General features: G+C 71.5%; 55 protein-coding genes and 1 pseudogene (2 of these 56 running past the window's edge). 29 read left to right on the top strand and 27 right to left on the bottom strand.

Annotated features, from left to right (window positions below; translation table 11 throughout):
- From treS to B0675_RS29665, 3 genes and pseudogenes are all read right to left on the bottom strand, one after another.
- Window positions 1-219 carry the beginning of a maltose alpha-D-glucosyltransferase gene (treS, locus tag B0675_RS29675; protein ID WP_081222684.1) on the bottom strand. Its footprint begins 1521 nt before the window's first position, so the window shows 219 of its 1740 coding nt (coding positions 1-219); it begins with the start codon at window positions 217-219; the stop codon falls past the left edge of the window.
- Entirely contained in the window at window positions 216-2201 is a 1986-nt protein-coding gene (locus tag B0675_RS29670) for an alpha-1,4-glucan--maltose-1-phosphate maltosyltransferase (protein ID WP_081222683.1), read from the bottom strand. The genes treS and B0675_RS29670 overlap by 4 nt, the downstream gene beginning before the upstream one ends.
- Before the next feature lie 106 nt (window positions 2202-2307).
- Window positions 2308-2499: pseudogene (locus B0675_RS29665) on the bottom strand (DUF5133 domain-containing protein); the annotation flags it as partial.
- Between the two features lie 324 nt (window positions 2500-2823).
- On the opposite strand from B0675_RS29665, the gene B0675_RS29660 reads away from it, so the two are divergent.
- From B0675_RS29660 to B0675_RS29640, 5 genes are all read left to right on the top strand, one after another.
- On the top strand, window positions 2824-3339 hold the full coding sequence (locus B0675_RS29660; RefSeq protein WP_081222681.1) for a pep a2: 516 nt from the start codon (window positions 2824-2826) through the stop codon (window positions 3337-3339).
- 42 nt (window positions 3340-3381) lie between these two features.
- Window positions 3382-5508 carry a glycogen debranching protein GlgX gene (gene glgX, locus B0675_RS29655; protein WP_081222680.1) on the top strand — a complete coding sequence of 709 codons (2127 nt, stop codon included), beginning with the start codon at window positions 3382-3384 and terminating at the stop codon, window positions 5506-5508.
- A 112-nt stretch (window positions 5509-5620) separates the two neighbouring features.
- Complete coding sequence (locus B0675_RS29650; RefSeq protein WP_081222679.1) at window positions 5621-7009, top strand: FAD-binding oxidoreductase; 1389 nt, start codon at window positions 5621-5623, stop codon at window positions 7007-7009.
- Window positions 7010-7197: 188 nt separating this feature from the next.
- Entirely contained in the window at window positions 7198-7713 is a 516-nt protein-coding gene (locus B0675_RS29645) for a hypothetical protein (protein WP_081222678.1), read from the top strand.
- Between the two features lie 106 nt (window positions 7714-7819).
- Window positions 7820-8656 carry a hypothetical protein gene (locus tag B0675_RS29640; RefSeq protein ID WP_081222677.1) on the top strand — a complete coding sequence of 279 codons (837 nt, stop codon included), beginning with the start codon at window positions 7820-7822 and terminating at the stop codon, window positions 8654-8656.
- A gap of 19 nt (window positions 8657-8675) precedes the next feature.
- Here the strand turns inward: B0675_RS29640 and B0675_RS41580 are convergent, their stop codons facing one another.
- Window positions 8676-9218: a hypothetical protein gene (locus B0675_RS41580; RefSeq protein WP_179165468.1), complete on the bottom strand. Its 543-nt coding sequence runs from the start codon at window positions 9216-9218 to the stop codon at window positions 8676-8678.
- Between the two features lie 361 nt (window positions 9219-9579).
- On the opposite strand from B0675_RS41580, the gene B0675_RS29630 reads away from it, so the two are divergent.
- Window positions 9580-10230: a DUF4360 domain-containing protein gene (locus tag B0675_RS29630; RefSeq protein WP_081222675.1), complete on the top strand. Its 651-nt coding sequence runs from the start codon at window positions 9580-9582 to the stop codon at window positions 10228-10230.
- A gap of 95 nt (window positions 10231-10325) precedes the next feature.
- On the opposite strand, the gene B0675_RS29625 is transcribed toward B0675_RS29630, so the two are convergent.
- Window positions 10326-10532, bottom strand: coding sequence for a hypothetical protein (locus tag B0675_RS29625; RefSeq protein WP_081222674.1), 207 nt, complete (start codon window positions 10530-10532; stop codon window positions 10326-10328).
- Between the two features lie 197 nt (window positions 10533-10729).
- Between B0675_RS29625 and B0675_RS29620 the strand changes: the two genes are divergently transcribed.
- From B0675_RS29620 to B0675_RS29595, 6 genes are all read left to right on the top strand, one after another.
- Window positions 10730-10969: a chaplin gene (locus B0675_RS29620; protein WP_081222673.1), complete on the top strand. Its 240-nt coding sequence runs from the start codon at window positions 10730-10732 to the stop codon at window positions 10967-10969.
- A gap of 208 nt (window positions 10970-11177) precedes the next feature.
- Complete coding sequence (locus B0675_RS29615; RefSeq protein WP_081222672.1) at window positions 11178-12059, top strand: hypothetical protein; 882 nt, start codon at window positions 11178-11180, stop codon at window positions 12057-12059.
- A gap of 131 nt (window positions 12060-12190) precedes the next feature.
- Complete coding sequence (locus tag B0675_RS29610; protein WP_081222671.1) at window positions 12191-12442, top strand: hypothetical protein; 252 nt, start codon at window positions 12191-12193, stop codon at window positions 12440-12442.
- A gap of 11 nt (window positions 12443-12453) precedes the next feature.
- Window positions 12454-13647 carry a flotillin family protein gene (locus B0675_RS29605; RefSeq protein WP_081222670.1) on the top strand — a complete coding sequence of 398 codons (1194 nt, stop codon included), beginning with the start codon at window positions 12454-12456 and terminating at the stop codon, window positions 13645-13647.
- Window positions 13648-13823: 176 nt separating this feature from the next.
- Window positions 13824-15320: a VCBS repeat-containing protein gene (locus B0675_RS29600; protein WP_107482876.1), complete on the top strand. Its 1497-nt coding sequence runs from the start codon at window positions 13824-13826 to the stop codon at window positions 15318-15320.
- A 246-nt stretch (window positions 15321-15566) separates the two neighbouring features.
- The gene (locus tag B0675_RS29595) at window positions 15567-17033 is read left to right on the top strand and encodes an FAD-binding protein (RefSeq protein WP_081222668.1); all 1467 of its coding nucleotides are present in this window, start codon (window positions 15567-15569) and stop codon (window positions 17031-17033) included.
- Between the two features lie 28 nt (window positions 17034-17061).
- Here the strand turns inward: B0675_RS29595 and B0675_RS29590 are convergent, their stop codons facing one another.
- The 3 genes from B0675_RS29590 to B0675_RS29580 all read right to left on the bottom strand — a co-directional run bounded on the left by B0675_RS29590 (window position 17062) and on the right by B0675_RS29580 (window position 19156).
- Window positions 17062-18009 carry a TauD/TfdA family dioxygenase gene (locus tag B0675_RS29590; RefSeq protein WP_081222667.1) on the bottom strand — a complete coding sequence of 316 codons (948 nt, stop codon included), beginning with the start codon at window positions 18007-18009 and terminating at the stop codon, window positions 17062-17064.
- Between the two features lie 302 nt (window positions 18010-18311).
- Window positions 18312-18779: a peroxiredoxin gene (locus B0675_RS29585; protein ID WP_081222666.1), complete on the bottom strand. Its 468-nt coding sequence runs from the start codon at window positions 18777-18779 to the stop codon at window positions 18312-18314.
- Complete coding sequence (locus B0675_RS29580) at window positions 18776-19156, bottom strand: hypothetical protein (protein ID WP_081222665.1); 381 nt, start codon at window positions 19154-19156, stop codon at window positions 18776-18778. Before B0675_RS29580 ends, B0675_RS29585 begins: the two co-directional genes overlap by 4 nt.
- Window positions 19157-19432: 276 nt before the next feature.
- Here B0675_RS29580 and B0675_RS29575 point away from each other — a divergent pair, with 276 nt between their 5' ends.
- Together B0675_RS29575 and B0675_RS29570 are read left to right on the top strand one after the other, a co-directional pair.
- Window positions 19433-19606 carry a CsbD family protein gene (locus B0675_RS29575; RefSeq protein ID WP_081222664.1) on the top strand — a complete coding sequence of 58 codons (174 nt, stop codon included), beginning with the start codon at window positions 19433-19435 and terminating at the stop codon, window positions 19604-19606.
- Between the two features lie 81 nt (window positions 19607-19687).
- Window positions 19688-20146 carry an ATP-binding protein gene (locus B0675_RS29570; RefSeq protein ID WP_081222663.1) on the top strand — a complete coding sequence of 153 codons (459 nt, stop codon included), beginning with the start codon at window positions 19688-19690 and terminating at the stop codon, window positions 20144-20146.
- Window positions 20147-20250: 104 nt separating this feature from the next.
- On the opposite strand, the gene B0675_RS29565 is transcribed toward B0675_RS29570, so the two are convergent.
- The 4 genes from B0675_RS29565 to B0675_RS29550 all read right to left on the bottom strand — a co-directional run bounded on the left by B0675_RS29565 (window position 20251) and on the right by B0675_RS29550 (window position 21998).
- Window positions 20251-20604: a hypothetical protein gene (locus tag B0675_RS29565; RefSeq protein ID WP_081222662.1), complete on the bottom strand. Its 354-nt coding sequence runs from the start codon at window positions 20602-20604 to the stop codon at window positions 20251-20253.
- 169 nt (window positions 20605-20773) lie between these two features.
- Entirely contained in the window at window positions 20774-21079 is a 306-nt protein-coding gene (locus tag B0675_RS29560; protein ID WP_107482875.1) for a hypothetical protein, read from the bottom strand.
- 108 nt (window positions 21080-21187) lie between these two features.
- Entirely contained in the window at window positions 21188-21622 is a 435-nt protein-coding gene (locus tag B0675_RS29555) for an ATP-binding protein (protein ID WP_081222661.1), read from the bottom strand.
- Window positions 21623-21737: 115 nt separating this feature from the next.
- On the bottom strand, window positions 21738-21998 hold the full coding sequence (locus B0675_RS29550; RefSeq protein WP_081222660.1) for a WhiB family transcriptional regulator: 261 nt from the start codon (window positions 21996-21998) through the stop codon (window positions 21738-21740).
- A 253-nt stretch (window positions 21999-22251) separates the two neighbouring features.
- Here B0675_RS29550 and B0675_RS29545 point away from each other — a divergent pair, with 253 nt between their 5' ends.
- The gene (locus B0675_RS29545; RefSeq protein ID WP_241540054.1) at window positions 22252-22971 is read left to right on the top strand and encodes a GAF and ANTAR domain-containing protein; all 720 of its coding nucleotides are present in this window, start codon (window positions 22252-22254) and stop codon (window positions 22969-22971) included.
- 97 nt (window positions 22972-23068) lie between these two features.
- Here the strand turns inward: B0675_RS29545 and B0675_RS29540 are convergent, their stop codons facing one another.
- Entirely contained in the window at window positions 23069-24283 is a 1215-nt protein-coding gene (locus tag B0675_RS29540) for a phospholipase D-like domain-containing protein (RefSeq protein WP_081222658.1), read from the bottom strand.
- Between the two features lie 449 nt (window positions 24284-24732).
- Between B0675_RS29540 and B0675_RS29535 the strand changes: the two genes are divergently transcribed.
- Window positions 24733-25143 carry an ATP-binding protein gene (locus B0675_RS29535; RefSeq protein ID WP_081222657.1) on the top strand — a complete coding sequence of 137 codons (411 nt, stop codon included), beginning with the start codon at window positions 24733-24735 and terminating at the stop codon, window positions 25141-25143.
- A 180-nt stretch (window positions 25144-25323) separates the two neighbouring features.
- Entirely contained in the window at window positions 25324-25818 is a 495-nt protein-coding gene (locus tag B0675_RS29530) for a MarR family transcriptional regulator (RefSeq protein WP_081222656.1), read from the top strand.
- A 54-nt stretch (window positions 25819-25872) separates the two neighbouring features.
- On the opposite strand, the gene B0675_RS29525 is transcribed toward B0675_RS29530, so the two are convergent.
- The 6 genes from B0675_RS29525 to B0675_RS29500 all read right to left on the bottom strand — a co-directional run bounded on the left by B0675_RS29525 (window position 25873) and on the right by B0675_RS29500 (window position 31786).
- Window positions 25873-27621: a SpoIIE family protein phosphatase gene (locus B0675_RS29525; RefSeq protein ID WP_081222655.1), complete on the bottom strand. Its 1749-nt coding sequence runs from the start codon at window positions 27619-27621 to the stop codon at window positions 25873-25875.
- Window positions 27618-28691: an ATP-binding SpoIIE family protein phosphatase gene (locus B0675_RS29520; protein ID WP_081222654.1), complete on the bottom strand. Its 1074-nt coding sequence runs from the start codon at window positions 28689-28691 to the stop codon at window positions 27618-27620. Before B0675_RS29520 ends, B0675_RS29525 begins: the two co-directional genes overlap by 4 nt.
- Window positions 28688-29083: an anti-sigma regulatory factor gene (locus B0675_RS29515; RefSeq protein ID WP_081223958.1), complete on the bottom strand. Its 396-nt coding sequence runs from the start codon at window positions 29081-29083 to the stop codon at window positions 28688-28690. The genes B0675_RS29520 and B0675_RS29515 overlap by 4 nt, the downstream gene beginning before the upstream one ends.
- 47 nt (window positions 29084-29130) lie before the next feature.
- Window positions 29131-29550, bottom strand: coding sequence for an STAS domain-containing protein (locus B0675_RS29510; RefSeq protein WP_081222653.1), 420 nt, complete (start codon window positions 29548-29550; stop codon window positions 29131-29133).
- The gene (locus B0675_RS29505) at window positions 29547-30446 is read right to left on the bottom strand and encodes an STAS domain-containing protein (RefSeq protein ID WP_081222652.1); all 900 of its coding nucleotides are present in this window, start codon (window positions 30444-30446) and stop codon (window positions 29547-29549) included. Before B0675_RS29505 ends, B0675_RS29510 begins: the two co-directional genes overlap by 4 nt.
- Window positions 30447-30616: 170 nt before the next feature.
- On the bottom strand, window positions 30617-31786 hold the full coding sequence (locus B0675_RS29500) for a PP2C family protein-serine/threonine phosphatase (protein WP_081222651.1): 1170 nt from the start codon (window positions 31784-31786) through the stop codon (window positions 30617-30619).
- A gap of 228 nt (window positions 31787-32014) precedes the next feature.
- Between B0675_RS29500 and B0675_RS29495 the strand changes: the two genes are divergently transcribed.
- A complete protein-coding gene (locus B0675_RS29495; protein WP_081222650.1) occupies window positions 32015-32446 on the top strand; it encodes a MarR family transcriptional regulator in 432 nt (143 codons plus the stop codon).
- A gap of 271 nt (window positions 32447-32717) precedes the next feature.
- Here the strand turns inward: B0675_RS29495 and B0675_RS29490 are convergent, their stop codons facing one another.
- Window positions 32718-33095 (bottom strand): STAS domain-containing protein, encoded by a 378-nt coding sequence (locus tag B0675_RS29490; RefSeq protein WP_107482874.1) that lies wholly within the window; start codon window positions 33093-33095, stop codon window positions 32718-32720.
- A gap of 268 nt (window positions 33096-33363) precedes the next feature.
- Here B0675_RS29490 and B0675_RS29485 point away from each other — a divergent pair, with 268 nt between their 5' ends.
- The 4 genes from B0675_RS29485 to B0675_RS29470 all read left to right on the top strand — a co-directional run bounded on the left by B0675_RS29485 (window position 33364) and on the right by B0675_RS29470 (window position 37341).
- On the top strand, window positions 33364-33825 hold the full coding sequence (locus tag B0675_RS29485) for a helix-turn-helix domain-containing protein (RefSeq protein WP_081222648.1): 462 nt from the start codon (window positions 33364-33366) through the stop codon (window positions 33823-33825).
- 104 nt (window positions 33826-33929) lie between these two features.
- Window positions 33930-34778, top strand: coding sequence for an ATP-binding cassette domain-containing protein (locus tag B0675_RS29480; protein ID WP_241540105.1), 849 nt, complete (start codon window positions 33930-33932; stop codon window positions 34776-34778).
- Window positions 34738-35598 (top strand): ABC transporter permease, encoded by an 861-nt coding sequence (locus tag B0675_RS29475; protein ID WP_081222646.1) that lies wholly within the window; start codon window positions 34738-34740, stop codon window positions 35596-35598. The genes B0675_RS29480 and B0675_RS29475 overlap by 41 nt, the downstream gene beginning before the upstream one ends.
- 114 nt (window positions 35599-35712) lie before the next feature.
- Window positions 35713-37341, top strand: coding sequence for an MFS transporter (locus tag B0675_RS29470; protein WP_081222645.1), 1629 nt, complete (start codon window positions 35713-35715; stop codon window positions 37339-37341).
- A 114-nt stretch (window positions 37342-37455) separates the two neighbouring features.
- Here the strand turns inward: B0675_RS29470 and B0675_RS29465 are convergent, their stop codons facing one another.
- Entirely contained in the window at window positions 37456-40188 is a 2733-nt protein-coding gene (locus B0675_RS29465) for a SpoIIE family protein phosphatase/ATP-binding protein (protein ID WP_081222644.1), read from the bottom strand.
- A 188-nt stretch (window positions 40189-40376) separates the two neighbouring features.
- Between B0675_RS29465 and B0675_RS29460 the strand changes: the two genes are divergently transcribed.
- Window positions 40377-40613, top strand: coding sequence for a DUF6296 family protein (locus B0675_RS29460; protein ID WP_081222643.1), 237 nt, complete (start codon window positions 40377-40379; stop codon window positions 40611-40613).
- Here B0675_RS29460 and B0675_RS29455 read toward each other — a convergent pair.
- From B0675_RS29455 to B0675_RS29445, 3 genes are all read right to left on the bottom strand, one after another.
- Window positions 40585-41127 carry a GNAT family N-acetyltransferase gene (locus B0675_RS29455; RefSeq protein WP_081222642.1) on the bottom strand — a complete coding sequence of 181 codons (543 nt, stop codon included), beginning with the start codon at window positions 41125-41127 and terminating at the stop codon, window positions 40585-40587. The genes B0675_RS29460 and B0675_RS29455 overlap by 29 nt on opposite strands.
- Before the next feature lie 236 nt (window positions 41128-41363).
- Complete coding sequence (locus B0675_RS29450; protein ID WP_081222641.1) at window positions 41364-42095, bottom strand: AAA family ATPase; 732 nt, start codon at window positions 42093-42095, stop codon at window positions 41364-41366.
- Between the two features lie 10 nt (window positions 42096-42105).
- The gene (locus B0675_RS29445) at window positions 42106-44385 is read right to left on the bottom strand and encodes an MMPL family transporter (RefSeq protein ID WP_081222640.1); all 2280 of its coding nucleotides are present in this window, start codon (window positions 44383-44385) and stop codon (window positions 42106-42108) included.
- A gap of 345 nt (window positions 44386-44730) precedes the next feature.
- Between B0675_RS29445 and B0675_RS29440 the strand changes: the two genes are divergently transcribed.
- Complete coding sequence (locus B0675_RS29440; RefSeq protein WP_179165466.1) at window positions 44731-47124, top strand: M4 family metallopeptidase; 2394 nt, start codon at window positions 44731-44733, stop codon at window positions 47122-47124.
- Window positions 47125-47211: 87 nt separating this feature from the next.
- On the opposite strand, the gene B0675_RS29435 is transcribed toward B0675_RS29440, so the two are convergent.
- Window positions 47212-47832 (bottom strand): L-threonylcarbamoyladenylate synthase, encoded by a 621-nt coding sequence (locus tag B0675_RS29435; RefSeq protein WP_081222638.1) that lies wholly within the window; start codon window positions 47830-47832, stop codon window positions 47212-47214.
- 135 nt (window positions 47833-47967) lie between these two features.
- Here B0675_RS29435 and B0675_RS29430 point away from each other — a divergent pair, with 135 nt between their 5' ends.
- Together B0675_RS29430 and B0675_RS29425 are read left to right on the top strand one after the other, a co-directional pair.
- Window positions 47968-49041 (top strand): dihydrodipicolinate reductase, encoded by a 1074-nt coding sequence (locus B0675_RS29430; RefSeq protein ID WP_081222637.1) that lies wholly within the window; start codon window positions 47968-47970, stop codon window positions 49039-49041.
- 11 nt (window positions 49042-49052) lie between these two features.
- Window positions 49053-49532 carry a carboxymuconolactone decarboxylase family protein gene (locus tag B0675_RS29425; RefSeq protein WP_081223957.1) on the top strand — a complete coding sequence of 160 codons (480 nt, stop codon included), beginning with the start codon at window positions 49053-49055 and terminating at the stop codon, window positions 49530-49532.
- An 88-nt stretch (window positions 49533-49620) separates the two neighbouring features.
- Here the strand turns inward: B0675_RS29425 and B0675_RS29420 are convergent, their stop codons facing one another.
- Entirely contained in the window at window positions 49621-51264 is a 1644-nt protein-coding gene (locus B0675_RS29420; RefSeq protein ID WP_081222636.1) for a GMC oxidoreductase, read from the bottom strand.
- 251 nt (window positions 51265-51515) lie between these two features.
- On the opposite strand from B0675_RS29420, the gene kstD reads away from it, so the two are divergent.
- Window positions 51516-53324, top strand: a complete 1809-nt coding sequence (gene kstD, locus B0675_RS29415) for a 3-oxosteroid 1-dehydrogenase (RefSeq protein ID WP_081222635.1) — start codon at window positions 51516-51518, stop codon at window positions 53322-53324.
- Window positions 53325-53433: 109 nt separating this feature from the next.
- Here kstD and B0675_RS29410 read toward each other — a convergent pair whose 3' ends face one another.
- A complete protein-coding gene (locus tag B0675_RS29410; RefSeq protein ID WP_081222634.1) occupies window positions 53434-54540 on the bottom strand; it encodes a PP2C family protein-serine/threonine phosphatase in 1107 nt (368 codons plus the stop codon).
- Window positions 54541-54914: 374 nt separating this feature from the next.
- Between B0675_RS29410 and B0675_RS29405 the strand changes: the two genes are divergently transcribed.
- Both B0675_RS29405 and B0675_RS29400 read left to right on the top strand, forming a co-directional pair.
- Complete coding sequence (locus B0675_RS29405; protein ID WP_081222633.1) at window positions 54915-55652, top strand: anti-sigma factor; 738 nt, start codon at window positions 54915-54917, stop codon at window positions 55650-55652.
- Between the two features lie 136 nt (window positions 55653-55788).
- Window positions 55789-56313, top strand: partial view of a sulfite oxidase gene (locus tag B0675_RS29400; protein ID WP_081222632.1) — the start only. 1131 nt of this gene lie beyond the right edge of the window; 525 of the gene's 1656 nt are visible here — the first part of the coding sequence; it begins with the start codon at window positions 55789-55791; its stop codon lies beyond the right edge, outside the window.

The following is a 56313-nucleotide window of genomic DNA, read 5'->3' as shown; positions in this document are numbered from 1 at the left end:
TTTGAAGAAGGGGGGCAGCCACAGGCAGTCGACGCCCAGCCATTGCAGGTAGTCGAGTTTGGCGGTGAGGCCTTTGAGGTCTCCGACGCCGTCGCCGTTGCTGTCCTGGAACGAGCGCACCAGGACCTCGTAGAAGACGGCGCGCTTGAACCACTCGGGATCGCGGTCCTTGGCCGGGGTGTCCTCGAACGTATCCGGGACGGGCTCATTGACCATCATGCGGGGGACCCTCCGATCCGCGGTGCCGGGCCGACAGTGAAGACGTGTGCGCCGCCCGGACCCAGGCGCACAAAGTTGGACCTGCCCCAGTTGTAGGTCTCGCCGGTGAGCTCGTCGCGCACCGGCACGCGCGCGTCCCGGCTCAGACCGAGGCGCGGCATGTCCAAGGACACTGTCGCCTGCCGGGTGTGGTGGGGGTCCAGGTTCGCCACGACGACCACCGTGTCGTCACCCGAACGCTTGCTGTACGCGATCAGGGAGTCGTTGTCGGCCTCGTGGAAGTGGAGGTTCCGCAGTGCGCGCAGGGCCGGGTGATCGCGCCGGATCCGGTTGAGCCGCGTGATGAGGGGGGCGATAGAGCGGCCGTCGCGGTCGGCGGCCGTCCAGTCGCGGGGGCGCAGTTGGTACTTCTCCGAGTGGAGGTAGTCCTCGCCGCCCTGCTGGGCCGCGGCGTTCTCGCACAGCTCGTAACCCGCGTACACGCCCCAGGTCGGCGACAGGGTCGCGGCGAGCACGGCCCGGACCTCGAAGGCCGGCCGGCCGCCGTGCTGGAGATAGCCGGGCAGGATGTCGGGGGTGTTGGCGAAGAAGTTGGGCCGCATGTGCGCGGCCGCCTCGCCGGACAGCTCCGTGAGGTAGTCCGTCAGCTCCTGCTTGGTGTTGCGCCAGGTGAAGTAGGTGTACGACTGCTGGAAGCCGACCTCGGCGAGGCGCCGCATGACCGCGGGCCGGGTGAACGCCTCGGCCAGGAAGATCACGTCGGGGTCGGTCGCGTTGATCTCCGCGATGACCCGCTCCCAGAAGACGACGGGCTTGGTGTGCGGGTTGTCGACGCGGAAGATGCGCACGCCGTGGTCCATCCAGTGCCGCAGCACCCGCACCGTCTCGGTGACCAGGCCCGGCATGTCCTTGTCGAACGCGATCGGGTAGATGTCCTGGTACTTCTTCGGCGGGTTCTCCGCGTAGGCGATCGTGCCGTCGGAGCGGTGGTGGAACCACTCCGGGTGCTTCTCCACCCACGGGTGGTCCGGCGAGCACTGGAGCGCGAAGTCGAGCGCGATCTCCAGGTTCAGCGAGGCGGCCCGGGCCACGAAGGCGTCGAAGTCCTCCAGGGTGCCCAGGTCGGGGTGGATCGCGTCGTGGCCGCCCTCGGGGGAGCCGATCGCCCAGGGCACACCCACGTCCTCGGGGGCGGCGGACAGGGTGTTGTCGGGGCCCTTGCGGAAGGTGGTGCCGATGGGGTGGATCGGCGGGAGGTAGACGACGTCGAAGCCCATCTCCGCGATGGCGGGCAGCCGTTCGGCCGCCGTGCGGAACGTGCCGTGCACCGCCGGGTCCAGCTGCCCGGACTCCGAGCGCGGGAAGAACTCGTACCACGAGCCGTACAGCGCCCGCTCCCGCTCCACCAGCAACGGCAACGGGAGCGACCGGGTGAGCCGTTCGCGCAGCGGGTGGCCGGCGAGAGCGTCGTCCACCTCCGGACGGAGTGCCGCGGCGAGCCGGTCGGCGGGCGTCCGGGAGTCGTCCCGCAGGGCGTCGGCGGCGGCTCGCACGCTGTCCCGGCCCGCGTCCTCGGGGATCCCGGCGGCGGCCCGCTCGTACAGCGCGGCGCCCTCCTCCAGGACGAGACCGACGTCGAGTCCGGCGGGAACCTTGATCTCCGCGGCGCGCCGCCACCCGGTCACCGGGTCGCTCCACGCCTCCACCTGGTACGTCCAGCGGCCGGTGGACGTCGGGGTGACGTCGGCGCCCCAGTGGTCGGTGCCGGGGGCCAGTTCGCGCATCGGGGTCCACGGGCCCAGGCGGCCTTCGGGATCGCACAGGACGACATCGGCGCCGACCACGTCATGCCCCTCGCCGAAGAGCGTGGCGGTGACCTGGAACGTCTCACCGGCGACGGCCTTGGCGGGCCGCCTGCCGCAATCGACGACCGGCCGCACGTCCACGACGGGGATACGGCCGGTGTCCGTGTGCGCGTCCATGCGTGTCGCCTCCGCGGTTTCTGGGCCCGAGGCGTCACGCTCGCCGCCGAGGATCCCTGTCGTGTGCGGTCCTTGTGACCGTCCTTCAGATCCGTGCCGGAACGTCCTGGATGTAGACCTCGGCGGCGTCCGCCGCCTCGCGCGCGCAGCGCTTCCCCATCAGGACGCACAGGGTGTAGCCGGTGTTCTCGAAATTCCCCCGCACCACGTGGTCGGCGGGGGTCGCCAGATGCAGACGTTCCCAGGCCCGGTACCGCTCCAGATGCCGGGCGACCTCGGATTTGGCAGGCAGCAGCATCACGCTGGTCACCTTCCCGATCTCTCGACCGCGCACGGCTCGCCCGGGAGGCGAGTGAGGGCCGCACGCGAAGGGGAGCCGGTCCGTCACGCACCGACACCCTCACTCATGGTGCCTGTGCGGGCACCGAGCGTCTTGTTGGTTCTTCAACTACGGCGGCGACGCTCGCGACGCTCCCGGCCGCTCTCGACTTGCACGGATGGAGTAGCACTCCCACTCTGGGAGTGACTCAGGAGCGATCACTGCTCACGCTTCGTGTTCGGGGCCCGGTCCCACAGGGATCCGGGAAGGGGCGAGAGCCTCGCCGGTGAGGAGCAAACGACGATGAAAGCCGCAGTTCCCTGCTACTACCACCTCGACGTGGAGCTCAGCCCCGAAAGGGTCGGACAGGTCAAGCGCATTCTGGCCGCACACCTCCGGTACTGGAACCTGGAGAATCTCGTCGAGTCCGTCTGCCACTGTGCCGAAGCGCTGCTTCGCACGATCGAGCAGCACGCCACGGACAAGAACACGACCATCGAGATGTGGTGGAACGGCCAACGCCTCATCGCCGCCGTCTCGGACAACAGCCAGGACATCCGCCCGCACAACGCGCCCCAGGGATGTCTTGCCCAGATCGCCGCGCTGAGCGACGGCTGGGGCGGCTGTGCCACCGACGTCGGCGGCAAGATCATCTGGTTCTCGTGGCGTGCGCGCGCGGCCGAACACGCCCCGCTGGACCCGCCGCTGCCGGCGCCCAGCCTGCGTGAGGCGCGTCGGACGCCCCGGTACCTCGTGCTGCCGGAGACCGCTCTGTCCACCGCCCGCGACGACAGCGAGGCGGTCGCCGCCCGCGGATGAACCCGCCAGGACAGGCGGTCGTGCCCACCGTACGGTGATCACGTGCTCACCACCTGGAACGGGCGCCCCTACCCGCTGGGGGCGACATACGACGGCGAAGGAACCAACTTCGCCCTGTTCACCGAAGTCGCCGAGCGCGTCGATCTCGTCCTGATCGACGCGCTCGACGACGTCCGGACGGTCCCGCTCACCGAGGTCGACGGCTTCGTGTGGCACGCCTACCTCCCGGGCGTCGGCCCCGGGCAGCGTTACGCCTATCGGGTGCACGGCCCCTGGGACCCGGCCGCCGGCCACCGGTGCAACCCGGCGAAGCTGCTGCTCGACCCGTACGCCAAGGCGGTCGACGGGCAGGCCGACAACGACCCCTCCCTCTTCGAGCACGACCCCGGCGGCCCGTCCCCCGCCGACAGTGCGGGCCACACCCTGCTCGGCGTGGTCACCGACAGCGCCTTCGACTGGGGCGACGACCGGCCACCGCTGCGCCCCTACGCCGAGACGGTGATCTACGAGGCCCATGTGCGCGGCCTGACCCGGACGCATCCCGGGGTGCCGGAGGAACTCCGCGGTACCTACGCGGGCCTGGCCCACCCCGCCGCCATCGAGCACCTGACCTCGCTCGGGGTGACGGCGGTCGAGTTGATGCCGGTGCACCAGTTCGCCCAGGACGGTTTCCTGCGCGACCGCGGCCTGTCGAATTACTGGGGCTACAACACGATCGGCTTCTTCGCGCCGCACAACGCGTACGCGGCCCACGGCACCCGAGGCGAGCAGGTCGCCGAGTTCAAGTCGATGGTCAAGGCGCTGCACGCGGCCGGCCTCGAAGTGATCCTCGACGTGGTCTACAACCACACCGCCGAGGGCAACGAGAACGGCCCCACCCTCTCCTTCCGCGGCATCGACAACGCCGCCTACTACCGCCTGGTGGAGGGCGACCCGGCGCACTACTACGACACCACCGGCACCGGGAACAGCCTCCTGATGAGGCACCCCAACGTGCTCCAGCTGATCATGGACTCGCTGCGCTACTGGGTGACCGAGATGCACGTGGACGGCTTCCGCTTCGACCTGGCGGCCACCCTGGCCCGCCAGTTCCACGAGGTGGACCGGCTCTCGGCGTTCTTCGACCTGATCCAGCAGGATCCGGTGGTCGGCCGCGTGAAACTCATCGCCGAGCCCTGGGACGTGGGCGACGGCGGCTACCAGGTCGGCAACTTCCCGCCCCTGTGGTCCGAGTGGAACGGCAAGTACCGTGACTGCGTACGGGACTTCTGGCGCTCCGGCGACCGCACCCTCGGCGAGTTCGCCTCCCGGCTGACCGGATCCTCCGACCTCTACCGGCGCGACCGCCGACGGCCGCGCGCCGGCATCAACTTCGTCACCGCGCACGACGGGTTCACCCTGCGCGATCTGGTCTCCTACAACGACAAGCACAACGACGCCAACGGCGAGGGCAACCGCGACGGCGCCAACGACAACCGGTCCTGGAACTGCGGCGCGGAGGGCCCCACCGACGACGAGGGCGTCCTCGAACTGCGCGGCCGGCAGCAGCGCAACCTCCTCGCCACCCTGCTGCTCTCCCAGGGCATCCCGATGATCTCCCACGGCGACGAACTCGGGCGCACCCAGCGCGGCAACAACAACGCCTACTGCCAGGACAACGAGATCTCCTGGATCGACTGGAGCCTCACCGACGAGCAGCGGGAACTCATGGAGTTCACCCGGCGTGCCATCGCCCTGCGCGCCGCCCATCCCGTCCTGCGCCGCCGCCGCTTCTTCCTCGGGGACACGGTGACGCACGAGGGCCAGCCGCTGCCCGACCTGATGTGGCTGCGCCCCGACGCCCGTGAGATGACCGACGAGGACTGGGCGCGTTCCGACGCCCACGCCGTCGCCGCCTTCCTCAACGGCGACGCGATCGCCGAGACCGACCCGCGCGGCGGCCGGGTGGTCGACGACTCCTTCCTGCTCCTGCTGAACAGCCACTGGGACCCCGTCGTCTTCCGCCTGCCCGACGCCACGTACGGCGAGCGGTGGGCGGCGCGGATCGACACAGCCGACCCCCAGGGCGTGCCGGACGAGTCGGAACGCAAGGCGGGCACCGAGGTCCGGGTCGAGGCCCGCAGTCTCGTGCTGCTGTCCCGACCGCCAAGGACCGGAGGCCGGGCGTAGGCTGGTGCTGAATCGGGCTGGAACGGGCGCATCGGACCCATCGGCGGGACCGGCGACGGGCCCCATGACCGGCACCGGAACCCCGAGCGGTCCCCGGATGCGGTGAACCCACATGTCCATGACGCCGGCAGAAGCGGCGCGCAAGGAACTCCCCGGCTTCGACGGGCAACTGATCGGCCCCGACGACTCCGGTTACGACGAGGCCCGTGCCGTCTACAACGGGATGATCGACCGGCGGCCCGCCCTGGTGGCGCGCTGCACCGGTCCCGAGGACGTCGCCCGGGTGATCGGCTTCGCCCGCGACCACGCACTCCCGCTCGCGGTCCGGGGCGGCGGCCACCACGGCGCGGGCCTCGGCACCTGTGACGACGGGGTGGTGCTCGACCTGTCCCCGCTCAAGGACATCGAGGTCGACCCGGTCGCACGGACGGTCCGCGTCGGCGGCGGTTGTGTCTGGGGCGAGGTCGACCGGGCCACCAACGAGCACGGGCTGGCCACACCGAGCGGCATCATCTCCACCACGGGCGTCGCCGGCATCACCCTCGGAGGCGGCCTCGGCCACCTCAGCCGCAAGTACGGGCTGACCATCGACAACCTGCTGGAGGCCGACCTCGTCCTCGCGAGCGGCGAGCGGGTCCGGGCGAGCGCCGACGAGAACCCCGACCTCTTCTGGGCGATCCGGGGCGGTGGCGGCAACTTCGGCGTCGTGACCTCTTTCCTGTTCCGGCTGCACGAGGTGGACACGGTCGTCGCCGGGCCCACCTTCTGGCCGGCCGAACTCGGCGCCGAGGTCCTCACCGCGTACCGCGACTTCCTCCCCGGCGCCCCGCGCGAGCTGGGCGCTTTTTTCCTGTTCGGCTCGGTCCCGCCGGGACCGCCGTTCCCGGAGGAGGTCCATCTGCGGAAGGTCTGCGGGGTGGTCTGGTGCCACCTCGGCGAGGACACCGACGCCGCCGCCCGGGCGATGGCGCCCTTGCTCGACGCCCTGCCCGCGCCCCTGCTGCACGGTCCGGCCCCCATGCCGCACCCCGCGCTGCAGTCCGCGTTCGACGGCGTCTACCCGCCCGGCGACCAGTGGTACTGGCGCGCCGACTTCGTCGACGAGATCCCCGACGAGGCCGTCGGCGTGCACGCGCGGTTCGGCTCCGAACCGCCGACCTGGAAGTCGACCATGCACCTCTATCCGATCGACGGCGCCGTCCACGACCACGCCGCGGAGGACACCGCCTGGAGCTACCGCGACAGTCGCTGGGCCTCGGTCTTCGCGGGGGTGGACTCCGACCCGGCCAACGCCGGTCTCGTCGAACGGTGGAGCGTCGAGTACTCCGACGCCCTCCACCCGTACTCCGCGGGCGGCGCGTACGTGAACATGATGATGAACGAGGGGCAGGAGAGGGTGCGGGCCGCCTACCGCGGCAACTACGACCGGCTGGCCCGGGTGAAGGCCGACCGGGACCCGCACAACCTGTTCCGCCTCAACCAGAACATCGAGCCGGCGTGACGCCCGGGAAACGTGATGTGCAGCACGCGCGGAATTAGCCCTCCCGGGTGACGCGGAAACGTTCTGGCTGGGCACGGCTTGATCGCTGATCAAGGAAAGCGAAATACCTGGCCACAGGGCGTTCGGCTCATTTGACACGTCGTTGAGGGCACAGATAGGAACAACTCTCTGAAGTGGAGAGGTGAACTGTGCGCGAGCCGAACGTGGTCGGGGACTGGCAGGAGTACGACGAGCATGCCGGCCTGCGTGTCCGCGTCCACGGGGTGGAGAAGGCGGAGCCCCCGCGGGGGCGGGACGACGCCGCCGACGACCTCACCTACTTCCGGTTCCGGGTGACCGTCGAGAACCGCACCACCGAGCATTTCGGCATCCACCTCGAAGACGGCCAGATCGACATCCGGGTCGGATCCGACGGCGAGAGTGCCTTCCTCGACTGGCGGAACTCGCAGTTCATCGAGGGCTTCGACGTCTATCCGCTGCGCCGGGCCACGGCGGTCCTCTTCGCCGCGGGACCCGACACCGCGCTGCACCGCGTGGACATCCAGGTGGCGCTCAAGGTGGACGACGAGTGGGCCGAGCGCTTCCTGTGGGCCGGCGGCGTCGAGAACGACGAGGTCCTCGAAGGGGACACCCGCCCCGACACGGCCCGGGACAGCCTGGCCTGTCAGGTGAGCAACTTCCTCCGGCGCGAAGCGGAGTCCTGAAGCAGCCCTGAAGGCTCGGCTCCGGTCACCCCGGCCGACGCGGCCCACCCGGCGACACGATGCCGGGCGACCGGTGTGCCTGGACCTGCCCGGCTAGGGTCGGCTGATGAGCCGAACCGAAGCGCGCTCCGAAGGGGCGGGGCCGTTCACCACCCGGCTGACCTGGCGTCTCAGGGACGGGCGGACGGCCGTCTGGGAGTCGCGACGGGCGCGCAAGCGTGGCCTGCTCAGCGTCCGTGAACCGGGAGGGACGGCGGCCCGTTCCCGGCGGGCGGACACCGTGTCGATCGGCCGGCTGCGCAGACTGAACACCGTCGCGGCCACCGCGTTCACGGTCGGCGGTGCCCTCTTCGCCCTCGGCGCCGGAGTGGCCCAGTACGGATCGCACGGCTCCTCCGGCGCCTGGATCTACTTCGTCGGCGGCCTCTTCTTCAACACCGGCGGCTACGCCTCCCTGCTGCAGGCGGTCAACGCCCCGCGCCAGGACAGCGAGTCGGGTGTCCTCGCCGGGCGCCGCTGGAGATGGTGGAGCTACGAACCCGGCCGGATCGACTGGCTGAGCACCTTCGTGCTGTTCGTCGGAACACTCGTGTTCGGCGTCAACCTGCTGGACTCGCTGCTGCAGGGCCTGTCGGTGCAGCAGGTGAACCGGCTGATCTGGGCCCCCGACCTCGTCGGCTGCGCGCTGTTCCTGGTCTCCGGGCACCTCGCGCTGGTGGAGGTCTGTCACGGCCGTCCACGCGTGCTCGCCCACGAGGTGGGCTGGTGGATCGTCGCGATCAACCAGCTGGGCTCGGTGCTCTTCCTCGTCTCGGCGCTGGCGGCCTTCACGCGCCCCGAGACGGGCAGCCTCGTGAACATCGACATCGCCAACTGGGGGACCCTCGCCGGAGCGCTCTGCTTCTCGGCCGGGGGAGTGATCCAGTTCTTCGAGCGTCCCTGACACCGGGTGCGGCGGACGGTCAGCGGTCGCCGGCCGGGTTGCCCTCGACCCACTGGATGAGCAGCTTCCGTACATACGGGTTGCCCTCCTGCGCGGCGTGCGCGAGTCGCTCCGCGCTCGCCCGTGCCGTCCGCCAGCCCGCGGGACCGTCCTCGTCGTGGGCCCGGTCCGCGGCGGACAGGGCGTCGGCCGCCAGAAGGCGCAGTTCCTCCGCCAGGTCGTCGTCCGCGGCGGCCCGGTAGGCCTCCAGGCGCAGCGCGGCCAGGTCCGCGGGGGAGGGGGCGGGCCGCACGGGCGGCTGCGCGTAACCGCTCACCGCTATGACCACGCAGAAGGTGGCGACGTCCCGCCGGCTCTCCGACTGGCCCTTCGCGACGGCGGGCGCCAGCCAGGTGGGCGCCCGCCGGTGCGAGACCGCCGTGGCCGCGACGAGGGCGACGGCCAGGACCGTGAACGGGACCCAGCCACCGAGGAACCAGCCGATCGGCCCGAGCACCAGAAAGCAGACGGCACTGCTCATCCATAGGCGACGGCGGCCCAGTCTCAGGTGTCGTGGATCCATGGGCCTCAGTGTCGCAGGGGCGTGCGCGGCGCGAGGAGGGGGCGGGCGATTCGCACGCGCCCGTCGTCTTTCGGCCCCGCCGCGCCAGGTGTGAACGGCGGGTGCCGAATGGCCGGAGTTCGTCCTGTCCGCCCCGGCCCGCCCTCCATACGATTCGGTCGCTCCCCGGGCTTCACGGCTCCTTCACAACCGGGGGCGGGCTGCGCATGGCGTCCTGTCATGCGCATGCTCAAAAGAGCCGGACGTGTCCAGCGCAACGGTCCGCGACGGTTCCCCGTACGCACGGGGGACCGCACCCCCCTTTCACCGCGGCGCACCTCCGTGCCGCCGCCGGAACACCGACGCAACGGATTGGAACACCATGGCTGGTGGGCTGTTTCTGGGTGGCGCGATCGCCGCCCTGTTCGCCGCGGCGCTCCCCCTGTCGGACCCGTCCTCCGGGATCGTCGACCCGCCCCCGGACAAGATCGTCATCAAGGTCGCCACGGTGAACGGCTCGGGCTGCCCCCAGGGAACCGCCGCCGTCGCCGTCTCTCCCGACAACACCGCCTTCACGGTGACCTACAGCGAGTACCTCGCCCAGGTCGGGGGCAACGCCGACCCGACTGCGTTCCGCAGGAACTGTCAGCTCAACCTGATCGTCCACGTCCCGCAGGGCTTCACCTACGCCGTCGCCAGCGCCGACTACCGCGGGTTCGCCTCGCTGCAGCGCGGCGCCGCCAGCACGGAGAAGGCCTCGTACTACTTCCAGGGGTCCTCCAGCACGGCCGCCATCACCCACCCCTTCCGCGGTCCCTACAACGACAACTGGCAGACCACGGACACCACGGAGTGGTCCCAACTGGTCTGGGCCCCCTGCGGAGTTCAGCGCAACTTCAACATCAACACGGAACTGCGTGTCAACGCTGGCACCTCGACGCCCGGCAGCAGCAGTTTCATGACGATGGACTCGACGGACGGTGACATCAGCACCGTGTACCACCTCGCCTGGAAGGAGTGCCCCGCCTCCTGACCCGTCGGCCCGACGGGCAGCGGCTCGGCCGGCTCCCTCGCATGGGAGCCGCCCGAGCCGTCACGCGCACACCGGCGAGGCCGCCGGACGGGTGCCTAGGGCAGCAGCTTGTCCATCGCCGCCGGACCCTCCTCCTCCAGCTTGCGCTCCGCCCAGGCGAGGTTCTCGGGCGTGACGTCGCGGCCGGCGGCGAGCACCAGGTCCTCGGCCGTCACGGGCCCCTCGGTCCCGGTGTGCAGCAGCGTGTCGGGGGTCGCCCGGTCCTCGGGGGGTACGGACGCGTCGGGCTGGCTCGTTGACATGGTCTCTCCCTGTTCCGCCTGATCTGTCTCTCACGCTACGGGCATTCCGGACACCCCGCGCGACGCGCCCGTGGGCCTCCCCGCCCGCGGGCCGCCGTGACGGAGCTGCCCCCCGTTCGGCCGAACTGCGATGTCCCTCGCCGCTTCCGGAGGTGATGGTGGAGGAGCTCGTACCCCCACCACTGAAGGAGCTTGGAATGCGTATTCGTCTGATGGCAGCCGCCGGACTCGCCAGTGCCGCTCTGCTGGCCACCGCCGGGACCGCCGCCGCCGACCCCGGTCCCGACGCGGTCGGTGTCGCGGCGAACAGCCCCGGCGTCCTGTCCGGCAATGTCGTCCAGATCCCCGTGGACCTCGACCTCAACGTCTGTGGCAACACGGTGAACGTGGTGGGGCTGCTGAACCCGGCGCTCGGCAACTACTGCGAGAACGACTGACGATCGCGGTCCGCCGGGCAGGGTCCGTCCCTGCCCGGCGCACGGCAGGAGCCGGCGGGTGTCTCCCGTCGGCTCCTCGTCGTTCCCGGTGAACTCCTCGGGTGCGGTGCGTCGTTGCCCGGCGTCCACTGGTTTGGTCTGTACATGCCTATCCCGGCGGGGCCAGACTGTGCGCCGACCAGTCACCCCCCACCGAGGAGCAGACCTGATGCGCACGACCGCACGGCAACGTTGTCACCCGGTCCTGGCCGGTCTCGTCACACTCGCCACGGCCGCCGTCCTCTCCGTCGTCACCGGCGCGCCCGCGACGGCCGCCGACACCTGGAACGAGGTGGGATCGGACCGCGCCGACCCGCTGACCGAGAGCCAGGGTCTCGCCTCCGTCGAGGTGCCCGCGAACAGCCCCAACCGCTACACCGGCATCGGCACCATCCCCGTCGGGGTGAGCAGCCGCGGCTGGAACCACGTCGGCGACCCCGACACCTCCTCCGACGGTCACTACATCGAGCCCTACCAGAGCGACTCCGGCACCTCCAAGATGTTCCGGGTGCAGGCGCCGGGCGGCTCCTGGTCGGAGTACGTGCACGCGCTCGGCCCGGGGGAGGCGCCGAACAACTCGTTCGTCGCCGTCACGCCGGGCGGATCGTGGATGCTCTCCGGGGAGTACGGCACGATGGACCGGCTGCTGGTGTTCCCGACCCCCGGGGTCAACCCGGCCACCTCGCCCGGGGCGAACCTCCCGCAGGTCTCCACCGTCCACCTCGACCACGGCGTACGGGACGTACAGGGCTGCGACTTCGTCACGTCGACCCGGCTGCTGTGCTCGTCCGACGACCCGGCCGGCACCCTCTTCGGCATCACCAAACCGCTCCTCCAGATCGACCTGACCGCCGAGCCGAACGGCACCGCGGACGTGACGGGCCATGTCACCGCGCTGCGCCAACTGCCGCTGCGCAGCTCCTGCTCGGGCACCTTCGAGGCCGAGGGCATCGACTACGACCGGCGGACCGCCACCCTGCGCGTGATCGTCGTGTCCCCGGGCTTCTGCGTGCTGACCGACAGCAAGACCTACCGTTTCACCAGGAGTTGAGCCCACACTTCGGTGACGGAGCGGGCGCGTACCCCCTCGGACCTCCTCCGGGGGCGAAGGGGGGCGTACGCGCCCGAACGGGGTAGGTCTATCGTCAGAGGCAGATTCAGAGTGATGGGGGGTGGCCGGCTGTGGTGCAGGACGAAGCCGTGATCGGCTGCACGGGGGAACTGCTCATCGGCACACGTGGATCCGCCGGTCCCGGCGAGATCCTGGTGCGAGTGAGAGGCGGATCCGAGACCTTCCTCGCCTGGTCTCGGGAGCCCCTTCCGATCGGGGCGACCGTGCTCGTGATCGAGTCCCGTGGATGCCGTGAGGTCGACGTCATCCGGTGGACGGATCCGCTGGACGCGCTCGACGGCGACGCCGTCGGCGCAGGCTGAGGAGGAGAAATATGTTCGGTTACCGCGTTCCCGCTCCCGATGAGGCGATGTTGATCTCGGGTGGCAGGCGGGGACTGGGGGGCGCGCCGTTCCGCGTGGTGACGGGGCACGGCAAGTTCGTGCTGCCGGTCTTCCGCAAGACCCGCTTCCTGACGCTGTCGATGTGCGAGTCCGAGGTCACCGAGACCTGTGTGACCAGGCAGGGCATCTCGCTGCACGTCCGTGCCGTGATCGCGTTCAAGGTCGGCAACGACACCGAGAGCATCATCAACGCCGGGCAGCGGTTCCTGTCCGACCAGGACCAGATGTCGATCCTGACGGGCCGCATCTTCGCGGGGCATCTGCGGTCCATCATCGGCTCGATGACGGTCGAGGAGATCGTCACCGAGCGGCAGAAGCTGGCCGCCGAGGTCCTGGACACCTCGAAGCTGGAGATGGCGAAGATCGGCCTGATCGTCGACTCGCTCCAGATCCAGTCGATCGACGACGGTGACACCGGCTACATCGACGCGATGTCGGCGCCCCACAAGGCCGCCATCCAGCGCCAGGCCCAGATCGCCCAGGCGCAGGCCACGCAGGCCTCCGTCGAGGCGCAGCAGGTCGCGGCGCGCAACCAGGCCGAGTACGCCCGGCAGACCGCGATCGTGCAGGCCGAGTACTCGGCGGAGGTGGACCGGGCACAGGCGCAGGCCGCTCAGGCCGGCCCGCTCGCCCAGGCCCACGCCCAGCAGGAGGTGCTCGCGGCGCAGACCGAACTCGCCGAGCGCGCCGCCCAGTTGCGCCAGCAGCAGCTGGTCGCCGAGATCGTCCGGCCGGCCGAGGCCGAGGCCGAGCGCATCAAGGTGCTCGCCATCGCCGACGCCGAACGCATGAAGATCCAGGCCGAGGCGGCCGCCTCGCACGACCGGGTCGCGCTCGACCGGATGCTGATCGACCAGCTCCCCCTCATCGTGAAGGAGGCGGCGGGCGGTCTCGCCGGAGCGAACGTCAACGTCCTCAACGGCGCCGACGGCCTCGGCGAGATAGCGGCCGGCCTGGTGGCGCAGGGCCTGACGATCCTCGACTCGGTCCGCCAGAACCTGAGCGGCCAGAACGGGCAGAACGGCCAGGGTGCCGAGCAGCCGAGCGGCCGGCTCGAACTCCCGGGCTTCTCCCGCCCGGAGAAGGAGGACGGCACGGAGGGCGGTCCGTCCTCGGCGGGCTGACCCGACGTCCGCGTTCCGCCACGGCCGTCACCGCCGTGTCACGGCCCCGCGGGCCACCACAACCCCGTCGCTGCGTCTCGTGTCGAACCGGTCGTGCGTGAAGGCAAGCCGCTCCTGTGCGGCCTTCATCCGCACGACCGGCACTCGACACGAACGACGCATTCCAACGGGGAGACATGATGAACAGCAGGGCGCGTACGGCCGCACTCGCAGCCGCCTCCTTCCTCCTGCTCGGAGGCCTCGGCATCGCCGCGGCCCCCGCGTACGCCGGAACGCCCGGCGGTACGTACGCGAGCGACCGCAACTCCGACTTCGACGGCGACGGTTACGACGACATCCTGATCGGCGCACCGGACGGCACGGTCGGCGGGAAGACGGGCGCGGGCTTCGTCACCGTCCAGTACGGGGCGGCCAACGGCATCGGCACCAGGAACAGCGTTCCCACCGCACGCACCGCGGTGTTCAGCCAGGACACCGCGGGTGTGCCGGGCACCTCGCAGACCTACGACGGCTTCGGAACGGCCGTCGCCTCCGGGGACGTCGACGGCGACGGCTACGACGACGCGGTCGTCGGGGCGCCCGGCGAGGACGTCGGTACGGCGGAGAACGCCGGCCGCGTGACGGTGCTGTACGGCTCCAGTGCCGGCCTCAGTGCCGCCCGCAGCGTCACGTTCGCTTCCGCCGACCCCGCCTCGGGCGACCGCTTCGGCTTCGCCGTGACCGCGGCGCGTCTGACGGGGGAGAGCCCGGGGGACGTCGTCGCCGCCCTGGACACGCGGGGCGCGGAGCTGTTCACGTACACCGGGGGCGCGGTGCACCACACCGGGACCCTGGACACCACCGCGCACCCGGCGGGCCGTGCCGTCCGGCCCGCCCATCTCACCACCGGCGACTACGACTCCGACGGCTGGGCGGACCTCGTCGTCTCCGGCTACAGCCCCGACGACGGCTACGCGCAGGGCTGGTCGGCCGTCTACCGCGGCGGCGCGCACGGGCTGACCCATCTGAGCGACCTGCGCGGCGGCATCTCCACCGCCTCCGGCGACATCGACCACGACGGGTACGACGACCTCGTCACGGGACAGCCGAGCAGCCCCGACCAGGAGGACGAGGGCATGACCGGCGGACTCGTCGGCGTGTACTACGGCGGTGAGGACGGACCCGAGGGCCTGGAGTCCGAGGACGGCGACCCCGCGTGGTGGTCGCAGAACTCGTCCGCGGTGCCCGGCGCCGGTGAGCACGGCGACGCCTGGGGCACCGAGCTGTCCGTCGGCGACGTCGACGGCGACGGCTTCGCGGACGTCGCGATCGGCGCGCCCGGCGAGGACGTCGGAACGGTCCGCGACGCGGGCGCCGTCTGGCTGCTGCGCGGCTCCGCCGACGGCCTGACCACGAAGGGTGCGCAGTCCTTCGACCAGAACAGCCCCGACGTACCCGGCACCGCCGAGGCCGACGACCGGTGGGGCGCGCAGGTACGGCTCGCCGACACGGACGGGGACGGCCTCGGCGACCTCCTCGCGGCAGCGCCCGGCGAGGACACCGGCGACGGTGTCGTCTGGCAGCTCCCGGCGAGCACCAAGGGTCTGGTGACCGGCGGCTCCTGGCTCTACGGCGCCGGGGCACTGGGTGTCCCGGACGGCGACTCCCGCTTCGGCGCGGCTGTCGACGAGTGACCCGCGCCGGAGCCGGCAGGGCCACGCGACCTGCGTGGTGATCCTCGGGGCAACCGCTCTTGACCGGCCGCCGTCCCTCCCTGGGCGGCGGCCATGTCGTTCCCTCCCGGCACCCGCGCACCCCGCGCACCTCCGTGCGTCCGGCACCCCGAGGGGCCTGATCGAAACAACAGGCTCCTTGGCCGCTCAAGTCCCTTACACTCTGCGCAAGTTGATCGTTGGATGCGGCCGCCCCAGGAGGAGCGCATGCCCCGGAAACCCTCGCGACGTACCGCACTGCACGGCCTCGCCGCCGCCGGCGCCGCCGTCATCGGGTTCGATCCCTTCACCCGGAGCTGGGCGGCCACCGACACCGGCCGCCCGCTCGCCCGCCTGCCCCGGCTCGACGGGAGCGTGCGCACCGACGACGCGTCCCTCGCCTCGGCCTCGGACGACTTCGGCCACATCGTCCACCGGCGCCCGCTCGCGGTGCTCCGGCCGGGTTCGGTCCGTGACATCGTCGCGATGGTCCGTTTCTGTAACCAGCACCAGCTGTCCGTCGCCCCGCGCGGCCAGGGGCACGCCACGCAGGGGCAGGCCCAGGTCGACGGCGGTCTGGTCATCGAGACGAGCCCGCTCGCGGACATCGGTCCCGTCGGACGCGGGAGCAAGGCCGTGACCGTCGGCGCGGGCGCCAAGTGGAGCGACGTCGTCAAGGCCACGCTGGCCCACGGGCTCACCCCGCCCACCTTCACCGACTACCTCGAACTCTCCGTCGGCGGAACGCTGTCGGTCGGCGGCGTCGGCGGCCAGACCCACCGGATGGGCGCCCAGGTCGACAACGTGCGCGAACTCCAGGTCGTCACCGGCGCCGGAGACCTCGTCCGCTGCTCACCGACCGAACACCGGGACCTGTTCCTGGCCGTGCTCGGCGGACTCGGCCAGTGCGCGATCATCGTCGGCGCCACGCTGCGCCTGGTGCCCGCGCCCAGGGCCGTACGCCACTACCTGCTCCCGTACACGGACCTGCGCACCTTCCTCGACGACCAGCGGCTGTTGGTCCAGGAGGGCCGGTTCGACTATGTCGAGGGCCAGGTGACCCCCGACGCCGACGGCGCCTTCAACGGCTACCTCATCGAAGCCGTCGTCTACGGCCCGCCCGTCGGACCCGCCCCCGACGACTCGGTGCTGCTGCGCGGACTGCGCCACGACCCGGCCGGGGTCCAGACGAGCGACCTCCCCTACTACGACTTCCTCGACCGGCTCGCGGCGAGCGTCGCCGCCCTGAAGGAGGCCGGCCTCTGGGCGTTCGCCCACCCCTGGCTGAACCTGTGGCTGCCGGGCCGCTCGGCCGCCACACTCACCGCGTCCCTGCTGGAGGACCTCACCCCGGCGGACCTCGGACCCGGTGTCGTCCTGCTGTACCCGGTGCTGCGGAAGAACCTGCACGCCCCGCTGCTGCGCACGCCCGACGATCCGGTGCCCTATCTGCTGGCCGTCCTGCGCACCACCCCGCCCGACGACACAGCGACCGTCGACCGGCTCCTCGCCGCCAACCGCGCCGCGTACGAGACGGTCCACGCGGCCGGCGGCACGCACTACCCGGTCGGTTCCGTCCCCTTCGGTACCGCGGACTGGCGCGAGCACTTCGGACCCGAATGGCGCCGGCTCGCCACCGCCCGCCACACCTACGACCCGCGTGGAGTCCTGGTCCCCGGACAGGGCGTCTTCTGACGCTCCGCCGTCGCCGGCCGGCCCGGGCTCACCAGCGCCCGGGCTCGCTGCCCGTGATCGGCGCCGACGGCTTCCCGTCGACCCCCTCCGGGACGTCACCGGCCAGCATCACCCGGTGCATGACCCGGGGGTGGTCGACGTGGGCGGTGTCGCTCGGCGCGAGATGGATGGTCGCCCGGTTGTCCCAGAAGGCCACACTCCCCGGCTCCCACCGGAAGCGCACCGTGTACTCGGGCCGGACCGCCTGCTCCAGCAGCATCTCCAGGATGGCCCGGCTCTCCGGCCGGGACACGTCCAGGATCTGCTCGACGTAGTAGCCGTTCACGAACAGCACCCGCTCACCCGTCTCGGGGTGCACCCGCACCAGCGGATGCTCGGTGGCGACCTGCCGGTCGAGCAGATGACGCGCGTACGCGTCCTCGCCGGGGCGCGTCTGGTACCCGACGCCCAGCCGGTGCTCGGCGCGCAACCCGTCCACGAAGGCACGGACGGGGGCGGACAGACCCGCGTAGGCGGCGGCCAGGTTCGACCACGTGGTGTCACCGCCGTACGGGGGTACGGTCTCGGCCCGCAGGATCGTCGCGGCCGGCGGGTCGACGCGGGCGCCGTGGTCGCAGTGCCAGCCGCGCAGCAGCGAGTGGCGGCGGCGCCGCAGCCATTCCTCGTGGTCCATGCCGTACCGCCCGCCCAGTTCGAGGCGGTCGGCCGTCGTCTCGACCTCGGGGAAGTCCTTCGGGGAGGCGCTGCCACGGGAACGCAGGCGGACCGGTTCGCCGAAGCGGCGGGCGAACGCGACCTGGGTGGTGTGGTCGAGCCGCTGGTCGCGGAAGAACACCACCTTCCAGCGCAGCACGGCCGCCCGGATCGCGGCGACCACCGCGTCGGGCAACTCCTCCGCCAGGTCGACTCCGGTGATCTCGGCGCCGATGTGTCCCGCCGCCGGCTTCACTTCGAGACGTGTGACCTGGTCCGTCATGGTGGCTCCGTTGATCGTCCTGTCCGTGTCGGGTCCAGCATGACCGGTGGCCCGGGCACCCGACAGGGCGCCTCGAACGGAAGGCGGCCGCCGCACACGGGAGGCGCGCCGCACACACGGGGTGTGCGCCGTGTCGCGCAGCCGACGCGTCGCACTCCCTGGTGGCGGAGCGTGCCGGGTGTCGAGAATGAGGCACAGTGAACGGGCCCCACCCTCCATCCGCATAGGGGCGGGGTCCGTTCACACGTCACGACGTGCCTGGCGTGGAACGGCAGTTCGCCGACCGCGCCGTGGGCCGTGGCTCAGCCCTTGTGGTCGCGCAGCGCGGCGAGAGCGCGGTCGGCGTGGGCGCTCATGCGCAGTTCGCTGCGGACCACCTCCAGGACGGTGCGGTCCTGGGCGATGACGAAGGTGACCCGCTTCGTCGGGGCCAGCGAGAAACCGCGCTTCACCCCGAACCGCTCGCGTACGGTGCCGTCGACGTCGGACAGGAGCGGGAAGCCGAGCGTGTGACGGTCGGTGAACTCCTTCTGCCGGTCCACCGCGTCGCCACTGATGCCGACCGGCCTGGCGCCCGCGCCGGTGAACTCCGTGGCCAGATCCCGGAAGTGGCAGGCCTCGGCGGTGCAGCCGCTGGTGAGGGCGGCCGGGTAGAAGAACAGCACCACGGGGCCCTCGCCCAGCAGTTCGGACAGGCTCCGGTTCGTGCCGGTCTCGTCCGGCAGCGTGAAGTCCTCGACGGTGTCGCCCACGTTCACCCGTGTCGTCATGACCGTCCCTCCCCGGCGCGCGCGACGCCGCGTGCCCACATCACGAGCGGCACCTGGAGCGGGAGCCGCGCGAGGGCGGCCGCCTTGAGCGGCGCCGGACGGTTCCGCCAGTCCACGGCCATCTGCACGTTCGCGGGAAAGACCCCGACGAAGAAGGCGGCGGTGGCCAGGGCCGCGACCCGGCGGGTGCGCGGCAGCGCCACCCCGGCCGCGAGGGCGAACTCGACCACTCCGCTCGCCCGCGTCCAGGTCCGCGCCGCTCCTGGCAGAACGCGCGGGACGGTGGCGTCGAACTGCCGGGGTACGGCGAAGTGGGCGACGCCCGCGGAGGCCAAGAGGCCTGCGAGCAACAAGGGCGAGCGTTCGGACCGTGGCACGGTTCCTCCTCAGGGGGCTGTCGCGCGATATTACTGGAGGGTAAGTGTCCATGGTGCGGGCGGGAAGCGTCGATCGCGTGCCCCTTGGCCGTGGAGTCGGTCAGCGACGCGAATGCCGCGGTGTCCGCAGAAGGAGAACGGCCCGCGCCGGGGGAGGGCGTCGGCCTCCGACCGGGCGAAGTCCGCGGAATGCGAAGGTCTCCGGGTTTGGGCAGTCGATTCACGGTCAGCCGTAGTAATGCATCGCATTGTCGAGCAGTGAGGACGTGAACTGCCATGGCCGAGAGTGACAGGACCCGCGCCCGGATCGAAAAGGCGAAGGGCAAGGCCAAGGAGGCCGTCGGACGTGCGGTCGGCAATGACCGCATGACCGCCGAGGGCAAGATCGAACAGTCCAAGGGCGACGCCCGGCAGGCCAAGGAAAAGGCCAAGGACGCATTTCGGCACTGATGACGGCCAATTCCACAGGGCCCGTCGTGTGTATTGCGCGACGGGCCCTGAGAATTTCCGGCAGGAAGGGTGGAGCGAAGAATGTGCGGGGAGTACCAGAGGTCGTCCACCGACACGGTGGCCGTGGCGCGGCCCATGACCTCGTCGGGGCCCGAAAGTCCGGCCGACGCGCGACAGGCGGTCCGGCGCGCTCTCGCGGCGCGGTCCGGGGATGCCTCGTGGGCCGACGAGGACGCCGTCGGTGACGTGCTGCTCGTCGCCTCGGAACTGGTCAGCAACGCGATGCTGCACGGTGGCGGTGTCACCGGGTTCGAGGTGACGCCGACCGGGGGCGAGGTGAGGCTGTCGGTGAGCGACCGCAGCGATCGACGTCCGGCGTCTGCCGGGCGGTTCGACGACACGGGCCGGCTCCGGGTGGGCGGGCACGGCTGGATGATCGTCCGCAGGCTCGCCAGCGACGTGGCCGTCGCGCCGCTGCGGGCGGGAGGTAAGCGGATCACCGCAGTGGTACCGCTCACACCGTCCGCCGCGAGGGTCTGAACTCGGGTGAGCCCCGGAAGCTGTGGGTCCCAGAAGCCATGGGCCCCGGAAGGTACGGGCGCCGGAAGGACAGGCCGTCGCAAGGAGGCCGCGGTGTCGACGGCTCAGGCCGTCAGGGCGTGGGAGGACGCGGAGGACCTCCGCGGTGCGCTCGTGAGCGTAGCCGAGGGGCGGGCCGCCGCCTGGACCTGGTAGGTGGTCTTGGCGGGATCGACCAGCGCGTCGCCGAGCACGATCCGGCCCGCCGCGTGCAGCGCGTCGCACTCGCCGGTGGGCAGGGCGACGTAGCAGCCACCGCGTCCCGTGCGGGGATCGAGGGGCATCCAGTAGCCGTACCGCCGACGGCCGTTCGCGTGCACGGTGAGGCGGACCGCGAACCGCCGCTCGGTTATCAGACGCAGCACCTCGGCCCCGCCGGCACTGAGCGGGGTACGGGTCCGGGGGAGCGGCCGCAGCATGGTCACCATCCTCCGATCGGGCCTCGCGGCGCGGTACGGGGGTGCGGGGTGAGCGTCATGAAGATGCGGCCTTTCGACGGACGGGTCGGATCACGCATCGCCCGGGGCGGTGACGTTCTCGCTGCTCGGCATTGTTCCGCAGCGCACTGACAACGCGGGCGGAGCTGGTTCAGCGGCGCCGCGCGGATGCCCGCGCGCGGTTGGCCCGGGCGGTGAGCTGCCCCTGGACGAAGGGGTCCGTGGCCGGGTCGTACGACCCGGCGTGGTCGGAGAGCGTGTCGGTGATCCGCTCCCACTCGTCCCGTTCCGCCCGCCTCACGAGCGAGGACCCCCCGTCGGCCGTACCGTCCTCGGCCGCACGTTCGGCCTCCTCGAAGGCCGCCTTCGCCTGGTGGTGGTTCATCCCCGTGGCGGCGTCGCGGACCCGCTCCCACGCGGCGTGCTCCTGTCCGGACGGCTCGTGTTCCGTGCTCAATGCGTCACCTTGATCGTGTGGGGGACCGGTTCCTTCATCGGATCCGTGTGCCCTGTTCGAGAGAAAGGACACCTGCGAGTCCGTCGACGGTTCCCTCCACGGCCTTTCTCACCAGGGCAGGAAGGCGTGGATGTCCTTGCCGTCGGGCCGCACGATCACGCTGACCTGGTCGCACAGGGCGTTGACGAGATGCCACCCGATGCCGCCCCCGCCCTCCGAGGGGCGGAAGCGGCGGGGGGCGGGCCGGGTGGTGCTGCCGTCGCGCACGGTCACGTGCACACCGTCGAAGGTGGGGCGCATGAGCAGCTCGAAGGGACCGGGAGCGTACTGGATCGTGTTGGCGGCCAGCTCGGTGACCACCAGCAGGATGTCGTCCCAGTGCTCCTCCGCCGAGGGTGGCGCCGTCCGGGCCAGGGCGCGCAGATAGCCGTCCGCGGCCAGCCGCGCGTCGGTCACGTTGCGCAGCTCGCCGCCGAACGCGGTGGTGAGCGTCCCGAACTCCTCGTACGACGGCTTCTTGTTCCCGCTCGGATCGATTTCCATCGTGCCCTTCGTTCGGATCTCGTCGGCGGTACGTCTTGCCCTCTGTCGCGACCAGGCCAACCTGGATCCGTACCCGGTCCTGCTCCGAGGACCCGGTCTCTCCCCGCTGTTCCGGCTAGGCCGAGGCGTCCTGCGTACGGCGACGTGCCCGGCGGCGAGCCAGCGAACGCCGCTCGGTCTCGCTCGTACCGCCCCAGACACCCACGCTCTGGCCCGACTCCAGCGCCCAGTCCAGGCACGCCTCGCGGACCGGGCAGCCCTCGCACACGGCCTTCGCCTCCTGGATCTGCAGCACGGCGGGGCCGGTGTTGCCGATCGGGAAGAAGAGGTCGGGGTCGACGCTGCGGCAAGCCGCGGAATCACGCCAGTTGTCCATTGCGGGCCTCCTGTGGCTGAAGCGGATGCGTTCTTTGGATGGTGTGTCCTCTCTCGGGTCACCAGTGATCGCCCCTGTGAAACGGCCCGGGCGTGCAAAGATCCCGTGGATGCCGAAAAAGTCCGGCTCCGGCGCCACCGCTCAGGTTCGCGGAAAGCCGCACGCGGCCCGTCCCCTCGCACCCGACCGGCGCGGTGGGCGCGCCGGGGTGGCAAGATGGAACCCCGGGTGAACGGCGGTTGCGATTCGACGAATGAGCAGGTGGCCCATGGTGCAGGAGTCCGGCGACGTCTGGGAGAAGTTTGCCCTCGCCCTGGCGGACATGGCACGCGACCTGCTCGCGCAGGACTCGGTCAAAGGCACCCTGGACCGGATCGTGGAGCACGCGAGCGTGCTGATCAACGGCTGCGACGAGGCGGGCATCCTCACCGTCCGCCGTGGCGAGGTCAGCGCGCTGGCCGCGACCAGCGACGTCGTCCGCATGGCGGACCGGATCCAGCAGGACCTCCGGGAGGGGCCGTGCTTCGACGCGGTCACCGAGCGGCAGCAGCTGTACGCCATCGAGGACCTGCGGCAGCCCCACGAGAAGTGGTCCCGCTTCGCCCCCGAGCTGAGGAAGCTCGGCATGGGCAGCATGATGGGCTTCCTGCTGTTCACCGAGGACGACGAGCTCGGCGCCCTCAACGTGTACTCGCACCGGCCGAACATGTTCGACGAGACGGCCCAGCGTGCCGGCTGGATACTCGCCTCGCACGCGGCCGTGGCCCTGTCCGCGGCCCGGACGCACCAGCAGCTCTCGCACGCGCTGGAGACCCGCCACGAGATCGGCGAGGCGATGGGCATCCTCATGGAGCGCCACGGCCTCAGCGAGGACAACGCCTTCAACGTCCTGAAGAAGGCGTCCCAGGACCACAACATCAAGCTCCGCGACATCGCCCGCAAGGTCTGCGAGACCGGCGAGCGTCCCACCTGACCCGTGCGGCCCGGCAGCACTGCCGGGCCGCACGGCTGCGGCGACCCCGTACGTACGCCTCCCGCCGGGAGGCTGCGCGGTCATCGGCGGGGGGCGGCTAGAGGAAGCGGCGCAGGGGAGCGACCGCCAGCTCTTTGGTCCGCTGGAGCAGGGACCGGCGCCGCCAGCGGCCCGGCTCGATCGCCACGGCCTGCTCCCGGTCCTCGTCGAAGTCCCTGTCGAGGGCCGCGGTGAACGACTCGTCCAGCACCGCGAGCATGACCTCCTCGTCGTGCTCCATCGACCGGCGGTTGAAGTTGGTGGACCCGATCAGGGACGCCACCCCGTCGATGGTCATGATCTTGGTGTGCAGCATCGTCGGCTGGTACTGGCGGATCTCCACACCGGCGGCGAGCAGCGCGTCGTAGTAGTGCTGGCCGGCGAGCTGGCAGGCCCGCTGGTCGGTGTGCGGACCCGGCAGCAGGATCTCCACCCGTACTCCGCGGCGCGCGGTCGCGCACAACAGGTCCACGAAGTACGCGTCGGGTGCGAAGTAGGCCGTGGACAGCCGGAACCGCTCCTCGGCGGAGTCGAGCACCACGCGGATGAGGGTCTGCATGTCCTGCCAGCCGAAACTGGCCGACCCGCGCACCACCTGGACGGTCGCGGTGCCCGGCTGGGCCTGCGCGGTGAACCGGTCGCGGTCGTCGAACAGCTCGTCGTGGCACTCCGCCCAGTTCTGCGCGAACGCGGCGGCGATGCCGTCCACCGCCGGCCCGCGCACCTGGACGTGCGTGTCCCGCCACTCGGACGGTCCGCGCGCGTCCCCGCACCACTCCTCGGCGATCCCCACGCCTCCGGTGAACGCGACGTGTTCGTCGATGACCAGCGCCTTGCGGTGACAGCGGTGGTTCTGCTTGAGCGGCGAGAGCCACAGCGGCTTGCGGAACCACGCCACCTGGACACCGGCGGAGGTCATGGACTCCAGCAGTTCCCCCTCGATCCGCTTCGCCCCGAAGCCGTCGAGCAGCAGCCGCACCCGCAGCCCCGCGCGGGCCCGGTCGGCGAGCGCGGCCGCGAAGTCGCGGGCTATCTGCCCCCGCCAGTAGACGAAGGTCATCATGTCGATGGTGTGCTCCGCGGACCGCACCGCGTCGAGCATCGCGGCGAAGATCCGGTCGCCGTTGCGCAGCGGCAGCAGTTCGTTCCCCTCGGTCGCGGCGATGCCGATGAGCCGCTCCAGTCGTCTTCGGAGCCGCTGCTTGCGTCGCCCCGCCTCCGCCGGATCCACCGGCCCGTTCCCCTCGACGCGTGCCGTGATGGTCTGGGACATCCACCGTCTCCTGTTGTCCGTGCCGTGTACCGCCTCCTCACCCCGGGCGGTGTGAAGAGGTGTGGGGGAGTGGTGACCCTGTCCGGGACCTGCCCGCACGGGCCACCACCCCTCCCGCTCGACCGTGTCGGTCTTCGGGGTCGCCCGGCCCCTTCGCCCGCCACGGGAGCGACGTCGCGAACGCCCATGGGCGTTCGCGACGCGACAACAGGTGCCCCCGAACCGCCGCGGTACTCCTCGGCAGCCCCCACGTGCCCGGTCCGGCACACGCTGTCCCGGCAGCTCGACGGCCGGTCACCTGTGATCGCGTTGTGAAGGTGCGCGAAACCGTGACATGGCATCGGAGGGTTCGGGAATAAGGGGGACAGCCCGCCCCACACCCCGGTCCGAAACGGAGTGGCGCCGCGTTCTCGGCGTGCGGACGGGAAGCACGTCAAGGGAGCTGATGGATGACCACCGTAGAACAGCCCTCCGACGTCTGTTCCGTGTCCGGTGCGAGCCTGGAGAGAAGCCCGGAGGCCGCGGTGCACGCCAGGGGGATGGCCCGGGCGTTTCTCGGCAGCCTGCCCCGGCAGGTGCCGCGCGAGGCCGCCGAGGCCGTCAGCCTCGTGGTCTCGGAACTGGTCACGAACGTGGTGCGCCACGCACGCGGGCGGAACTGCAGCGTGGACCTGCGGGACATGGGCCACGGCGTCGGGATCTCGGTCTCGGACGACGACCCGGAGCCGCCGCGTCAACGCCGGTTCGATCTCAGCGGAAAAGGCGGCTTCGGCTGGCCGCTCGTGCGCCGCCTCTGCTCCGAGCTGACCGTTCTCTCCCGCCCGGACGGCAAGACCGTGCACGCCGTCGTGCAATTCTGACGATTCCGAGGACCGAGCATCATCCGCGATCCAGCGCCGACCGTCGCCCGCGACCGAGTTCGCCCCGCCGGCGGCAGAGCTCCCCATCCGTGGGGTGAGCGATCCCGTGCAGACGAGATCGCCGACCGTCCGTGCGGTGCGCCGGCCGCGCCCGGGTCCGCGGGGAGCACGTGATGACCCGTGGTGGATGACGGGGACCTGAACCGCGCGACGCCGCCCGACCACCGTCCCGAGGCGGTCGCCGGACGGACGGCCGACGCCGTCGAGGAGCTGGCGGAACTGTGGATCTCGGCCGGGCAGACGGTCGTCCCCCGCCTCTCCGCGCACCAGCTGAAAGCCCTCAGGACCGTGGGGCAGCGGCACGAACTCACCCTCACCGGCCTTGCCGAACGCGTGGGCATAGCACTTCCCGCCGCCAGCCGCCTCTGCGACCGTTTGGAGGCCGCGGGCCTGCTGCGCCGCGTTCCCCATCCCGGCAACCGGCGTGCCCTGCACCTGCTGCTCACACCGCTGGGCAGCACGGTCCTCACGGAGATCGGCGAACGACGGGCCCAGATCCTCGCGGCCGTCCTCGCGGGCATGACGCCGCTCCAGCGGAGGTCGTTCGAGGAGGGGCTGCGGGCCTTCCAGGGGGCGCGCCGGACGTCCTCCGCGGAGTTCCCGCCCGGCGCTTAGCGCGCGAACGCGTCACGGCTCTCCGCCCGGTGCCCCGTCGTGGGCGGCGGGACGTCAGGCGGTCGATCGTCCGGGACCGGGGCGCGCCCCGGTGCCACCGACGTGGCACAGCAGCAGACAGACGTCGTCGTCCCGCTGCGAGTCACGGAGCATCGGGTTCAGGATCCGGTCGGCGGCGCCCTCCAGATCGAGGTCAAGGTCTGTCCCGCGCTGCGCGCCGAGCGCCTCCGCCAGCCGTCGGATGCCCGGGTCGATGCCTTCGGCCCGCCGCTCCACCAGACCGTCGGTGTAGAGAGCGAGGGTGGAACCCGGCGGGAGCTCGGCCGTGTGGTCGCGGATCTCCTGATGCAGCGGGATGCCGAGCATCGCGCCGGGTTTGGCGTCCAGGACGCGCACCTCCCCGCCCGGGGTGCGCAGCACCGGTGGCGGGTGCCCCGCGGCCGCCCAGGTGACGGTGGACTCGTCCGGGTGGAAGCGGGCGATGACGGCCGTGGCGTACAGGTCGGGCTGGAGATGGTGCAGGAACACGTGCAGCCGGGTGAGGAGCTGACCCGGCGTGCCGCCGTCCACCGCGTACGCCCGCAGGGCGGTGCGCAGCTGGCTCATCATGACGGCGGCCCGCAGTCCGTGGCCCGTCACGTCGCCCATGACGGCGACCAGGCCCCCGTCCGGCTGCTTGAAGGCGTCGTACCAGTCGCCGCCGATGTTCAGCCCGTGGGTGGCCGGCAGATAGCGCGCGGCCAGACCGAGGCCCGGTGTCGTGGGCAGCTCGGTGAGCAGCGCGCGCTGCAGGGTCTCGGCGATGTCGCGATTGTGCTCGAACCGCTGGGCGTGGTCGATCGCGATGCCCGCCCTGCGGGCGAGTTCGATGAGCATGACGGCGTCGTCCGGCCCCCAAGGATCCTCGGGCGGTGTCAGCGTCACCACCCCCAGCGGGGAGTGCCGGGTCGGGAGCGGGATGCACAGCAGCGGCTGGTCGGGGTGGAGCGCCGAGGGCGGCAGGTCGTCGACCCCGGGCAGACCGCCCGGACGGTCCGCGGCGTACTGCGGACGGCCGGTGCGGACCGCGGCGACGGCGGCGGCCGGGCGGGGGGACCGCTTGCGGACGTCGTCGTCGAGGAGCCACACATCGACACTCCGGGCGTAGCCGGGGACGAGCAGCTGGGGCAGCCTGTCGAGGATCTCCTCGTGGTTGAGCGAGGCCGTCAGAGCGGCGCTGGCGTCGGCGAGGAACGTCAGCCGTCGCCGGGCGCTCTCCGCCTCCGTGCGGGCGGCGCGCTCGGCGGCGAAGAGCTCGCGCTGCACCCGCCCGGCCGCGTCGAGTTCCGCGTGCAGCGCGAGAACTCCCTGGTTGGTCTGGTGCAGTTCCTCCCGGTGGAAGGAGACCAGCTGCTCCTGCTCGCTGAGCCGGTCCAGGATCCGTGAAGTGTCCTCGTCCGCGCTGAGCAGGGCGTCGGCGAACGCCTTGCGGTCGCGCGGAACCCGCGCCGCGCTCTCCCCGCGCCCGGGCTCCTCCACAGCGACGCTCGCCTGCCAACTCGGCTTGCCCGCCGAGCCGTTGGCCGCAGCGGCGAGGGCGACGGTGATCCTGCCGGGACCGCCGTCCGCCGAGGGGGGCGTGCCGTGCAGGGTCATGACCCAGCTGCCGCCCTTGACCAGGGACTGCCGCAGCTGGGCGCTCAGGGCGGTGACCAGACGGGTGCGCTCCACCGTGGACACGCCGTGCGCCGCCGCGAGCCGGGCGGCGGCGATACGGGCGCGCGCGGCGTCGTCGACCGTGGCGATCTTCCAGGTGTCGGTCATGGGCGGCGATCCTGCGGGGTGGGGGCCAGCACGGCCACGGTGGTGTCGTCCCGCACCGGACGGGCGGCACTGCTGGAATCCCGCACGATCACCGCGGCGGTGACCGCGGGATCCCAGGCGGTCGGCGGAGCCACGGCGGGCGGAGCCCAGCGGCTGGGCAGACCGTCGCTGTGCAGGACGAGGAGGCTGTCGGGGGTCCACGGCACCCGGCACTGCGGCAGCCGCCCCGGCCGGTGCGCGCCCACGATGCCCGGGTGGGACAGCAGCGGCCGCCAGGTGTCCCCGGTCAGCAGGCGGGCCCCGATGTTGCCGATCCCCGCGAAGTCGAGGTGTTCGGTGGCCAGGTCGAGCCGGGCCACCGCGACCGCCGCTCCCCGGGTGTCGCGCAGGCCCCTGTGCAGTTGCCCGAGCAGCTCCGCCGGTGGCAGGTGGGCGGACAGGCGCAGTTGCTCCACGGCCGCCCCGGACGCCTTCGCGGCGGCCTCGCCGTGGCCGAGCCCGTCCGCGAGGAGCAGCGTGACGTGGTCGCCGGCGCGGACGCAGGCCCAGGCGTCGCCGGAATGGTCGGCGGCGGCCAGCGGGATGTTGATGCCGCCCGCCCGCACCGCGGCGTCGCTTCCGGGGACGCGGTGTCCCGCCCTGTCCCTGCGCGCGGCGTGCACCCGCGCCAGGGCGACGGTGCCCCGCCCGGGCACGGAGTGCACCTCGAAGTGGTCGGCGATACGGCGGCAGGTACCGAGCCCCGCGCCGAGCGAGGCGGTCGTCGAGAAACCGTCGCGCGACGCGGAGGCGAGGTCGGCGATGCCCGGCCCGTGGTCGATCGCGGCGATCTGGAGGGCCGGGCCGCGGCCTACTCCGTGCAGCTCGAGATCGGCGTCGACGATGTCGAGCACTATCCGCCCGCCGCCCCCGTGCTTGAGCAGGTTGGTCGCCAGTTCCGTCGCGACGAGTGCGGCGGCGGCCGTGCGGTCGCGGCTGAGCCCGGTGCGCTCGGCGGCCGCCTCGGCGGCGACCCGGACGTCCCGGACCCGGGTGGAGTCGTGGACGGGAACGTCCCAGACGCGCGTCATCGGCTCTCCCGGCGGGGCGGTGGGGGACCGGCGGTCCAGCAGATCACGGTCACCGCGGTGCCCTCTCCCGGACGGCTGTCGATGGAGAACTCGTGCACCAGCCGACGCGCTCCACCGAGACCGAGGCCGAGGCCGCCGCCCGAGGTGTAACCGTCGCCGAGCGCGCGCTCGATGTCGGAGATGCCGGGCCCCCGGTCGGTGAAGGTCAGGCGCAGTCCCCGTGCCGCCCCGGTCCGCAGGACGGTGGACTCGACCTGACCGCCTCCGCCGTGGACCAGCGTGTTGCGGGCGAGTTCACTGGCGGCGGTCACGAGCTTGGTCTGGTCCACGAGTCCGAAACCGAGTTCCGCGGCCGCCTGGCGCACGTGCTGGCGCACCCACGCGAGATCCATGTCGGTACGGATCGGCAGGCAGGCGGTGACGCGGCCGGAAGTCTCCGTCACGGGCGCTCCTGGCGGGCTGGACCGTGGTGAAGGGCTGCCGGCGCCGCGGTGAGCAGGCCCATGGCCTCGTCGGCGTCGAGCGCGGTGCGCAACCCGGGCAGGGTGAGGCCCAGTTCCACCAGGGTGATGGCGACGGCGGGCCGCATGCCCGCGACGACGGTCTGCGCCGCGAGCAGTCTGGCGTGCGCCGCGACCTCCGCGAACACCCGCCCCAGGAAGGAGTCGACGATCGCCACCCCGGAGATGTCGATGACGACACCGGTGACCGAACTGGCGGCGATGGCCTCGCCTATGTCCCGCTGCAGCCGCTCGGCCGCCTCGTCGTTCAGATCGCCCTGCAACGTCACCAGGAGGACGTCACCGAGCTTCAGTACGGGGACGTGGGCGCCCGCAGGCCCGGCGTTCGGGCCGTTCACCGCGCGCTCGGGCCGGTGCGGTCCTGGTCGACGATCGCGATGCCCTGGCGGTTGAGGGCGTACGCGAGAGCGTCGGCGAGGCTGGCGCGGGTGACGACCTCGCCCAGGTCGATGCCGAGGTGGACGATGGTCTGCGCGATCGCGGGCCGGATGCCCGAGACGATGCACTCGGCGCCCATCAGGCGGGCGGCGGCGACGGTCTTCATGAGGTGCTGGGCCACCTGCGAGTCCACGGTCGGCACGCCCGTGATGTCCAGGATGGCGAAGCGGGCCCGCTGGGCAACGACCGCGTCGAGCAGGCTCTCCATCACGACCTGGCTGCGGGCGCTGTCGAGGGTCCCGATGAGGGGGACGGCGACCACACCGGTCCACAGCTTGATCACGGGCGTGGCCACCTCCAGCAACTGGAGGCGCTGGCGGTCGATGAGCTCCTGCCCGGCGCTGAGCGCGGTCTCCAGCACGACCAGGCGGAGGGTGCCCAGGAGCGCGGTGAGGGTGACCGCGCACACCTCGGCCCGTTCCCGGGAGCCGTCGGCGAGATCCGCGCTCAGCAGCTCGGCCGCGGCGGGCCGCAGTGCCGCCACCTCGTCGGCGATCTGCGCGGACGTGGCGCCGGTCCGCGCCCGGGAGGCGGCCATGCGCCCCAACTGGTCGCGCACGGTGGCGAACCCGTCGGCCCCGAGGTCCTCGACGCGGCCCGCGGCGGCGACCGCGGCGAGCGCTTCCACGACGGACCGGCCGGCCTCCACCGCCTCGTCCCGCGAGACGGTGAACACGGTGCGGAACAGCGCCTCGTCGGCCCAGCGCTGGGCGATCTGCTCACGGCGCCGGCGCAGGAACCCACCGACCTCCCCGGCCGCCGAATCCTGCTGCGCCGCCGCCTGATGGTCCGCCACGTGTTCGTCTCCTTCATCCGTGCGCCGCGCCGACGAGCGTGTTCCCGTCCGGGCATGATCTCTTGTCGTACGGCAACTGTAGCGATGGCCCGATCGCGACCGACACCCGCTCGACCTCAGGGGCCCACCGGGCGGGCGCCCGCCCGGTCGACAGGGCGCGAGGCCCGGTCCTACTCCGCCGCCGGCCCGTGCCAGTCGAGGCACACCACGAGGGCGTCGTCCTCGGGCTTGGGCCTGCCCCGGTGTCCGGTCAGCTCACGGAGCATGGCTCGGGGCACCTCCGTCGCGGGAAGCAGCTGGGTGGAGGTGATCGCCATCGCGAGGGCCTTCTCGCCGTACGCCTCCCCGCCGGGACCGGCAACGGCGTGCACGCCGTCACTGACGAACAGGAGCCGGTCGCCGGGCTCCACCTGGAACTCCTGCACGAAGTAGTCGGTCTCCTCGAACATCCCGAGGGGCAGTTGCGCCTCGAAGCCGATCCGCTCGACCGACCTGCCCCGCAGTCGCAGCATCTGCGGCGAGCCCGCGTCGATCACCCGCAGCCGGCCGGTCGACAGCTCGAAGTCGAGCATCAGCACGGACAGGTGCGAGGTGCCGCGGTACTGGGCGTAGATCGCCTGGTCGGCGAGGGCCGCCTGATCCTGCAGGGAGATCCCCGCACGGCGCGCGTTGCGCAGCGCGTTGATCCCGAGGTTCGTGAGCAGCGATGCCTCGATCCCCTCGCCCATGCCGTTGGTGATGTACAGGAGGAGCCGGTCGGCGCTCGCCGACCAGTCGAAGTTGTCGCCGAAGATCGCGTAGGCGGGCTCCAGCTGCGCCCCGAGCTCGTACTCGGGACGGGCGCAGGAGCGCCCCGGCAGCAGCTGCCACTGCATCTCGGCGGCGAGTGTCAGCCGGTCCTTGCGACGCGCCTGCAGATACAGGTCGGTGTCCCGCTCGGCCACGAGCACCTCGTGGGCCAGCACCTCCGCGACTTCGGACAGCTCGGCGAGCGTCTCCTCGTCGCACGCCTCGGAGGGCAGCGTGACGGACAGGACGCCGAGCCGGTCGCCACGCACCGTCACCGGGAGGTGCGCGCGTACCCGCCGGCCGGTGCGCTCCTCGACGAAGGGTTCCTGGGCCCCGAAGGCCCGCCCCTCGGGGCTGCTGTGCACCGGGATCGGTTCCAGGGTGTGCGGAAGCACCGACACGGGCTGGAGGACGGTCAGACCGTAGTCCGCCATGAAGAGCTCGACGGCCTCGGCCGCGTACCGATCGCACAGGACGGCGCGGACGGCGTCGAGGAGTTGGTGGGGAGCCGCGGTGCGCAAGGCCCGCTCCGCGGCCACGAATCTGTTCACGATGTCGGATACGCCATTCTTCGACTAGTACGATGCCGGGTCCGAGCTCCGGGAAGCCGGACCGGCATACGAGGGACCCGGTATGTGCTGCTTTGTTCCTGTCCCAGCCCCTGACAGGTGTTTTGCTCCTGTCCTTGCCCCCGACAGGCTGACAGTGCCCGAGAAGACTGGGAGAGTGAAACCGTGACTTCCTCCGGCCCGCGTCCACAGCCCGGTGAGGTGGCTCGCGTGACCTCCGAGGCCGCAGAGCTGCTGGAGATTCTGTGGGGGAGGGCCTCGACGGCTCCGGTCTCCGCCTCCCAGCTGCGCGTGCTGTTCATCCTGGAGCACGACGAGGGCATCAATCTGCGGACGCTCGCCGACGCGCTCGGGTCCACGCCGCCCTCGACGAGCCGACTCTGCGACCGCCTCCAGGCCGTGGGGTTCATCGAGCGGGCGCCGAGCGCCACCAGCCGCCGGGAGCTGCGCCTGTTCCTGAGCGCACGCGGGCGGATCTTCCTCACCGAGCTGCGCGCGCGGCGCGAGCGCGCCGTGGAGGCGGTGCTCGCCCAGATGCCGGCGGCGCAGCGGACCGCGCTCGCGGAGGGTCTCGCGGCCTTCTGCGCGACGGCGGCCGCCCAGCTCCACGAGGACGACGCGCCGGCCGTCCGCACGGCCTGAGCCGCGGGGCGGACCGGGCCGGGGGCCGACGGCCTCGGGGAGGTGCGCCGCACGAGCCGCCCAGGCTCCGCGTCGCTCACGCACTGCGCCATCTCGGCTCCTCTCCGCTCTTCGGGGGCGCTCACTTTGTTGCCTCACGTCTATAGTTGTCAAATGACAACTATTGCCCGCATGATCTCGGTCTCACGTCCTTCTGCGCAGGTCGACGCATTCGGTGAGGGGTACGGCTACGAGGTCCGCGACCGCACGGGGTCCGGGCGGACCGGCGGGCCTAGTGGGGCGAGGTCCCCTCGCCCACGTGCGCGAGCGCCGCTTCGACGCCGTCCAGCGACGCGATCGTGAGGCTCACGCCGGTGAGGTCCAGGACGCGGCGGACCATCGGGGCGGGCGACACGAGGCACACGCTCCCGCCGGCACGGCCGGCCTCGTCGTGCGCCTTCAGGAGCGCGTTGATGCCGGAGGAGTCCATGAAGGGGACCTCGGACAGGTCGAGCAGCAGATGCCGGCGGCCCGCCCGTATCTGGTCGGCCAGCCGGTTCCGCAGCTCGGGAGCCGTCTCGACGTCCAGTTCCCCGGCGACGGTGACCAGGGCGATGCCGTCGCCGTACGGGGTCACCTCGATGGACACAGGAGCTGGTTCGGCCGGCACGCCTACCTCCAAAGGACACTGATCCGTAGGGAATCGTCCGGCGTCGGTGACGCCGGTGAGCAGGTCAACGGTTACCCCCCGAATCGGGCTGCACACCTTCGGCTTCGGCGCCGGGCGCCCTTCCGGACGCAGTGTTCCGGTTTACGCGGCGCGCGCTCCCGGGGTGCGGCGCCCGCTCCGGTGCACGGGGCGGCCGGTGGCCACTGCTTGCCGCCTCTTGACCCTCCCTTTCCCGAAATACCTCTGACACAGAGCTAATCTCGAAGACGTGGAACAGGAGCCGGAGAATTTCCCCGAGGCACTGTCGGACGCCCTGGCCGGACTGCAGCGGCTGATCCGGCGGCGGCTGCGCGGCGGCACGGACGGGCCGCGGCTGCGCGGCGCCGAGATCGACCTGCTGCGGCTGGTCGCCGAGCGGCCCGGTCTCGGCGTGTCCGAGGCGGCCAAGGAGCTGTACCTGGCGGGCAACTCGGTCTCGACGCTGGTCAACCAGCTGGTCCGGGACGGCTATCTGATCCGCGCGACCGATCCGGCCGACCGGCGGGCCGCCCGGCTGTTGACCACCCCCGCCGCCGACACCCGGCTGCGTGACTGGCGGCAGCGGCGCGCGGTGCTGGTGCGCCGCCAGGTCGACCGGCTCGACCCCGCCGAGCGCGCGGCCCTGGAAGCCGCCCTGCCGGCCCTGCACCGGCTGGCGGCGAACCTGCACGAGGAGGCCGAAGAGTCATGACACGGTACGAGAACGGACCGGCGGAGCCCGCACGGCGGGACGGCACGGCGGCCGCCGGGCAGGAGGCACCCGCCGAGGCCGCCGGTACGGCGCATACGCCCGGGGTGGCCGGCGGGACGGCCGCCGCGCCGAGCGCCGTGTCGTGCTCCGGGCTCGTCTACGCCTTCGGCGAGACCACCGCGGTCGACGGCCTCGATCTCGACGTGCGCGACGGCGAGGTGTTCGGCCTGCTCGGACCCAACGGCGCGGGCAAGACGACCGCCATCCGCTGCATCACCACCCTCCTGCCCGTCCCGGCCGGCAGGGTCCGCGTCTTCGGGCACGACGCCACGCGGGAACAGATGTCCGTACGCCGCCTGTTGGGCTACGTCCCGCAGCAGCTGTCCGCCGACTCCGGGCTCACCGGCAGGGAGAACGTCGAACTGTTCGCCCGTGTCTTCGACGTCTCCCGCCGTGAGCGCGCCGCCCGGGTCGAGCAGGCGCTCACCGCGGTCGACCTGACCGATGCCGCCGACCGGCTCGCCAAGACGTACTCCGGAGGCATGGTCCGCCGGCTGGAGCTGGCCCAGGCGCTGGTCAGCGCACCCCGGCTGCTGATCCTCGACGAGCCGACCATCGGCCTCGACCCGATCGCCCGCACCAGCGTGTGGGAGCACATCAACGCGGTGCGCGCCGCCACCGGCATGACCGTCCTCGTGACGACCCACTACATGGATGAGGCCGACCAGTACTGCGACCGGGTCGCGCTGATGCACCGCGGACGCGTCCGCGCCCTCGGCACCCCGGAGCAGCTCAGGAAGGGCCTCGGCGAACGCCGCGGAACCACCGGGGACGGCGAACTGCCCACGCTGGAGGACGTGTTCCGGGACATCGCCGGCAGTGGACTCGACGACCATTCAGGAGAATTCAGGGATGTCCGAAGCACCCGCCGCACCGCTTCCCGCGTCGGCTGAAGCAACCCCGCTCACGAACCTCGACCTGCTCGTGGTCCCGCCCCGCGCCCGTACGGGCTGGCGGGTGCTGCCCGCCCGGGTCGCCGCGATGTGCGCGGTCGAACTCCAGAAGCTCCGGCACGACCGGACCGAGCTGTACACGCGGGCGATCCAGCCCGCCCTGTGGCTGCTCATCTTCGGGGAGACCTTCACCCGCATCCACGCCATCCCCACCGGCGGGATCCCCTACCTCGACTACCTCGCGCCCGGGATCATCGCCCAGTCCGCGATGTTCATCGCCATCTTCTACGGCATCATGATCATTTGGGAGCGGGACGCCGGGATCCTCACCAAGCTCCTCGTCACGCCCACGCCCCGCTCCGCGCTCATCACCGGCAAGGCGTTCGCCGCCGGGGTGAAGGCGCTCATCCAGGCCGTGGTGGTCGTGGTGATCGCCGCGCTGCTCGGCGTGGCCATGACCTGGAACCCGCTGCGGCTGCTCGGGGTGGCGGTGGCCGTCATCCTCGGCTCGGCCTTCTTCTCGTGCCTCTCGATGACGATCGCCGGCATCGTTCTCACCCGCGACCGGCTGATGGGCATCGGCCAGGCCATCACGATGCCGCTGTTCTTCGGCTCCAACGCGCTCTACCCGGTGGCGGTCATGCCGGGCTGGCTCCAGGTCGTCAGCAAGGTCAACCCGCTCAGCTATCAGGTCGACGCGCTGCGCGGGCTGCTGCTCGGCACCCACGCGCACCTGGCCCTCGACTACGGCGTCCTCGTCCTGGCCGCGGCCCTCGGCATCCTGTCCGCCTCCTCCCTGCTGGGACGACTGGCCAGGTGAGACGGGGTCTCCGGGCGGAGACGAAGATCGATTGGTGAGGTCGGGCGGTCGGGCATAACGTCGGTTGGGTGACCATGCACGTTCGTCGCCGACCCTAGATGCGGGGCCCTCTCCATGACGGCCGATCACGTGACATCCTCCGAGTCCGCCGACTCTCCGCAGCGGGGCAGAGGAAGCGGCATCGCCCTTCTCGTCATCGCCTCGTGCCAGTTGATGGTGGTCCTCGACATCACCATCGTGAACATCGCGCTGCCGCACATCCAGACGGCCCTCGGGTTCTCCACCGAGAACCTGTCGTGGGTCATCAACGCGTACACGCTGACCTTCGGCGGGCTGCTGCTGCTCGGCGGGCGGTCCGGGGACATCCTCGGACGCCGCCGGATGTTCATGGTCGGCGTCCTGCTCTTCGTGTTCGCGTCCCTGCTCGGCGGACTCTCCCAGGACTCCTGGCAGTTGCTCGCCGCACGGTCGCTCCAGGGCGTCGGAGGAGCCATCGCCTCGCCGACCGCGCTGTCCCTCATCACCACGACCTTCCGCGAAGGGCCCGAACGCAACCGGGCGTTCGGGGTGTTCGCCGCCGTGTCCGCGGGCGGCAGCGCGATCGGACTGCTCGCGGGCGGCATCCTCGTCGAATGGCTCGACTGGAGATGGGTCTTCTTCGTCAACATCCCCATCGGCCTGCTGATCGTGCTCGCCACCCCCCGCTTCATCAGGGAATCCGAGCGCCACCCGGGCCACTTCGACCTCCTCGGCGCCCTCACGTCGACGCTGGGCATGGTGCTGCTGGTCTACGGCTTCATCCGGGCCTCGGAGGAGGGCTGGAGCGACTCCATCACGCTCGGCGCCTTCGGTGCGGCCGTGGTGTTCCTGATCGCGTTCATCGCCGTCGAACGCCGGTCGAGACAGCCCATCACGCCGCTGTGGATGTTCCGCGACCGCAACAGAGCGGGCGTCTACGCGATGATGCTGAGCCTGTCCGCGGCCATCTTCGGGATGTTCTTCTTCCTGACCCTCTTCGTGCAGAACATCCTCGGGTTCAGCCCGCTCAAGGCCGGCTTCGCCTTCCTGCCGGTGAGCGTGGTCATCGCGATCGGCGCGGGCTTCGCCTCGAACCTGCTGCCCCGCTGGGGACCCAAACCCTTCATGGCCGTGGGCGCGATCCTGGCCGCCGCGGGCCTCGGCTGGCTGACGCTCACCGACGTCAACAGCACCTATCTCGGCAGCATCCTCGGCCCGACCATCGTCTTCGGCTTCGGCATGGGCCTCCAGTTCGTGTCGCTGACGCTGATGGCGGTGTCCGGCGTGGCACCGAAGGACGCGGGCGCCGCCTCCGGCATCCTCAACGCCACCCAGCAGGTGGGCGGCTCCCTCGGCCTGTCGGTGCTGGTCACCGTCTTCGGCACGGCGAGCCGCAACGAGGCCACGGACCAGGTCAAGAAGTTCCTGTCGACCGCGAACCCGGCGCAGCGGCTGGAGTTCCGCAGAACGGGACAGCTCCCGAAGCCGTTCAGCGACCAGGTGCTGACCTCCGGCATCTCGGGTTCCTTCGTCGCCGCGGCCGCCTTCGCCGTCTTCGCGGCCCTCGTCGCCCTGATCGTCATCCAGGTGCGCCCCTCCGACCTGGAGCGCCTCCAGGGCGGCGCGGCCTCGCTCGTACCGGCCGAGGGCTCCGGCGCCGGCGAGGGCGTGAGCGGTACGGCGCACACACGGGACTCCGGTGAGGGACCGGGGCCACCCGGCTGAGGCGCAGCGGTTCCCGGCCGGGCCCGGTCATCCGGGCCCGGCCCTTTCGCGCGCCGCTCCGGTGGCATCCGGCCGGCTCACCGGCCGTCCTCGTAGCCGCCCCGACGGCCGCCGTCAGGGCAGGGGCTGCTCCGCCCAGATCACCTTGCCCTCGGGGGTGTAGCGGGTGCCCCAGCGGTCGGCCATCTGGGAGACCAGGAACAGGCCGCGCCCGCCCTCGTCCGTCGAGGCCGCGTACCGCAGATGCGGTGAGGTGCTGCTGCCGTCGAGGACCTCGCAGATCAGGGTGCGGTCGTAGAGCACCCTGACCCCGATGTGACCGCTGCCGTAGCGGATGGCGTTGGTCACCAGCTCGCTCAGGATCAGCTCCGTGGTGAAGGCCATCTCGTCCAGTCCCCACTCCGTCAGGCGCCGGGTGACCGCGGCACGCACCTCACCGACGGCGGCGGGCTCGGCCGGCACGTTCCACTCGGCGATCCGGTCGGGACCCAGCGCGTGCGTACGGGCGACGATCACGGCGATGTCATCGCTCGGACGGGCCGGCAGCATGGCCTCCAGCACGGCCTGACAGGTGTCCTCCGGGGATCGGTCGGCGCCGGTCAGCGCGGTGCGCAGCATTTCGAGACCGACGTCGATGTCCCGCCCCCGGTCCTCGACCAGGCCGTCCGTGTAGAGCACGAGCCGGCTGCCCTCCGCCAGCTCCAGCTCCGCCGTCTCGAAGGGCAGTCCGCCGAGACCCAGGGGCGGCCCCGCGGGCACGTCGGCGAACTCCACGCTGCCGTCGGGACGGACCACCGCGGGCGGGGGATGCCCGGCCCGGGCGAACGTGCAGCGGCGGGTCGTGGGGTCGTAGACGGCATAGAGGCACGTGGCTCCGGTGACCGCGGCCGTACCGCCCTCGGGCAGCTCGTCCTGGTCGATGCGGCCGACCAGCTCGTCCAGGAGGCCCAGCAGCTCGTCGGGCGGCAGGTCGAGCGAGGAGAAGTTGTGGACCGCCGTGCGCAGTCGCCCCATCGTCGCCGCGGCGAGCAGTCCGTGCCCCACGACGTCCCCGACGACCAGGGCGACCCGCGCGCCGGGCAGGGGCAGCACGTCGAACCAGTCACCGCCGACGCCCGCCTGCGCGGGCAGGTAGCGGTAGGCGAGGTCGAGGGCGCTCTGCTCCGGCAGGCTGCGCGGCAGGAGACTCCGCTGGAGCGTCACGGCCATCGTGTGCTCGCGGGTGTAGCGCCGTGCGTTGTCGATGGACACCGCGGCGCGGGCCACGAGTTCCTCGGCGAGGGTGACGTCCTCGGCGTCGAAGGGCTCCGGCTTCTCGGAGCGCCAGAAGTTCACCACGCCCATGACCATCGGCCCCACCCGCAGCGGGACGGTGATCAGGGAGTGGATCCCGTACTCCAGGATCTGCGCCGTGCGCGGGCGGTCCTGGTCCAGCCACCCGGGGGCACCTCCGAGGGCGGGCTCCACGACGGCCTCGCCGGTGCGCAGGCTGTGGGCCTGCGGAGAGGAGGGGATGAACCCGATGTGCTCGCCGACCGGGTACAGCGGCGCGTCCTTGCGGATGCCGCCGGAGGCCGTGCGGCGCAGACCGGTGCCCGTGTCCGGGTCCTGTCCGCTCAGCACCGCGTCGGCCAGGTCCACGGTGACGAAGTCCGCGAACCGCGGAACGGCGACCTCCGCCAGTTCCTCGGCCGTGCGCGTGACGTCCAGGCCGGTCCCGATGCCGACTCCCGCGTCGTAGAGGAGTTTGAGGCGTTCGCGGGCCGTCTCGGCGCGGCCGGAGAGCGCGCGCAGTTCGGTCGAGTCGCGCAGCGTGGCGACGCTGCCCGCCGGGCCGCCCCGCAGATCCGTCGGCCGCTGGTTGATGGCCAGCAGACGGTCGCCGACCAGGTGCACCTCGTCCGTCGCGACGCGTCCGGAGGCGAGCAGTTCGGCGGTGTCCGCGTCGAGGCCGAGTTCTTCGACACACCGGGCCTCGGCGTCCGGGGGCAGGTCGAGCAGGCGGTTCGCCTCGTCGTTGGCGAGCAGCAGCTGCCCCTCGCCGCCGACGATGATCACCCCCTCCCGTACGGAGTGCAGCACCGCGTCGTGGTGTTCGTACATCCGGGTCATCTCGTACGGGCCGAGGCCATGGGTCTGGCGCAGCAGCCGCCGGGTCACGAGCGCCGTGCTCGCGGTGGCCAGCGCGAGCGCCACCCCGGCCGCGCCCAGCACGAGGGGCAGCTGGCGGTCGGCGGCGCCGCCGACGTTCGCCGTGGTGATGCCCGCCGACACCATGCCGACGACCTTGCCGTCGGGTGCCTTGATGGGGACGGTGGCCTGGACGAGCGGTCCGATGGTCCCGTTGACCTGTTCGGTGATGGAGTGCCCGGCGAGGACGGGGGCGGTCGTCCCGACGAACTTCTTCCCGATCCGGTCCGGCTTGGGGTGGGTGTAGCGGATCGCGTCGGTGTTCAGGACGACGATGAAGTCGACCTTCGACGCCTTGCGGGCCGCCTCGGCGCTGGGCTGCAGCAGCGCGGTCGGGTTCGGGGCGCTGAGCGCCGCGCGGGTGCCCGGCGCGTTGGCGAAGGTCTCGGCCACGGCGAGTGACCGCCCGCGGGCCTCCTGGGTGCTGTCGTGCCGCACCTGGAGCACGAGGGCGACCACCGCGGCGACGACCAGGAGCAGCACGATGACCACTTGCAGCACGAAGACCTGTCCGGCGACACTGCGCCCGCCGAGTGCGGAGCGGAGCCCGCTGGACGGGCCGCGTCGGTGCTTGCCTTCGTGTGACCCACGCTGTCGGTGCGCTGTGCTGTGGCGGCGGGTCGACTGAGCCCGGGTTCGACCCAATAGTCCGACCATGTGCTATGTCTACACTGCCCGGCGGCCGGTGGCGAGGGGCGTCACCGACAGTAAGCGCCCGGCGTTCCGGCCGGACGGGCGTCCTGGAGTCCGGTCGGCGGGAGCGGCGCTGCTCTCGTGGACATCTGGCGGCATCATGGACACGTACCCCTTTTGTCTATTTTGCCGCTTCGGCGCGGGAGGCCTGCATGAAGACCGTGGACCGCTACCGGCTGACCTTCACCCATCCCGGACCGGACGCGCGCATGGTCACGGACGAGGTGATCGTCGAACGGACGGAGACCAAGGGTCCTGGCGGCCATCCCGTGTACAGCGATCCCACCGGCATCCTGCGCGCCGAGATCAGCCCGGCGGGCGAGGTGCGCATGCTGGCCAGCGGTGCGTACCAGACACCGATCAACCCGGCCGCCGAACCGATGGCCTGATCCCGTCCTCCCCGGGGGCCGCGTGGCCCGCCGACGGGAGTGCGAGCGTGAAGCGGAGTGCCGGACGGCCGTTGAGGACGAGGTCACCGGCGGGCAGGAAGCCCGTGCGGGCCAGCACGGCCCGGGAGGCCGCGTTGTCGACGGTTGCGGCGGCCCGCAGCGTGCGCAGTCCGTACGCGGTCGCGGCCAGGCGGCAGACCTCCCGCACCGCGGCCGTGGCGAGTCCGCGCCCGGCCGCCCGTCCGGCGATCCGGTAGCCGAGGTCCGCCGAGCCCTCCGCCACGTCGACCAGGTTCACACGGCCCAGCACCGCGCCCGTGTCGTCCACCACGAGGTGGAAGAAGCACAGGCCGGCCGCCTGCTCGGCCAGCCGCTCACGGTGAAGGGCGTCGAAGCCGGTGAAGAAGGCGTCGCCGCGGTCGGGGATCGACGCGGCGAAGTAGGCGCGGTTCTCCCGCTCGAACGCGAGCAGTGCGGCGGCGTGGTCCGGGCGGAGCAGTTCGAGGTGCGGCACCGGACCATGCTAGGGATCCGTCCGGTACGCGGCACCAGGGTTTTCCGCGCCCGCCGCCCGCCGCCCGCCGCCCGCGCCCGCCGCCTGCCGCCCACGCCCGCGTCTGCCGCCCGCGCCCGCCGCCTGTTGCCCGCGCCTGCCGCCCATGCCCGCGCCTGCCGTCTGCCGCCCGCGCCCGCCGCCCGCGCCCCGCGTTCCCCGTGGACGGCCCGGCCGGCGGTGGGACGGGGACGCCGTCAGGGTTCGACGATGTGCCGCAGATAGGCCTGTGGGTCGGCCAGATAGTGGCGCCAGTGGTTCACGAGGTCCAGTTCCGCCCAGGCGACCCCGCGCATGCCGTGGTCGCCGACCTCGACGATGTCCGCGCCCGGCAGCGCCGTCAGGAGAGGGGAGTGGGTGGCGCAGACGACCTGGCCGCCCTCCTTCGCCAGCCGGTCGATGTGCCCGACGAGTTCGAGGCACGAGGAGAAGGAGAGCGCGGCCTCCGGCTCGTCCAGGACGTAGAGCCCCGCCTGCGTGAACTTCCCCCGGAACGCGGCGAGGAAGCCCTCTCCGTGGCTGACCGACTCGGGCGCGAGTCCTTCCCTGCCGAGCGCGTCCAGCGCGGTCTCGGCTCTCAGGAAGAAGCCCTTGCGGGCCGCCCAGCTCGTGGCCATGCGCCGGCCTCGGGGCGCCGCGTCGAACCGGATGCGCTCGCCGAGCGCCGACTTCTCGCGGGCGGAGGCGTAGCGCCAGTCGTGCGAACCGCCGTAGGAGTCGAGGCCGAACCCCTCCGCGAGCGCCTCGACCAGCGTCGACTTCCCGGACCCGTTCTCCCCGACCAGGAAGGTCACCGGCGCCGTGAACCGCAGGCCCTCGTCGAGCAGTTGCCGGACACACGGCACCGACCAGGGCCAGACGGTCCGATCGGCGCCGTCCTGCGGGCCGGGGCCGGCCGGGAGATGGGCGTACGCGCGCTCGACGATCACGCGACCGGTGTCACCCGCCGGCCGGCGGACGTGGGGGATCCGCGGCGCGCGGGGCGGGTTCGCCCTCGGTGTCGATGTGCGGCAGGATCCGGTCGAGCCACCGGGGCGTCCACCAGGCGTGGGCGCCCAGCAGGGTCATCACGGCCGGAACGAGCAGCAGCCGTACGACGGTCGCGTCGATCAGCACGCTCACGGCGAGCCCGAGTCCGAGCATCTTGACGACGATGTTGTCGCTCAGGATGAAGGCGGCGAAGACGCTGACCATGATGAGGGCGGCGCAGGTGATCACCCGTGCGGTGATCTCCAGGGCGTGCGCGACGCTCGCCTTGGCGTCCCCGGTGCGCAGCCAGGCCTCGTGGACCCGCGACAGCAGGAAGATCTCGTAGTCCATGCTGAGCCCGAAGATGATCGCGAACATCATCATCGGCACGTAGCTCTCGATGGGCACCTTGCCCGCCACCCCGAGCGACGGCCCGCCCCAGCCCCACTGGAAGACGGCGACGACGACACCGTAGGAGGCGGCGATGGACAGGACGTTGAGCACCGCCGCCTTGAGCGCGACGAGCAGTCCGCGGAAGACGATCAGGATGATGATGAAGGCGAGGGCGACGACCACGGCGATGATCAGCGGCAGTCTGCTCGCGACGATGTCACGGAAGTCGACCTGGGCCGCCGTGGTCCCGGTGACATAGCCCTTGGCGACGGTGCCGGACACGGCCTGCGGCAGGGTGTCGTCGACCAGATGGTTCGTCAGGTCGGTGGTCACCTGGTCCTGCGGGGACTGTTTGGAGAAGACGGTGCCCACCAGCACGTCGCCGTCCTGGGTGGCGGTGAGCGGGGTGACGGTGGCCGCGCCGGGCACGTCGGTGAGGGCCTTCTTCGCGTTCGACGCCAGCGCCGAACGCTGGTCGGACGGCACGTCGGTCTGGTCGATGACCACGGTCAGCGGACCGTTGGAGCCGGGTCCGAAGGCGTTCGACATGATGTCGTACGCCCGCCGGTCGGTGAAGGACGTCGGGTCCGCGCCGTCCCCGATGTGCCCGAGCTGGATGGAGAACAGCGGAATGGCCAGCACCACGACCGTGATCACACCGCCGGTGAGGAACCACCAGGGGCGTCGCTCCACCCGCTGGGCGTAGCGGTGCCAGGTGCCGTGAGCGGCCTGCCCGGGCTCGGCGTCCGTCTCCGCGACGGGCCTGCGCAGGTGGTAGCGGTCGATGTGCCGGCCGATGAGGCCGAGCAGCGCCGGGACGACGGTGAGCGCGCCGGCCACGGCGGAGACGACCGTGACGGCGGCCGCGAGGCCCAGCTTGCTGATGAAGGAGACGCCGGAGACGGACAGGCCGGCCAGGGCGATGATGACGGTGCACCCCGAGACGAGGACCGCCCGGCCGCTGGTCGCGGTCGCCCGTCCCGCCGCGTGCACGGGATCGGTGCCGTCGATGAGGTTCTGCCGGTGACGCGTGATCAGGAACAGGGCGTAGTCGATGCCGACGCCGAGTCCGATCATGGTGGCGAGGGTCGGTGACACGGTCGCGAAGGTGAACGCGGCGGCCAGCAGGCCCAGACAGGCCAGGCCGCCGACCACGCTGATCAGCGCGGTCACCAGCGGCAGGCCGGCGGCGATCACGCTGCCGAAGCCGACGAGCAGGACGACGATCGCCACCGCGAAGCCGATCGCCTCGCTGATCCGGTCGTTGGCCGCGGGGCGGGCCAGCTCACCGAGCGGACCGCCGTACTCGACGTCGACGCCCGCCGACCGCAGCGGCTTCACGGCGCTGTCGACGCCGTGGAGGTAGTCGTCGCCGAGCGTCGAGGGCTGCACGTCGAAGCGGACGGTGATGTACGCCGTCTTCCCGTCGTCGGACAGCGGTCCGACGTTCGGCTGCTGGGACTGTCCCGACGACTGCGAGCCCGGCGGCGGCAGCGGGTTCTGCGCCGCCAGCACGTGCGGCAGCTTCTGCAGATCGCCGACCGTCTGGTTCATCTGGGAACTGAGGGACGTCAGCGGCTTCTGCGTGTCCCGCAGGACGACCTGGCTGCTGTAACCGCCGGCTGCCGGGTCGTGCTCCTTGAGGACGTCCACGCCCTTCGTGGACTGCACTCCGGGGAGGGTGAAGTTGTCCGAGTACTCTCCGCCGAACGAGCGGTTCAGCACCTGCAGCACGGCCAGGACGACCAGCCAGGCCACGATCACGATCACGAAGTGGCGGGCACACCATTCGCCCAGCCGCCGTAGCATTCCGGGCCTGTCCTGCCCGCCCCCTGAAGTGGCCTGTGTCGCCGCCATGCGTTGCTCCCGGGGGAAGAGGACCCTCCGACGCACTCATTAAACGACGGGACGATCATCGCGGCCCGGCGAGACGCGGGGCGTGAGGACGCCGGTGACGTGCGGCTGCCCGGCGGCCGACAGGGTGTTCCCTCGCCGCGGCGTAGGGATAACCCTCGATCGGCGGCGAGGCAATGTCATGCATCGGTCAACAGTGCAATCCTTCCCCCACCTGTACGGCAGGTCGCGTCCGACCTGCCCACGGTCGCGTTCCCGCACGCCCCTGCTCAGCTCGTCCCGGACAGCACACCCGTCTGCCCGGTCTGTCACCGGCCGCCGACCGCGGCCGAAGCAGTAGGAGTACGAGTGAGACGTATCCCCCGTCAGGCGACCGCGGCCGGAGCCCTGGTGGCCACCGCCGCTTTCCTGGCCGTCGGCATACAGACGGTCCCGGCAGCCGCCGACCCCGCCCCCCACACCACCCCCCTGCGCACCGGGGGGCTGGAAGCGAAGCTCTCCCCGGCCCAGCACACCGCCCTGCTGACGAAGGCGTCGCAGCGGACGACGGACACCGCCGGTCTCCTCGGCCTCGGCCCGAAGGAGAAACTGGTCGTCAAGGACGTCGTCAAGGACAACGACGGCACCCTGCACACCCGTTACGAGCGCACCTACGCCGGACTCCCGGTGCTGGGCGGCGACGTGGTCGTCCACACCCCGCCCGCCTCCTGGGCCACCGGAACGGTCGGCACCACCTTCAACAACAAGCACACCATCAAGGTCGCCACCACCACCGCGTCCTTCACCAGGACCGCCGCGGGCGCCCAGGCACTGAAGGCCGCCAAGGCGCTCAAGGCGCAGAAGCCCGCGGCCGACAGCGCCCGCAAGGTGATCTGGGCCGGCACCGGCACCCCGCGCCTCGCCTGGGAGACCGTGGTCAGCGGTCTCCAGGACGACGGCACGCCGAGCAAGCTGCACGTCGTCACGGACGCGACCACCGGCAAGGAACTCAGCCGGTACGAAGGCGTCCAGACCGGCACCGGCAACACCCAGTACAGCGGCACCGTGACGCTGAACACCACGCTGTCCGGCTCGACCTACCAGCTGACCGACAACACGCGTGGCGGCCACAAGACGTACAGCCTGAACAACGCCACCTCCGGGACCGGCACCCTGATGACGGACGCCGACGACACCTGGGGAACCGGCGCCGGCTCCAACACCCAGACCGCCGGCGCCGACGCGGCCTACGGAGCCCAGATGACCTGGGACTTCTACAAGAACACCTTCGGGCGCAGCGGCATCAAGAACAACGGCGTCGCGGCCTACTCCCGCGTCCACTACAGCTCGGCGTACGTCAACGCCTTCTGGGACGACAGCTGCTTCTGCATGACGTACGGCGACGGCTCGGGCAACACGCACCCGCTGACCTCGCTGGACGTGGCGGGTCACGAGATGAGCCACGGTGTCACCTCCAACACCGCGGGCCTCAACTACTCGGGTGAGTCCGGCGGCCTGAACGAGGCGACCTCCGACATCTTCGGAACCGGCGTCGAGTTCTACGCGGCGAACTCCTCCGACGTGGGCGACTACCTCATCGGCGAGAAGATCAACATCAACGGCGACGGCACGCCGCTGCGCTACATGGACAAGCCCAGCAAGGACGGCGGCTCGGCGGACAGCTGGTACTCCGGCGTCGGCAACCTGGACGTCCACTACTCCTCGGGCCCCGCGAACCACATGTTCTACCTGCTCTCCGAGGGCAGCGGCACCAAGGTCATCAACGGTGTCACCTACAACAGCCCGACCTCCGACGGTGTCGCCGTCGCCGGCATCGGGCGGGCCGCGGCCCTCCAGATCTGGTACAAGGCGCTGACGACGTACATGACGTCCAGCACCAACTACGCCAGTGCCCGCACCGCCGCGCTGAACGCCGCGACCGCGCTCTACGGTTCCGGCTCGGCGCAGTACGCCGGGGTGGCCAACGCGTTCGCCGGCATCAACGTGGGCAGCCACGTCACCCCGCCCACGAGCGGAGTGACCGTCACCAACCCGGGCAGCCAGTCGGCCACCGTCGGCACCGCGGTGAGCCTGCAGATCGCGGCGAGCAGCACCAACAGCGGCTCTCTCACCTACGCGGCGTCCGGTCTGCCGGCCGGTCTGTCGATCAACGGCTCGACGGGCGCCGTCACCGGCACGCCGACGACCGCGGGGACGTACAGCACCACCGTGACCGTCACGGACAGCACCGGTGCCACCGGCACCGCGACGTTCACCTGGACGGTGAGTTCGTCGGGCGGCGGAGGCACCTGCACCGCCAAGCAGTTGCTCGGCAACCCCGGCTTCGAGTCCGGCAACACCACCTGGACCGCCAGCAGCGGTGTCATCACGACCGACACCGGTGAGGCCGCGCACGGCGGTTCCTACAAGGCCTGGCTGGACGGCTACGGCTCGACCCACACCGACACGCTGTCCCAGTCGGTGGCCGTTCCGAGCGGCTGCAAGGCCACGCTGACGTTCTACCTGCACATCGACACGGCCGAGACGACCACCAGCACCGCGTACGACAAGCTCACCGTCACGGCCGGCTCCACCACGCTGGCGACCTACTCGAACCTCAACAAGGCCACCGGCTACGTCCAGAAGACCTTCGACCTGTCCTCCTTCGCCGGCTCCACCGTCGCGCTGAAGTTCAGCGGCGTCGAGGACTCCTCGCTCCAGACCAGCTTCGTCGTGGACGACACCGCCCTGACGACCAGCTGACCGGCATCACCGGCACCGCCTGAAGGACGGCGACCGCGCCGTGGGTCCTCCGCGAGGACGGCCCACGGCGCGGCTGCGTTTCTCCGCCTACGCGAACCGTGACGGGTCGCCCGCCCCCAGCCGTACGATCTCGGGCTCCCCGGAGGAGAAGTCGACGACGGTCGTCGGCTCCGTACCGCAGTCGCCGGAGTCGATCACGGCGTCCACCACGTGATCGAGCCGGTCCTTGATCTCCCAGCCCTGGGTGAGCGGCTTGTCCTCCTCCGGCAGGAGCAGCGTGCTCGACAGCAGCGGCTCACCGAGCTCGGCGAGGATCGCCTGCGCGACGACGTGGTCGGGGATGCGCACGCCGACCGTCTTCTTCTTCGGGTGCAGCAGTCGGCGCGGGGCCTCCTTCGTCGCGGGCAGGATGAACGTGTAGCTGCCGGGCGTCGCCGCCTTGACCGTCCGGAAGACCGCGTTGTCGATCCGTACGAAGTGCCCGAGCTGCGCGAAGTCCTCGCACATCAGCGTGAAGTGGTGCCGCTCGTCGAGCTGGCGGATCGAACGGATGCGGTCGATGCCGTCCTTGTTGCCGAGCGCGCAGCCGAGCGCGAAGCACGAGTCCGTCGGGTAGACGATCAGTCCACCGCTGCGGACGATCTCCACCGCCTGGCTGATGATGCGGCGCTGCGGGTTGTCCGGGTGCACGTCGAGGTACTTGGCCATGCACCCGAGCTTAGGTCCTGTCGCCCGGACCGGTCCGGGCCCGCTCGGCTGCCAGGGCGACGCTCGTCCGGGGCCGGAATCTTTTCCCCGGTCACGGCTATGGGAACCTCGCGGTCGGCTCGCTACCCTCCGCGCATGATTTCCACGGTGGTCTGGGGTACCGGCAATGTCGGCCGCGCGGCCATCCGCGCCGTCGAAGCCCACCCGAAGCTGAAACTCGCGGCCGTGCTCGTCCACGATCCCGGGAAGGTCGGCCGCGACGCGGGCGACCTCGCCGGGCTCGACCACGGCCTCGGCGTCGCCGCGACCGACGACATCGACGCCGTCCTGACCCAGGGCCCGGGAGCCGTGGTCTACGCGGCCTCCGGCGACATACGGCCCGACGAGGCGCTCGCCGACATCGCCCGGGCGATCCGGGCCGGCGCGGTCGTCGTCACCCCCGCTCTCTATCCGCTCTACGACCAGCGCAACGCGCCGCCGGAGTTCCGGGAGCCGATGCTCGCCGCCATCGCGGACGGCGGCGGCTCCCTGTTCGTCTCCGGTGTCGACCCCGGCTGGGGCAACGACGTGCTGCCCCTGCTGATCAGCGGCCTCGGCACGACGATCGACGCCATCCGCTGCCAGGAGATCTTCGACTACTCCACCTACGAACAGGAGGAGTCCGTCCGCCACCTGGTCGGCATGGGACAGCCGATGGACTACGAGCCGCTGATGCTCGCACCGTCGATCCCGACGATGGTGTGGGGCGGCCAGATCCGGTTGATGGCGCGTGCCCTCGGCGTCGAACTCGACGACATCCGCGAGACGTTGGAACGGCGTCCGCTCGCGACGACGGTGACCACCCGCACGATGGGGGAGTTCGCGGCCGGCACGCAGGGCGCCGTGCGCTTCGAGGTGCAGGGGATCGTCGACGGCGAGCCCCTCATCGTCATCGAGCACGTCACCCGCATCCACGCGTCGTGCGCGCCGGACTGGCCGACGCCGCCCGACGGCGACGGAGCCCACCGCGTGATCATCGAGGGCCACCCGCGGATCGAGGTCACCGTCGAGGCGACCGACGAGGGCGAGAACCGTTCCGCGGGCGGGAACGCCACCGCCGTCGGCCGGCTCGTCGGCGCCGTCGACTGGCTCGTGGACGCGGAGCCCGGCCTCTACGACGCACTCGACGTCCCGCTGCGACCGGCAGTCGGCCGACTCGGAAGGAAGTGACGACCATGACCATGCACATCGACATCCCCGAGGGTCAGGAGCCGATCGGGTACGTGTGGGGGGACATGGTCCCCGGTATCGGTATGGCGGCGGCGAACTTCTCGCTGTCGGTGTACGCCCACACGACGCTGGGGCTGCGCGAGTTCGAGGCGGCGCGGCTGCGCGTCGCGCAGATCAACGGCTGCATGTTCTGCCTCGACTGGCGCACCGAGCGGGACGGCCTGAAGGTCGAGGAGGAGTTCGCGGACGCCGTGACCGGGTGGCGTACCACCGACGCGTTCGACGAGCGGACCAGGCTGGCCGCCGAGTACGCCGAGCGGTACGCCCTGGACCACCACGGTCTGGACGACGAGTTCTGGGGCCGGATGACCGCCTGCTACAGCCAGCGGGAGATCGTGGAGCTGAGCATGAGCATCGGCTCGTGGCTGGCGTTCGGCCGGCTCAACCACGTGCTGGGCCTCGACAGCGTGTGCGTGCTGCCGACGCACTGATGCGGCCGACGCACGGAGGAGACCCGGGCCGCTCGGGCGGCCCGGACCGTCCCGGGCGGATGTCGGCCGGTCCCAGGGCGCGGAGGCCCTAGAGGTCGGTGGCGATGATCTTCTCGATGTTGCGTTCGGCGAGCGCGGTGATGGTGACGAACGGGTTGACGCTGGTGTTGCCCGGGATGAGCGCGCCGTCGATCACGTACAGGCCCGCATAGCCCTGGAGGCGGCCGTAGTTGTCGGTCGCCTTGTTGAGGACGGCACCACCGAGCGGGTGGTACGTGAGGTGGTCGCCCCAGATCTTGTGCGTGCCGAAGAGGTCGGTCCGGTAGATCGTCCCCTCCTTCTTGTTGATCTTGTCGAAGATGGACTTCGCCATGTCGATGGCGGGCTGCTTCCAGGCGGTCTGCCAGTTCAGGTCGACGTTGCCCGTGGCCGCGTTCCAGCTGAACCGGGCGCGGTTGGGGTTCTTGGTGATGGACAGGTAGAACGACGCGAAGGTCTCGATGCCGGTGGGCAGGGGCGCGACCTCGGCGAACGCGCCGCCCGCGGCCCAGTTGTCGATGCCGCCGCAGGGGATGCTCGACTGGAGTGAACCGGTGGGGTCCCAGATGTGGTTGGCCCGGCCGCACATGACGTTGCCGTTGTCGCCCCAGCCCTGCCCGACCTCGCCGTTGAGGGAGGGCAGCGCCCCGGTCGCCTTCAGCTTGACCAGGAGCTTGCTGGTGCCGACGCTTCCGGCGGCGAAGAACACCCGGTCCGCGGTGACCGTCTTGGAGGCCGTCGCGTCGCCGTTGGTGTTGAGCTCGTCGATCAGGACGGTGTAACCGCCGCCCGCCGCGGGGGAGACCGAAGTGACCTTGTGCAGCGGGGAGATGGTGACCCTTCCGGTCGCCCTGGCCTGGGCGAGGTAGGTCTTCTGCAGAGATTTCTTGCCGTAGTTGTTGCCGTAGAGGATCTCCGCCGCGAGCGCCGACTTGGGCGCGGTGCCGGCGGCCTCCTGCTTCATGTAGTCCCAGTCGTACACGTCGGGAACGAACACGAACGGGAAGCCCGAACGCTGGGCCTGCTTACGGCCGACCCGGGCGTACTGGTAGCAGTCGGTCGTGTCGAACCACGCCGGATCCACCAGTCCCACACCGAGGTTCGAGTTGGCGCGGGGGTAGTACGTCGAGTACATCTCGTCGGCGTTCACGGACGGCAGGATGGCGCCGAAGTTCTCCCGCTTGGGGGTGACCGCCATACCGCCGTTGACCAGCGAGCCGCCGCCCACCCCGCGGCCCTGGTACACGATGATCTGCCCCATCTCCTCGGCGTCCAGGATCCCCGTGTAGCGGGGGATGGACCGGTCGATGGGGAAGCCGAGGAAGTTGCTCAGCGGCTGTTTGGTCTTGGTGCGCAGCCAGTACGAACGGTAGTCCGGGCTGGTCGTGTTGGCGAAGATCTTGCCGTCCGAGCCGGGGGTGTCCCAGGCCATGCCCATCTCGACCATCTGCACGTCGACGCCCGCCTGGGCGAGCCTCAGGGCCGCGACCGAGCCGCCGTATCCGGTGCCGATCACCAGGACGGGGACGTGTGCTCCGGAGGGGATGGAGGCGGTGGCCGTGACGGTCGGAGCCGGGGCCGCGACGGCGCGTCCGGCGAGGCTCACCGCTCCAAGAATAGAACCTGTTCCAGCAATGAATCGTCGACGCGATACACCTCTGGAATCCTTGCTGGGCTGGTTGATGTCACTCATGTGACGCTCCTCACTCTGGGATGAGTGGGAACACGTTCTACTGTTACTGGCTTGTTAAGTCACTACATACCGGTTGGTAACTTGTGTCCGATCTTGGGTGGTCCGCCGGGGCCCCGTCCGTTCGCTCTTGACTTCACAAGACCCTTGCGCGAAATTCCTGACGCTGCATCAGAACCGGTACGGCGGGGGCTTGTCGGCCTCCGGAGCACGCAACGCCCCCACCTTCCCCCGCCCTGCTGGAGCGACCTGCCATGTCCTCGCACACCGACCCCGCCAGACCTGCCGCCCCCGCCCCCGTGCCCCGTCCGTCACGGCGCCGGGTGCTCGGCACGGCCACGGGAACCGGACTCGCGCTCGCCACCGGACTCGCCACGGCCACCGGCGCCACGGCGGCCGACCTGCCCGTCCTCGGCACGTACGACGTCGTCGTGATCGGCTCGGGAGCGGCCGGCATGACCGCCGCGCTGACCGTCGCGAAGCAAGGCCTGAGCTGCGTCGTCGTGGAGAAGGCGGCCACCTTCGGAGGCTCGGCCGCCCGCTCGGGCGCGGGGATCTGGATCCCCAACAACGAGGTGATCCTCGCCGCCGGGGTCCCCGACACCCCGGCCAAGGCCGCCGCCTACCTCGCGGCCGTCGTCGGACCGGACGTCTCCGCCGACCGGCAGGCGGCCTTCCTCGGCCAGGGGCCCGCCATGATCTCGTTCGTCATGGCCAACAGCCCGCTGCGCTTCCGCTGGATGGAGGGGTACAGCGACTACTACCCCGAGCTGCCGGGCGGCCTTCCGAACGGCCGCTCCATGGAACCCGACCAGCTCGACGGGAACATCCTCGGCGCCGAACTCGCCCGGCTGAACCCGGCGTACATGGCCGTCCCGGCCGGCATGGTCGTCTTCAGCGCCGACTACAAGTGGCTCACCCTCGCCGCCGTGAGCGCGAAGGGCGCGGCCGTCGCCACGACGTGCCTCGCCCGAGGGACCAAGGCCGCGTTGCTCGGCCAGAAACCGCTCACGATGGGCCAGTCGCTGGCGGCCGGCCTGCGCGCCGGACTGCTCAGCGCCCAGGTTCCTGTGTGGCTGAACACCCCGCTGACCGACCTGTTCATCGAGAACGGTGCCGTCAGCGGCGCTGTCGTCAACCGGGACGGCGCGGCCGGTCTCGTACGGGCCAGGCGTGCCGTCGTCGTCGGTTCGGGCGGCTTCGAACACAACGCCGCGATGCGCGCCCAGTACCAGCGGCAGCCCATCGGGACCGACTGGACGGTGGGGGCCAAGGAGAACACCGGTGACGGCATCCAGGCGGGGCGGCGGGCCGGAGCCGCCCTCGACCTCATGGACGACGCGTGGTGGGGTCCGGCGATCCCGCTCCCCGGTGAGCCCTACTTCTGTCTCGCCGAACGCACCCTGCCCGGTGGCCTGTTGGTGAACGCCGCCGGAGCGCGCTTCGTCAACGAGGCCGGGCCCTACAGCGACGTCGTGCACACCATGTACGAACGGAACGCGAGCGCGCCGGACATCCCGGCCTGGCTGGTCGTCGACCAGAACTACCGCAACCGCTATCTGTTCAAGGACGTCGCGCCCACGTTCCCGTTCCCCGACTCCTGGTACACCTCCGGTGCCGCGTACAGGGAGTGGACCCTCGACGCGCTCGCCGGCCGGATCGGCGTCCCCGCCGGCGCCCTCCGCGCCACGGTCAACCGCTTCAACGGCCAGGCCCTGAACGGCAGGGACCCCGACTTCCACCGGGGCGACAGCGCCTACGACCACTACTACACCGACCCCGCCGTCCACCCCAGTTCCTGCCTCGCCCCGCTGTGGCTGCCCCCGTTCCACGCCTTCAGGATCGTCCCGGGCGACCTCGGCACCAAGGGCGGCCTGCGCACCGACGCCCGCGCCCGTGTCCTGCGCGCCGACGGCACACCGATCCCCGGCCTGTACGCGGCGGGCAACGCGAGCGCCGCCGTCATGGGCCACAGTTACGCGGGCGCGGGCTCCACGATCGGCCCGGCGATGACGTTCGGCTACATCGCCGCACGCGACATCGCGGCGAACGCGGCACGCTGAGCGGGAGCGGGAGCGGGAGCGGGAGCGGGAGCGGGAGTGGGGGAGGGGGAGGGGGAGGGGGAGGGGGCCGGGTGCGGTTCGGCCCGCCGGTACGAGGGCCGCCGTCCCGTCACGCCTCCTCGCCCGGCACCGGGGCCAGGACCAGCATCGTCACGTCGTCGCGGATCGAGGGGCAGTAGGCCGTGAGGTCCTTCCACACGCGCTCGGGGAGGGCGTCCGCGTGTTCGTCGGCGAAGGTCGCGAGGCGGTCCGGCAAGGGGTAGAAGGCGCCGGACCGATCGCGGCTCTCGCTGACACCGTCCGACGCCAGGAACAGCCGGTCGCCGGGCTCCAGCTCGACGGTGCGGCATTCGGGAGGGGAGAGCTCGAAGAAGCCCGTGCCGACGGGCGGCCCCGGCTCGCTGTCGAGTTCCAGGGCCTTCACGCCGCGCAGCAGCAGCGGACGCGGATGTCCGCAGGACACCATCCGCACCCTGTCCGCCGAGGGAGAGAACTCCAGCAGCAGCACGGTCGCGAACATCTCCGCGTGCTCGGACCCCGACGAGTCCACCACCAGCCTGCGGTCGAGCCGCGCCGCGGCCTCGACGAGGTCGCGCTGGTCGAGGACGGTCTCCCGGAACGCCCCGAGGAGCGACGCGACCGTCCCCACCGCGGACAGCCCGTGACCCTGCACGTCACCCATCACGGCCCGGACCCCGAAGGGGCCGTCGCGCACGTCGAAGAAGTCGCCGCCGACCAGGGTCTCCCGCTGCGCCGGCCGGTACAGCCCCACGCAGCGCACCGGTCCGACCCGGTCGGGCAGCGGCGGCAGCACGGCGAGCTGGGCGGCCTCCGCCACCGATCGCACGGTGACGAGGTGCTGTTCCCTGCGACTGCGGACGAGGGCCACGAGCACGCTGAGCAACGCGATGAAGACGATGGTCACGAGGTCGGTGTTGCCGGGACGGTTGAGCTGGATGGCGGGGATGTTCAGCAGGATCACCACGACCACGCCGAACACCGCCGTCCCCACCGGACCGTAGGACAGGACGGCGAGCGAGGGGATGGCGCCGAGGAGGAACCCGATGTCCAGCTCGTGACCGGTGGTGAGTTCGGCGACGCAGACGCCGACCAGCAACGCGATCGGAAGCACCCGTACCCAGCGCGGAGGGGGTGAGCCGCGCAGCCAGCTCCGGTCCGTAGCGTCCCGCTCACCGGGCGCGGCCTTCGGGGCCATGGCACTCCTCCTTACGCCACCACGCTCCTCCATTTGGGACGGCCGCGCATTCCGGTCGGCCGCACGGTCCGCTCGGGCGGTCCGGGTGGACACGTCCGCCGGGAGGACGCGCGAAGCCCCGCCACCACGGGGATGGGGGTGACGGGGCTCCACCACTCGGGTGCCCGGTGCGGGGCGCTTCACCCGGACGGTGAGGAATCGCACACCAATCCGCGGCCGTCCCAGCTGCGGATTACCGGCGATGGGCTGTGTGCCGGGAAAGGACTCCGAATGTCGCGTGGAATTCTCGCAGGTGCATTCCCGGCCGGAACGGAGCCCGATCGCCCCTCGTTCGCCGGGCGTCTCCGTTTCGCCGTCCTCTCCCGGACGTCGTCATGAGAAACGACCCGCATCTGCTGATGGGGGCCTACGCGCTCGACGCCCTGGACCCCGCCGAACGAACCGAGTTCGAGCGGCACCTGGGCTCCTGCCCGGTCTGCACGACCGAGGCGGAGGAGCTCCGGGAGACCGCGGCCCGTCTCGCCGCGGCCGCGACGGTGCGCCCGCGGGGGCAGTTCAGACAGGACGTGCTGACGCGTGTCGAAGGGACACGACAGGTCCCGGGCCCTGTGCTGCGGACGAGGATCCCGGCCCTCACCGGCCCCTCGCGCCGCGCCGCGCGATGGGCCCTCGCTGCCTGTGTCGCCGCCGCCCTGGCGTTCGGCGGCGGGAGCGTCCTGCAGAACCGGCGGGCCGGTACCGAACAGGCCCGGGCCGAACACCGACTGGCCCTCGTCACCGCCCTGTTGGCCGCCCCGGACGCGCAGACCCGGTCCCTGCCGCTGACCGGTGGGGCGACCGCCCGCGTGGTCGTCTCGCACCAGGTGGACCGGGCCCTGCTCACCGCCGACACGGTCCCCTCACCGGGGCGGGGACGCGTGTACGAACTCTGGTTCGACGACGCCGGGGTGATGCGGCCCGCCGGCCTCGTCCACGCCTCCCGCGACCCCGTCGCCGTGGTCCTCGACGGAGACATCGGCGCGGCCTCGGGACTGGGCGTCACCGTCGAACCCGCCGGGGGTTCCCGCCACCCCACCTCGACGCCCGTGACGCTGGTGGGCTTTCGCGCGTGAGAGGCCGGACCGGGTCGATGCGGCCATCCGGACGCAGGGGCACTCTCGCCGACGGGGCCGAGGGGAAATGGTCGTACGAGGTGAATTTCCCGTCCGGACCAATCCGCGGGGCCGCCGGAATCGGATTCCTCTCGTGATGACAGGACAGAAGGACCGGAATGCGCGGAAGAATTGGGTGCGCTACCCGCTGGGTGCGCTGAGTGGATTTCTCGCCGGATTCGCCGCCCTCGCCATGGCCGAACTGGTTTCCGCGCTCGTACGGCCGGAAGCGGGTCCGATCGTCGCCGTGGGGGGCGCCGCCATCGACCGCACACCGCCCGCGGTGAAGGACTGGGCGATCCGGCATTTCGGCACGAACGACAAGCTCGTCCTCCAGCTCGGCATCCTGGTCGTCCTCGCCCTGTTCGCGGGCGTGCTGGGCGCTTTCGCCGTCCGTCATCGCCGCGCCGGAGCGGCGGGCGTGCTCCTGTTCGGTGTCATCGGCGGTGCCGCCGCGCTCAGCCGGCCCGATTCCACGAGCTGGACCGACGCGCTGCCGTCGGTGGCCGGGGCACTGTGTGGCGCCGCCCTCCTGTACGTGCTGGTCGGACGGCTCTCCGTCGCCCGGCCGGCACCCTCCGCGCCGGACCCCCAGCCGGACGAGAACCACTCCACGGCGACC

The organism is Streptomyces sp. M41(2017), from assembly GCF_002078175.1.
In the GTDB taxonomy this organism is placed as follows: domain Bacteria; phylum Actinomycetota; class Actinomycetes; order Streptomycetales; family Streptomycetaceae; genus Streptomyces.
Note: the sequence above shows the minus strand (reverse complement) of the source record. Positions and strands in the feature narration are given on the sequence as shown.

Bases quoted from the DNA above. Each gene is read 5' to 3' on its own strand.
- B0675_RS29540 (WP_081222658.1), bottom strand. From the start codon at position 24,283: ATGTCCCAGACCATCACGGCACGCGTCGAGGGGAACGGGCCGGTGGAT.
- B0675_RS41580 (WP_179165468.1), bottom strand. From the start codon at position 9,218: ATGGATCCACGACACCTGAGACTGGGCCGCCGTCGCCTATGGATGAGC.
- B0675_RS29615 (WP_081222672.1), top strand. From the start codon at position 11,178: ATGCGCACGACCGCACGGCAACGTTGTCACCCGGTCCTGGCCGGTCTC.
- B0675_RS29545 (WP_241540054.1), top strand. From the start codon at position 22,252: ATGAGCAGGTGGCCCATGGTGCAGGAGTCCGGCGACGTCTGGGAGAAG.
- B0675_RS29640 (WP_081222677.1), top strand. From the start codon at position 7,820: ATGAGCCGAACCGAAGCGCGCTCCGAAGGGGCGGGGCCGTTCACCACC.
- B0675_RS29660 (WP_081222681.1), top strand. From the start codon at position 2,824: ATGAAAGCCGCAGTTCCCTGCTACTACCACCTCGACGTGGAGCTCAGC.
- B0675_RS29650 (WP_081222679.1), top strand. From the start codon at position 5,621: ATGTCCATGACGCCGGCAGAAGCGGCGCGCAAGGAACTCCCCGGCTTC.
- B0675_RS29410 (WP_081222634.1), bottom strand. From the start codon at position 54,540: ATGGCCCCGAAGGCCGCGCCCGGTGAGCGGGACGCTACGGACCGGAGC.
- B0675_RS29600 (WP_107482876.1), top strand. From the start codon at position 13,824: ATGATGAACAGCAGGGCGCGTACGGCCGCACTCGCAGCCGCCTCCTTC.
- B0675_RS29620 (WP_081222673.1), top strand. From the start codon at position 10,730: ATGCGTATTCGTCTGATGGCAGCCGCCGGACTCGCCAGTGCCGCTCTG.
- B0675_RS29605 (WP_081222670.1), top strand. From the start codon at position 12,454: ATGTTCGGTTACCGCGTTCCCGCTCCCGATGAGGCGATGTTGATCTCG.
- B0675_RS29420 (WP_081222636.1), bottom strand. From the start codon at position 51,264: ATGAGTGACATCAACCAGCCCAGCAAGGATTCCAGAGGTGTATCGCGT.
- B0675_RS29535 (WP_081222657.1), top strand. From the start codon at position 24,733: ATGACCACCGTAGAACAGCCCTCCGACGTCTGTTCCGTGTCCGGTGCG.
- B0675_RS29465 (WP_081222644.1), bottom strand. From the start codon at position 40,188: ATGGTCGGACTATTGGGTCGAACCCGGGCTCAGTCGACCCGCCGCCAC.
- B0675_RS29460 (WP_081222643.1), top strand. From the start codon at position 40,377: ATGAAGACCGTGGACCGCTACCGGCTGACCTTCACCCATCCCGGACCG.
- B0675_RS29435 (WP_081222638.1), bottom strand. From the start codon at position 47,832: ATGGCCAAGTACCTCGACGTGCACCCGGACAACCCGCAGCGCCGCATC.
- B0675_RS29670 (WP_081222683.1), bottom strand. From the start codon at position 2,201: ATGGACGCGCACACGGACACCGGCCGTATCCCCGTCGTGGACGTGCGG.
- B0675_RS29525 (WP_081222655.1), bottom strand. From the start codon at position 27,621: ATGACCGACACCTGGAAGATCGCCACGGTCGACGACGCCGCGCGCGCC.
- B0675_RS29425 (WP_081223957.1), top strand. From the start codon at position 49,053: ATGCACATCGACATCCCCGAGGGTCAGGAGCCGATCGGGTACGTGTGG.
- B0675_RS29515 (WP_081223958.1), bottom strand. From the start codon at position 29,083: ATGGATCTCGCGTGGGTGCGCCAGCACGTGCGCCAGGCGGCCGCGGAA.
- B0675_RS29550 (WP_081222660.1), bottom strand. From the start codon at position 21,998: ATGGACAACTGGCGTGATTCCGCGGCTTGCCGCAGCGTCGACCCCGAC.
- B0675_RS29565 (WP_081222662.1), bottom strand. From the start codon at position 20,604: ATGCTGCGGCCGCTCCCCCGGACCCGTACCCCGCTCAGTGCCGGCGGG.
- B0675_RS29595 (WP_081222668.1), top strand. From the start codon at position 15,567: ATGCCCCGGAAACCCTCGCGACGTACCGCACTGCACGGCCTCGCCGCC.
- B0675_RS29575 (WP_081222664.1), top strand. From the start codon at position 19,433: ATGGCCGAGAGTGACAGGACCCGCGCCCGGATCGAAAAGGCGAAGGGC.
- B0675_RS29520 (WP_081222654.1), bottom strand. From the start codon at position 28,691: ATGACGCGCGTCTGGGACGTTCCCGTCCACGACTCCACCCGGGTCCGG.
- B0675_RS29430 (WP_081222637.1), top strand. From the start codon at position 47,968: ATGATTTCCACGGTGGTCTGGGGTACCGGCAATGTCGGCCGCGCGGCC.
- B0675_RS29555 (WP_081222661.1), bottom strand. From the start codon at position 21,622: ATGGAAATCGATCCGAGCGGGAACAAGAAGCCGTCGTACGAGGAGTTC.
- B0675_RS29405 (WP_081222633.1), top strand. From the start codon at position 54,915: ATGAGAAACGACCCGCATCTGCTGATGGGGGCCTACGCGCTCGACGCC.
- B0675_RS29625 (WP_081222674.1), bottom strand. From the start codon at position 10,532: ATGTCAACGAGCCAGCCCGACGCGTCCGTACCCCCCGAGGACCGGGCG.
- B0675_RS29570 (WP_081222663.1), top strand. From the start codon at position 19,688: ATGTGCGGGGAGTACCAGAGGTCGTCCACCGACACGGTGGCCGTGGCG.
- B0675_RS29470 (WP_081222645.1), top strand. From the start codon at position 35,713: ATGACGGCCGATCACGTGACATCCTCCGAGTCCGCCGACTCTCCGCAG.
- B0675_RS29445 (WP_081222640.1), bottom strand. From the start codon at position 44,385: ATGGCGGCGACACAGGCCACTTCAGGGGGCGGGCAGGACAGGCCCGGA.
- kstD (WP_081222635.1), top strand. From the start codon at position 51,516: ATGTCCTCGCACACCGACCCCGCCAGACCTGCCGCCCCCGCCCCCGTG.
- B0675_RS29590 (WP_081222667.1), bottom strand. From the start codon at position 18,009: ATGACGGACCAGGTCACACGTCTCGAAGTGAAGCCGGCGGCGGGACAC.
- B0675_RS29585 (WP_081222666.1), bottom strand. From the start codon at position 18,779: ATGACGACACGGGTGAACGTGGGCGACACCGTCGAGGACTTCACGCTG.
- B0675_RS29475 (WP_081222646.1), top strand. From the start codon at position 34,738: ATGTCCGAAGCACCCGCCGCACCGCTTCCCGCGTCGGCTGAAGCAACC.
- B0675_RS29630 (WP_081222675.1), top strand. From the start codon at position 9,580: ATGGCTGGTGGGCTGTTTCTGGGTGGCGCGATCGCCGCCCTGTTCGCC.